49 protein-coding genes and 4 pseudogenes (1 of these 53 running past the window's edge) are annotated in these 57671 nt (G+C 43.0%); 31 read left to right on the top strand and 22 right to left on the bottom strand.

Features of this window, described 5'->3' with window-relative positions; translation table 11 throughout:
- The 5 genes from IM473_RS13550 to IM473_RS13530 form a co-directional block, all read left to right on the top strand.
- A protein-coding gene (locus IM473_RS13550; protein WP_287656799.1) for an NAD(P)/FAD-dependent oxidoreductase crosses the window boundary here: on the top strand, window positions 1-754 show its 3' portion. It extends 470 nt beyond the left edge of the window; the window shows 754 of its 1224 coding nt (coding positions 471-1224); its start codon lies beyond the left edge, outside the window; the stop codon is at window positions 752-754.
- Between the two features lie 30 nt (window positions 755-784).
- Window positions 785-2011, top strand: coding sequence for an S-layer homology domain-containing protein (locus IM473_RS13545; protein ID WP_287656797.1), 1227 nt, complete (start codon window positions 785-787; stop codon window positions 2009-2011).
- Window positions 2012-2194: 183 nt separating this feature from the next.
- The gene (locus IM473_RS13540; RefSeq protein WP_287656795.1) at window positions 2195-4414 is read left to right on the top strand and encodes a heavy metal translocating P-type ATPase; all 2220 of its coding nucleotides are present in this window, start codon (window positions 2195-2197) and stop codon (window positions 4412-4414) included.
- Window positions 4415-4504: 90 nt separating this feature from the next.
- Window positions 4505-5557: a uroporphyrinogen decarboxylase gene (gene hemE / locus IM473_RS13535; protein WP_287656793.1), complete on the top strand. Its 1053-nt coding sequence runs from the start codon at window positions 4505-4507 to the stop codon at window positions 5555-5557.
- Between the two features lie 136 nt (window positions 5558-5693).
- Window positions 5694-6641: an NAD-dependent epimerase/dehydratase family protein gene (locus IM473_RS13530; RefSeq protein WP_287656791.1), complete on the top strand. Its 948-nt coding sequence runs from the start codon at window positions 5694-5696 to the stop codon at window positions 6639-6641.
- A gap of 297 nt (window positions 6642-6938) precedes the next feature.
- Here the strand turns inward: IM473_RS13530 and IM473_RS13525 are convergent, their stop codons facing one another.
- Both IM473_RS13525 and cysC read right to left on the bottom strand, forming a co-directional pair.
- A complete protein-coding gene (locus IM473_RS13525; RefSeq protein ID WP_287656790.1) occupies window positions 6939-8666 on the bottom strand; it encodes an ABC transporter ATP-binding protein in 1728 nt (575 codons plus the stop codon).
- A 445-nt stretch (window positions 8667-9111) separates the two neighbouring features.
- The gene (gene cysC / locus IM473_RS13520) at window positions 9112-9657 is read right to left on the bottom strand and encodes an adenylyl-sulfate kinase (protein WP_287656813.1); all 546 of its coding nucleotides are present in this window, start codon (window positions 9655-9657) and stop codon (window positions 9112-9114) included.
- A 268-nt stretch (window positions 9658-9925) separates the two neighbouring features.
- Between cysC and IM473_RS13515 the strand changes: the two genes are divergently transcribed.
- Both IM473_RS13515 and IM473_RS13510 read left to right on the top strand, forming a co-directional pair.
- A complete protein-coding gene (locus IM473_RS13515; protein WP_287656789.1) occupies window positions 9926-12094 on the top strand; it encodes a lytic transglycosylase domain-containing protein in 2169 nt (722 codons plus the stop codon).
- 55 nt (window positions 12095-12149) lie between these two features.
- Window positions 12150-12980, top strand: a complete 831-nt coding sequence (locus IM473_RS13510) for an energy-coupling factor transporter transmembrane component T family protein (RefSeq protein WP_287656788.1) — start codon at window positions 12150-12152, stop codon at window positions 12978-12980.
- Between the two features lie 9 nt (window positions 12981-12989).
- Here the strand turns inward: IM473_RS13510 and coaE are convergent, their stop codons facing one another.
- A complete protein-coding gene (gene coaE / locus IM473_RS13505) occupies window positions 12990-13571 on the bottom strand; it encodes a dephospho-CoA kinase (protein ID WP_287656786.1) in 582 nt (193 codons plus the stop codon).
- A 61-nt stretch (window positions 13572-13632) separates the two neighbouring features.
- Window positions 13633-14358: a phosphoribosylaminoimidazolesuccinocarboxamide synthase gene (purC, locus tag IM473_RS13500; RefSeq protein ID WP_002784616.1), complete on the bottom strand. Its 726-nt coding sequence runs from the start codon at window positions 14356-14358 to the stop codon at window positions 13633-13635.
- Window positions 14359-14695: 337 nt separating this feature from the next.
- Here purC and IM473_RS13495 point away from each other — a divergent pair, with 337 nt between their 5' ends.
- Window positions 14696-14992 (top strand): DUF7219 family protein, encoded by a 297-nt coding sequence (locus tag IM473_RS13495; protein ID WP_002743720.1) that lies wholly within the window; start codon window positions 14696-14698, stop codon window positions 14990-14992.
- A gap of 87 nt (window positions 14993-15079) precedes the next feature.
- On the opposite strand, the gene thrS is transcribed toward IM473_RS13495, so the two are convergent.
- A complete protein-coding gene (gene thrS, locus IM473_RS13490) occupies window positions 15080-16879 on the bottom strand; it encodes a threonine--tRNA ligase (protein ID WP_287656784.1) in 1800 nt (599 codons plus the stop codon).
- Window positions 16880-17013: 134 nt separating this feature from the next.
- Here thrS and IM473_RS13485 point away from each other — a divergent pair, with 134 nt between their 5' ends.
- The gene (locus IM473_RS13485) at window positions 17014-17934 is read left to right on the top strand and encodes a metal ABC transporter solute-binding protein, Zn/Mn family (RefSeq protein ID WP_287656782.1); all 921 of its coding nucleotides are present in this window, start codon (window positions 17014-17016) and stop codon (window positions 17932-17934) included.
- A 270-nt stretch (window positions 17935-18204) separates the two neighbouring features.
- On the opposite strand, the gene IM473_RS13480 is transcribed toward IM473_RS13485, so the two are convergent.
- Window positions 18205-19296 carry a CobW family GTP-binding protein gene (locus IM473_RS13480; protein WP_287656781.1) on the bottom strand — a complete coding sequence of 364 codons (1092 nt, stop codon included), beginning with the start codon at window positions 19294-19296 and terminating at the stop codon, window positions 18205-18207.
- Between the two features lie 102 nt (window positions 19297-19398).
- Complete coding sequence (locus tag IM473_RS13475) at window positions 19399-19836, bottom strand: DUF4079 domain-containing protein (protein ID WP_045362843.1); 438 nt, start codon at window positions 19834-19836, stop codon at window positions 19399-19401.
- Between the two features lie 88 nt (window positions 19837-19924).
- On the opposite strand from IM473_RS13475, the gene IM473_RS13470 reads away from it, so the two are divergent.
- Window positions 19925-22477, top strand: a complete 2553-nt coding sequence (locus tag IM473_RS13470; protein WP_287656811.1) for a M1 family metallopeptidase — start codon at window positions 19925-19927, stop codon at window positions 22475-22477.
- Between the two features lie 180 nt (window positions 22478-22657).
- Here the strand turns inward: IM473_RS13470 and IM473_RS13465 are convergent.
- Window positions 22658-22930, bottom strand: a pseudogene (locus IM473_RS13465) (IS1-like element transposase); the annotation flags it as partial.
- A gap of 73 nt (window positions 22931-23003) precedes the next feature.
- Here IM473_RS13465 and IM473_RS13460 point away from each other — a divergent pair.
- Window positions 23004-23285, top strand: a pseudogene (locus IM473_RS13460) (IS5/IS1182 family transposase); the annotation flags it as partial.
- A gap of 5 nt (window positions 23286-23290) precedes the next feature.
- On the opposite strand, the gene sixA reads toward IM473_RS13460, so the two are convergent.
- Together sixA and IM473_RS13450 are read right to left on the bottom strand one after the other, a co-directional pair.
- Entirely contained in the window at window positions 23291-23785 is a 495-nt protein-coding gene (gene sixA / locus IM473_RS13455; RefSeq protein WP_287656780.1) for a phosphohistidine phosphatase SixA, read from the bottom strand.
- Between the two features lie 52 nt (window positions 23786-23837).
- Window positions 23838-25061: a DHH family phosphoesterase gene (locus tag IM473_RS13450; protein ID WP_287656779.1), complete on the bottom strand. Its 1224-nt coding sequence runs from the start codon at window positions 25059-25061 to the stop codon at window positions 23838-23840.
- 291 nt (window positions 25062-25352) lie between these two features.
- Here IM473_RS13450 and IM473_RS13445 point away from each other — a divergent pair, with 291 nt between their 5' ends.
- From IM473_RS13445 to IM473_RS13405, 9 genes are all read left to right on the top strand, one after another.
- Window positions 25353-27410 carry a class I SAM-dependent DNA methyltransferase gene (locus IM473_RS13445; RefSeq protein ID WP_287656778.1) on the top strand — a complete coding sequence of 686 codons (2058 nt, stop codon included), beginning with the start codon at window positions 25353-25355 and terminating at the stop codon, window positions 27408-27410.
- 35 nt (window positions 27411-27445) lie between these two features.
- Window positions 27446-27865, top strand: a complete 420-nt coding sequence (locus IM473_RS13440) for an endonuclease domain-containing protein (RefSeq protein WP_052275827.1) — start codon at window positions 27446-27448, stop codon at window positions 27863-27865.
- Window positions 27866-28438: 573 nt separating this feature from the next.
- Window positions 28439-29536: a restriction endonuclease subunit S gene (locus tag IM473_RS13435; RefSeq protein WP_407069675.1), complete on the top strand. Its 1098-nt coding sequence runs from the start codon at window positions 28439-28441 to the stop codon at window positions 29534-29536.
- An 85-nt stretch (window positions 29537-29621) separates the two neighbouring features.
- Window positions 29622-31904 carry a type I restriction endonuclease subunit R gene (locus tag IM473_RS13430; RefSeq protein ID WP_287656775.1) on the top strand — a complete coding sequence of 761 codons (2283 nt, stop codon included), beginning with the start codon at window positions 29622-29624 and terminating at the stop codon, window positions 31902-31904.
- Entirely contained in the window at window positions 31880-32836 is a 957-nt protein-coding gene (locus tag IM473_RS22755) for a type I restriction enzyme endonuclease domain-containing protein (RefSeq protein WP_287656774.1), read from the top strand. Before IM473_RS13430 ends, IM473_RS22755 begins: the two co-directional genes overlap by 25 nt.
- A 142-nt stretch (window positions 32837-32978) precedes the next feature.
- Window positions 32979-33674 (top strand): Uma2 family endonuclease, encoded by a 696-nt coding sequence (locus tag IM473_RS13420; RefSeq protein WP_159253714.1) that lies wholly within the window; start codon window positions 32979-32981, stop codon window positions 33672-33674.
- Window positions 33675-33961: 287 nt separating this feature from the next.
- Window positions 33962-35101 (top strand): citrate synthase, encoded by a 1140-nt coding sequence (locus IM473_RS13415; protein WP_287656772.1) that lies wholly within the window; start codon window positions 33962-33964, stop codon window positions 35099-35101.
- A gap of 198 nt (window positions 35102-35299) precedes the next feature.
- On the top strand, window positions 35300-37042 hold the full coding sequence (locus IM473_RS13410) for an ABC transporter substrate-binding protein (protein ID WP_287656770.1): 1743 nt from the start codon (window positions 35300-35302) through the stop codon (window positions 37040-37042).
- Entirely contained in the window at window positions 37042-38310 is a 1269-nt protein-coding gene (locus IM473_RS13405) for a glycosyltransferase (RefSeq protein ID WP_287656768.1), read from the top strand. Before IM473_RS13410 ends, IM473_RS13405 begins: the two co-directional genes overlap by 1 nt.
- Window positions 38311-38412: 102 nt before the next feature.
- On the opposite strand, the gene IM473_RS13400 is transcribed toward IM473_RS13405, so the two are convergent.
- The 5 genes from IM473_RS13400 to IM473_RS13380 all read right to left on the bottom strand — a co-directional run bounded on the left by IM473_RS13400 (window position 38413) and on the right by IM473_RS13380 (window position 42042).
- Window positions 38413-39117 carry a hypothetical protein gene (locus tag IM473_RS13400; RefSeq protein WP_287675981.1) on the bottom strand — a complete coding sequence of 235 codons (705 nt, stop codon included), beginning with the start codon at window positions 39115-39117 and terminating at the stop codon, window positions 38413-38415.
- A gap of 298 nt (window positions 39118-39415) precedes the next feature.
- Window positions 39416-39760: a DUF5615 family PIN-like protein gene (locus IM473_RS13395; protein WP_287690481.1), complete on the bottom strand. Its 345-nt coding sequence runs from the start codon at window positions 39758-39760 to the stop codon at window positions 39416-39418.
- Window positions 39757-40050 (bottom strand): DUF433 domain-containing protein, encoded by a 294-nt coding sequence (locus IM473_RS13390; RefSeq protein WP_287078595.1) that lies wholly within the window; start codon window positions 40048-40050, stop codon window positions 39757-39759. Before IM473_RS13390 ends, IM473_RS13395 begins: the two co-directional genes overlap by 4 nt.
- 315 nt (window positions 40051-40365) lie before the next feature.
- On the bottom strand, window positions 40366-40989 hold the full coding sequence (locus IM473_RS13385; RefSeq protein ID WP_287690479.1) for a hypothetical protein: 624 nt from the start codon (window positions 40987-40989) through the stop codon (window positions 40366-40368).
- A gap of 57 nt (window positions 40990-41046) precedes the next feature.
- On the bottom strand, window positions 41047-42042 hold the full coding sequence (locus IM473_RS13380; RefSeq protein ID WP_287656763.1) for an L-lactate dehydrogenase: 996 nt from the start codon (window positions 42040-42042) through the stop codon (window positions 41047-41049).
- Window positions 42043-42278: 236 nt separating this feature from the next.
- Here IM473_RS13380 and IM473_RS13375 point away from each other — a divergent pair, with 236 nt between their 5' ends.
- Window positions 42279-42620, top strand: coding sequence for a DUF952 domain-containing protein (locus IM473_RS13375; protein ID WP_287656761.1), 342 nt, complete (start codon window positions 42279-42281; stop codon window positions 42618-42620).
- Here the strand turns inward: IM473_RS13375 and IM473_RS13370 are convergent.
- A complete protein-coding gene (locus tag IM473_RS13370) occupies window positions 42597-43910 on the bottom strand; it encodes a cytosine deaminase (protein WP_287656758.1) in 1314 nt (437 codons plus the stop codon). The genes IM473_RS13375 and IM473_RS13370 overlap by 24 nt on opposite strands.
- 215 nt (window positions 43911-44125) lie before the next feature.
- Window positions 44126-45013, bottom strand: coding sequence for a 7,8-didemethyl-8-hydroxy-5-deazariboflavin synthase subunit CofG (cofG, locus tag IM473_RS13365; protein ID WP_287656757.1), 888 nt, complete (start codon window positions 45011-45013; stop codon window positions 44126-44128).
- A gap of 112 nt (window positions 45014-45125) precedes the next feature.
- On the opposite strand from cofG, the gene IM473_RS13360 reads away from it, so the two are divergent.
- Window positions 45126-46790 carry a transglutaminase domain-containing protein gene (locus IM473_RS13360; protein ID WP_287656756.1) on the top strand — a complete coding sequence of 555 codons (1665 nt, stop codon included), beginning with the start codon at window positions 45126-45128 and terminating at the stop codon, window positions 46788-46790.
- Here the strand turns inward: IM473_RS13360 and IM473_RS13355 are convergent.
- The 3 genes from IM473_RS13355 to IM473_RS13345 form a co-directional block, all read right to left on the bottom strand.
- Window positions 46787-47053, bottom strand: a complete 267-nt coding sequence (locus IM473_RS13355) for a hypothetical protein (RefSeq protein WP_287656754.1) — start codon at window positions 47051-47053, stop codon at window positions 46787-46789. The genes IM473_RS13360 and IM473_RS13355 overlap by 4 nt on opposite strands.
- Window positions 47054-47258: 205 nt before the next feature.
- Entirely contained in the window at window positions 47259-47846 is a 588-nt protein-coding gene (locus tag IM473_RS13350; RefSeq protein ID WP_287656752.1) for a hypothetical protein, read from the bottom strand.
- Entirely contained in the window at window positions 47836-48102 is a 267-nt protein-coding gene (locus tag IM473_RS13345; RefSeq protein WP_287690477.1) for a hypothetical protein, read from the bottom strand. Before IM473_RS13345 ends, IM473_RS13350 begins: the two co-directional genes overlap by 11 nt.
- Before the next feature lie 241 nt (window positions 48103-48343).
- Between IM473_RS13345 and IM473_RS13340 the strand changes: the two genes are divergently transcribed.
- From IM473_RS13340 to grrA, 9 genes are all read left to right on the top strand, one after another.
- On the top strand, window positions 48344-49114 hold the full coding sequence (locus IM473_RS13340) for a sirohydrochlorin chelatase (RefSeq protein ID WP_502845930.1): 771 nt from the start codon (window positions 48344-48346) through the stop codon (window positions 49112-49114).
- Entirely contained in the window at window positions 49111-49575 is a 465-nt protein-coding gene (folK, locus tag IM473_RS13335) for a 2-amino-4-hydroxy-6-hydroxymethyldihydropteridine diphosphokinase (RefSeq protein ID WP_287656750.1), read from the top strand. Before IM473_RS13340 ends, folK begins: the two co-directional genes overlap by 4 nt.
- Window positions 49576-49745: 170 nt before the next feature.
- Window positions 49746-51110: a GTP-binding protein gene (locus IM473_RS13330; protein WP_287656749.1), complete on the top strand. Its 1365-nt coding sequence runs from the start codon at window positions 49746-49748 to the stop codon at window positions 51108-51110.
- 139 nt (window positions 51111-51249) lie between these two features.
- Window positions 51250-51771: a hypothetical protein gene (locus IM473_RS13325; RefSeq protein ID WP_287656747.1), complete on the top strand. Its 522-nt coding sequence runs from the start codon at window positions 51250-51252 to the stop codon at window positions 51769-51771.
- 178 nt (window positions 51772-51949) lie between these two features.
- Window positions 51950-53803, top strand: coding sequence for a peptidoglycan D,D-transpeptidase FtsI family protein (locus IM473_RS13320; RefSeq protein ID WP_287656746.1), 1854 nt, complete (start codon window positions 51950-51952; stop codon window positions 53801-53803).
- A 91-nt stretch (window positions 53804-53894) separates the two neighbouring features.
- Window positions 53895-54173 carry a hypothetical protein gene (locus tag IM473_RS22750; RefSeq protein WP_407069676.1) on the top strand — a complete coding sequence of 93 codons (279 nt, stop codon included), beginning with the start codon at window positions 53895-53897 and terminating at the stop codon, window positions 54171-54173.
- Between the two features lie 412 nt (window positions 54174-54585).
- On the top strand, window positions 54586-55755 hold the full coding sequence (locus IM473_RS13310; protein ID WP_287656743.1) for a PQQ-dependent sugar dehydrogenase: 1170 nt from the start codon (window positions 54586-54588) through the stop codon (window positions 55753-55755).
- An 88-nt stretch (window positions 55756-55843) separates the two neighbouring features.
- Window positions 55844-56743, top strand: a complete 900-nt coding sequence (gene grrP / locus IM473_RS13305) for an extracellular substrate binding-like orphan protein GrrP (RefSeq protein ID WP_287656741.1) — start codon at window positions 55844-55846, stop codon at window positions 56741-56743.
- Window positions 56744-56757: 14 nt separating this feature from the next.
- Entirely contained in the window at window positions 56758-57132 is a 375-nt protein-coding gene (grrA, locus tag IM473_RS13300) for a GrrA/OscA1 family cyclophane-containing rSAM-modified RiPP (RefSeq protein WP_287656740.1), read from the top strand.
- 77 nt (window positions 57133-57209) lie between these two features.
- Here grrA and IM473_RS13295 read toward each other — a convergent pair.
- Window positions 57210-57365 (bottom strand): annotated as a pseudogene (locus tag IM473_RS13295) (DUF2887 domain-containing protein); the annotation flags it as partial.
- A gap of 29 nt (window positions 57366-57394) precedes the next feature.
- Window positions 57395-57671: pseudogene (locus tag IM473_RS13290) on the bottom strand (Rpn family recombination-promoting nuclease/putative transposase); the annotation flags it as partial.

Raw genomic sequence — 57671 nt, 5'->3', positions numbered from 1 at the left:
TAAACACAGACGAGAAAAACCTGATTTTCTAAAAGCAGTGGGCATTGAATATTTAATTACTGTGCCAGAAGTAGATTATCAAAAATATCAAGATAATTTAGTGTTTTTTCTAGGTCATAAATGGAGTCCTAAAGGTTATGGCTGGATTTTTCCTATGGATAACCAGCAATTAAAAATAGGAGCGGCTTGGTTAGAGGGAGAACATCCTTATATTGATGAAGTTAAGCCTTTAAAAAGTTATATTACACAAATTATTCAAACCTACATAAATCTCTCTAAATATGATATAATCGACATCCATGGGTCTATTTTAGAATATTCGCTCAATCTGCAAGATATTTATTATCAAGAACCGAATATTATAGCGATTGGTGATGCTGTTTCTACGGTTAACTTTTTAGGAGGGGAAGGTATTCGCTATGCTATGAAAGGAGCCGAAATTGCTTGTCAATACATGGAGGAATATTTACAGGGAAAATCGAGTAGTTTTGCCGCTTATCAACAGAGGATGCAAGAATATTTTCAACCAAAATGGAATTTATCCGATCGCCTCAGTCGCAAAGTTTATTTAGAATATAGTGATGCGCGTATAGATCAAGGAGTATCCTATCTCAAGTATCTTTCCACTCAGGATATAATCGACATTTTATTTTACTACAAATTTGAAAAATACACAAAAGGGTTAGGAGGATTTCTGCTGGGGAAATTACGTCAATGGTGGCACCGAATTTTCCCTAGTCAAAAACCTGAGTAAATAGGCTAGGATAAAGCTAAGGAAACAATATTGGTAAAGACCGTGAGTAAGTTTATTCGCTACAGTACAATTATCACTCTGCTGGGCATTTTAGCAGCCTGTAGTGGCAATCCTGCCCTAGAAAATCGTCTGGCTGCCGATCCTAATCTACAAACAAATCCCATACCAGAAAACTCTCCTAATAACCAGCAATTACCCGGAAATTTTCCCGCAGAAATTCCTCGATATAGTCAATCAAAATTATTATCCGTGCAGACAAATCCTGATAATACCGGTGGGCAAACTCGTTGGCAATCCAACGATCCCAGCAATGCGATCGAGGCTTTTTATCAACAGGAATTAGTGAATAATAATTGGGAAATTATCACTCCCTTTTCTGGGGAAGGAGTCAATAGTACATTGACAGCCCGTCGAGATAATTTAGAATTAACTATTACCATAACTGCCACTTCTCCCAATACCGAATATAGCCTCGATTATCGTCCAACGGGAACCCCGATTGCTTCCCCTAGTCCCTCCCCGATTGCTTCCCCTAGTCCCTCCCCTATTTCTTCCCCCTTACCCAATCTTAATCCCACCAGTTTTAACGATCTCGAATCCTTACCTAATACCTTAAAGAGCCACATTCAAGACTTAGCTAGATTAGGAGTATTAACTGGTAATAACAATCAGTTTAACCCTAATGATACAATAACGCGCCGAGAATTTGCTCGCTGGTTGTTACAGGCTAATAATGCCATTTATGCTAATGTAGCGGGTAAACAAATCCGTTTAGCTACTCCCAATAGTTCCCCAGCTTTTAGTGATGTTAAAAATAACGATCCCGATTATATTTATATTCAAGGATTAGCGGAAGCGGGGTTAATTCCCTCTCCCTTAACGGGAGATAGTAGCACCCTTTTATTCCGTCCCAATGCTCCTTTAACCCGGGAAGATTTAATCGCTTGGAAAGTGCCATTAGATATTAGAAAAGCTTTACCGAGCGCCAATCTCGATACGATTAAAAATACTTGGGGTTTTCAGGATACTAATAAAATTAACCCGCAGCTGGTGCGCGCTCTTTATGCCGATTTTCAAAATGCTGAACAAGCCAATATTCGGCGAGTTTTTGGTTTTACTACCCTATTTCAGCCAAAAAGACCAGTAACTCGCGCTGAAGCTGCCGCTACTTTATGGTATTTTGGTTTTCAGGGTGATGGTGTTTCTGCTGCCGATGCTTTGCAGGGTCAAGATACGCAACAGAGTGGGGTTAATTGAAATTTGTCCACAAAAATTAAGGGTGTGTTAGGAAAATATAAGCACTCTTTTTGACATTTCTTCATATCTATTCAGAAAAATTAACAGAGGATTCTTGACCCTGCAGCTAGGGGAATATTTTATCCTAAAGATATAACTCTGCTGCAGGGGATTTTCTTGCTGACTTCCGCTGCTATTAAAATTATGACCCATCAAACTCTCAAACTCGCCGGGATGAGTTGCGCTGGTTGTGCTGATTCGATCGAACGGATAATTAAATCTATCCCCGGAGTGATTCGATGTCAAGTTAATTTTGGCATGGAACAGGTGGATGTGGACTATGATCCCAAGCGTACCGATCTTAACACTATTCAAGCAAAAGTTAGGGATGCCGGTTTCCAGGCTACACCGATAACGGAAATTAATCTCGAATCCAGGCCAGAAAAAGAACTTCTCACTAAACTATCGATCGCTATTGTTATTAGCATTATACTTTTTATCGGTTCTTTGCCGATGATGACGGGTTTATCTCTATCTTTTATTCCCCACTGGTTACACGCTCCCTTATTACAATTAATTCTCGCTACTCCCGTCCAATTTTGGTGTGGTCAAAGTTTTTATAAAAATGCTTGGAAAGCCTTTAAAAACCGCACTGCCACCATGGACACTTTAGTAGTTTTGGGAACCAGTGCCGCCTATTTTTATTCCCTGTTTTTAACCTTCGGGAGCGATTTTATCGAAAAACAGGGGTTTAATTCCCATGTCTATTACGAAGCATCAGCTATCGTCATTACCCTGATTTTACTCGGTCGTTTCTTTGAAAAACGTGCCAGAAAAGAAACGGCCGCCGCTATTAAACAATTAATGGGATTACAGGCAAAAACTGCTAGGGTAATTAGGGAAGAACAGACGCTAGATATACCAATAGAAGAGGTGAAAGTAGGAGATATAATTTTAGTGCGTCCGGGAGAAAAAATTCCCGTCGATGGCATAATTATCCAGGGCAGTTCTAGCATTGATGAATCGATGGTGACGGGGGAAAGTTTACCCGTGCGAAAAACCGTCAATCAACAGGTAATCGGGGCGACAATTAATAAAACCGGTAGCCTACAAATGCAAGCGTTACGGGTGGGAAAAGATACGGTTTTAGCTCAGATTGTCCGATTAGTGCAAACCGCGCAAGCATCAAAAGCACCTATACAAAGATTAGTCGATCGAGTGACCGCTTATTTTGTGCCGGTGGTGATGATTATTGCCGTAATAACTTTCCTATTTTGGATTCTCCGCACGGGTAATCTCACCCTCGCTTTGATTACAATGGTGGAAGTCCTAATTATCGCTTGTCCCTGTGCGCTAGGATTAGCTACACCCACCTCGATTATGGTGGGAACAGGACAGGGAGCAAAACAGGGAATTTTAATTAAAAATGCCGAAAGTTTAGAATTAGCCCAGGGTATTACTACTATTGTCCTCGATAAAACGGGAACTCTCACCCAAGGTAAACCAACGGTGACGGACTTCTTGACTCGCGAAGGGGTGAGGGATGGACGGGAATTATCGCTGCTGCAGTTAGTCGTATCGGTGGAGAATCATTCTGAACACCCGCTAGGAGAAGCAATAGTTAGATATGGGCAGTTAAACCAGATTAAAACCTTAGAAGTAACCGAATTTGACTCAATAACTGGGTCAGGAGTGCAGGGAAAAGTCGGGTCGGATTTAGTGCAAATCGGTACACAACAATGGTTAGAAAGTCAAGGGATCGAAACAAAAGTTCTTAAAAAAGTCGCCCACGATTGGGAATGGCAGAAAAAAACCGTGGCTTGGATAGCGGTTAACGGGCGTTTAGAGGGGGTGATCGCCATTTCCGACGTTTTAAAACCTTTTTCTTCCTTAGTGGTCGCCAAGCTCAAAAAAATGGGCTTAGAGGTGATGATGATGACGGGGGACAACCTCGAAACTGCAGAAGCGATCGCCAGCGAGTTGGGTATCCGGCGCTTTTTTGCCGCACTTCGTCCCCAAGAAAAAGCCGAAAAAATTGAATATTTGCAGAAAAAAGGGAAAATAGTCGCCATGGTTGGAGATGGCATCAATGATGCGATCGCATTGGCGCAAGCGGACTTAGGTATTGCCATTGGCACAGGGACCGATGTAGCGATCGCCGCCGGCGATATAACCTTAATTTCGGGAGATTTACAGGGAATTGTGACCGCTATTGAGTTAAGTCGGGCAACAATGCGAAATATCAAAGAAAATCTCTTTTTTGCTTTTATTTATAACCTGATTGCCATTCCCATCGCTGCCGGAGTCCTCTATCCTTTTCTGCTCAATCCGATTATTGCCGGCGCTGCCATGGCTTTAAGTTCCCTTTCCGTGGTGACGAATGCCTTGCGATTGCGTCGAATTCACCCCAGGGTGGAGGGATAATTTTCGTTAACAATTCTTAAGGAAAAACCAGAAAAATTAGCTGTACGGGGGATGATACCGTAGAAAAGGCAATAGAATAATCATCCTGATATGACTGACTCCCCTGAAATACCTTATTTATTACGCGCTGCCAAAGGAGAAATCTTACCCCGTCCTCCCGTGTGGATGATGAGACAAGCAGGACGTTATATGCAGATTTATCGGGAATTGCGGGATAAATACCCCAGTTTTCGGGAAAGATCGGAAAATGCCGATTTAGCGATCGAAATCTCCCTGCAACCTTGGCGTGCTTTTCAACCGGATGGGGTGATCATGTTCTCCGATATCCTCACTCCCCTAGCGGGAATCGGTATTCCCTTTGATATTATCGAAAGTAAGGGGCCGATTATCGATTCTCCCATTCGTACTCAAGCGCAGGTGGACCAACTTAATCCCCTCGATCCCGATCAGTCTTTACCTTTTATCAAAACGATTTTAAAAACCCTGCGTCAAGAGGTGGGAAATAAATCCACTGTCCTCGGTTTTGTCGGAGCGCCTTGGACTTTAGCAGCCTATGCAGTGGAAGGGAAAGGTTCTAAAAGTTATTCTGTGATTAAAGGGATGGCTTTTTCGGAACCCTCGGTACTGCACCAATTTTTAGATAAATTAGCGGATATGATCGCCACTTATGTCCGTTATCAAATTGATTGTGGAGCGCAAGTAGTACAAATGTTCGACTCTTGGGCGGGTCAATTAACTCCCCAAGATTACGATGTTTTTGCCTTACCCTATCAACAAAAAGTAGTTCGTTTGGTGAAAGAAACCCATCCCGATACACCCTTAATTCTCTACATTAGTGGCAGTGCCGGCGTTTTGGAAAGAATGGCTCAATCGGGGGTTGATATTGTCAGCGTCGATTGGACCGTGGATATGGCCGAAGCGAGACAGCGTTTAGGTAAATCGATGATGGTTCAAGGTAATATCGATCCGGGGGTTTTATTCGGTTCCCAGCCCTTTATTCGCGAGCGGATTATTGATACTATTCGTAAAGCTGGTAATCAAGGCCATATTCTTAATTTAGGTCATGGTGTTTTGGTGGGAACTCCTGAAGATAACGTGCGTTTCTTCTTTGAAACTGCTAAACACTTTAGTTATCAGGACTAGGGAACAGGGGATGGGGAAATGGGGAAATGGGGGGATTCAACTAATACCCCAAAACCCTAAAACCCCAACACCGGTTTTTACTTTTTACTTTTGACTTTCACACTGTCCCCTAAATTCTGCCGTATCAATTAAAATAATGAAAAAGATATTTCTAACGGGTGTGAGTGGCTGTATTGGGCATTATATCGCCGAGATTTTACTGGAAAATCCCGACTATGAATTATATTTTTTATTGCGTAATCCAGAGAAATTAAAATTTACTTACCAAGGGCGATCAAATGTTCATATACTTTTAGGCGATATGCAAAATATTGGGGTATATGCCGAGCTTTTAAAAACAATGAATATAGCGGTTTTAATCGCTACCAGTTGGGGAGGAGAGGAGGAAAGTTATCAGATTAATGTGGTAAAAACCCTAGAGTTAATTAGTTATTTAGATGCTCAAATCTGCGAGAAAATTCTCTACTTTTCCACTGCCAGCATTCTCAATCAAAATAATCAACCTTTACCGGAAGCTGGAGAGATAGGAACTAATTATATCCGCACTAAATATATTTGTTATAGTAAATTTACTGACCTAGAAATCGCCGATAAAATTATCACTTTATACCCCACTTTTGTCTTAGGTGGTGACGAAAATAAACCCTATTCTCATATCTATGGCGGTTTACCGGATGTGTTGAAATATATCGGTTTAGTGCGTTGGTTTCAAGCTGATGGCAGTTTTCATTTTATCCATGCCAAAGATATAGCTCAAGTGGTGAATTATTTAATCGAAAATCCCGCACCAGAAAGCAAAATTGTCCTAGGCAATCAACGGACAACAGCTAACCAAGCAGTGGAGGAAATCTGTACTTATTTAAACAAAAAAATCTACTTTCGCATTCCTTTATCTTTAACCATTGCTAACTTTTTTATCAAAGTTTTTAACTTGCAGATGGAAGCATGGGACCGCTTTGCCATGAATTATCGCCACTTCACCCACATAAAAACCTATACTCCTGACGATTTTGGTTTAAAAAACTATTGTTCCACCCTCGATGATGTTTTAACCTTGCGAGGAATTCCCCGAAAAAAACCCTAAGTAGAGGGAACGGAAAAATATCTATAATTAATTCTGTCTGGATACTTACAGCGTTTCCCTAAAGATGAAGTCTAACCTAATTCCGCAACTGACTTTCCAAAACGAAAACTTCCTACCTCACCATTAAGATAACTGCTCTATCGGTGACTCTTAAATTAGTACAAATATATGAACAACTGCGTGTAAGCATCCCACCGAAAAACTAATGCGCTCCGGGGTTTGGGGGGTTCTACCCCCCAAAAACTTGGCTTGAGTGATAAAATCAGAAATAATGCCCAACTCTTAACGCCAAATAGACTAATCTTGAAATTGTCTAGCATGAAATTGAGCGTAACGACCATTAAGATTTAATAACTCTTCGTGATTACCCACCTCGATAATTTCACCCTTTTCTAAGACTAAAATACGGTTAGCTTTTCTGACAGTTGCTAATCGGTGAGCAATAACAAATACTGTGCGCTCCGTCATAATTCTTTCTAAAGCTTCCTGCACTAAAGCTTCCGATTCCGAATCGAGCGCTGAAGTCGCTTCATCTAAGATTAAAATTCTCGGATTAGATAAAACCGCTCGCGCGATGGCGATTCTTTGTCTTTGTCCACCCGATAAATTAACACCCCTTTCTCCCACATAGGTATAGTAACCCTGAGAAAGTTCACCGATAAATTGATGAGCATTAGCAATTTTTGCCGCTTTTTCTACCTCTTGCAGATTAAAATCTCCCTGACCAAAAGCGATATTTTGGGCTATAGTGCCAGAAAAGAGAATATTTTCCTGCAAAACTACGCCAATTTGTCGCCGGAGACTTTTTAAAGTCACATCACGAATATCCACCCCATCGATTAAAATCTTGCCAGAAGTGGGGTCATAAAAACGCAATAAAAGATTAACTAAAGTGGTTTTTCCCGCTCCCGATGCTCCTACTAAAGCAATCATTTCGCCAGCGTGTGCAGTAAAATTAATATTTTTTAAAACTTGTCTGTCCTCATTGTAAGAAAAATTTACTTGACAATATTCAACTTCTTTGCTATGGAGTGGCAGATCGATCGCATTCGGTTTTTCGGTAATTGTTGGCAAAATAGCTAACAATTCAAAAATCCGATCCATGGAGGCTTGACCCTGTTTAAATTGATTATAATTACTGGTAATATGGGCGATGGGATCGATTAACATAGCCACCGCCGCCACATAACTAACAAACTCAACACCAGTTAAATTCTTTTGGGAAATTTGCCAACCCGCAAGGAAGAATAAAAAGATAACTCCCATCGCTTGCAAAAATCCCACCACGACGTATTGTAAAGCTTTGGTGGATTCTGATAGGTATTGAGCGCGGCGATTTTCCTCCGCTTCTTGGGCAAAAAGCTCGGTTTGATAATCTTCAGCTGCGAAAGCTTGCACCACACGAATACCGCCAAAAACTTCGGTTAATAACGAAGAAAGATTAGATATTTTCGCTTGGGCGCGACGAGCATATTGTAATAATTTTTCACCAAAAAATCCCACCAAAACTCCCAACAAAGGAGCGATAATAATGACAGCGATCGTCAATTGCCAGTTAACAATAAACATATAGGCAAAGACGACAATTAACTGTAAGGCTGAGGGGATAAAATCATGGAAAAATTTGTTAATTACTTCCCCAATGCGATCAATATCTTCCGTTAAACGATAGGATAAATCACCAGTTTTTGCTGTTTCAAAGTAATTTAAGCCGAGGGTTTGCAGATGTGCATAAACTTTTTTTCTTAATTCGAGGGCAATTTTTAAAGAAGCTTTTGCCATCAGGGAATCTTGCCCATACTGAGACATTCCCCGCAGTAAAAAAACCACTGCCCCCACCCCCGAAAGTGTCGCCAATGCTTGCACATTTCCCTCACCGATATATCTGGCCATTTGTCCGGCTAACCAAGCTAAAATCGGCCAAAATACCGTAAATCCGATCGTACAGATAAACGCCAAAATAATTGTTTGGGTTTGGGGACGGAGATAGGGAATGAGGTTCCAATAACTAGAGCGAGATTTCAAAATAATTTAGTGCCTTTAAATATGTAGGTAGGTGTTAAAAACTGTCGGCACCCCCCTTATTAAGGGGGGATTAAGGGGAGATCAAAGGCAAAATCTATCTTCTCTTCAATTATAACTACTTACTTATTAAGTATTCCTGCAAAATTAATTTGCTAGTCGAGATAGGAGACAGTTATCAGTTATCAGATTTGAGTTTTAAGTCAGCAGTATTAAATAGAAGTTTCCTGCTGTCTTTTCACTGTTTACTGTTTACTGATCACTGATTACTGTTTAGACAGTCTTGCACTTTGACCAGAGGGTTAGTCAGAGAGATAATTAACTTGGCTTAGGTACTGAAGAAAAGGGGATTAACTAACAAATTTGCTTAAGGGGTTAATCGGGGGGTAGAGACGTTTGTAGTCCACGTCCCTACGATATTTTCCAATAATACAAAGTTATTCTGGGATTAAACCGCCACCGCTTGATGAATGTAGCCTAATTCCGTCAATTTGTTCCAGACTTTGGCGACACTTTCCTCTAAAGTCTCTAAATCGGTGCGGCATTCCACTTCTGGGTTAAAAGGTGGTTCATAGGGATCATCAATTCCCGTAAAAGACTTGATTTCGCCAGCACGCGCTCTTTTATATAATCCTTTCACATCGCGGGCCTCACAGACGTTTAAGGGAGCATTCACGAAAACTTCGACAAAATTGCCGATTTTTTCCCGTACTTCCTCGCGAATCTCACGATAGGGAGAAATAGCCGAAACTAGGACAATCACACCGTGACGGGTGAGCAAATTAGACACAAAACCAATGCGACGGATATTTTCATCGCGATCCTCTTTACTAAATCCTAAACCTTTGGTGAGGTTCGTCCGTACTACATCGCCATCGAGAACCTCAATGGAATAGCCTTCAGCGATTAATTTTGCCTGTAATGCCTCGGTAATCGTGCTTTTCCCCGCACCGCTCAATCCCGTTAACCAAACCGTCACGCCGCCTTGTTTCATAGCAATCATTAATAATACTTAAATCCTGTTTAGCGTACCATATCTCAGTAATCAGTGATCAGGAGTCAGGAGTCAGGAGTCAGGAGATAGGAGATTATTTTATTTATTCTCCCTTCTCCGGTGCTCCCTGCTCCCCAATTCATAATTCATAATTCATAATTCATAATTCCCACACCCCACACCCCACTTCCCCAACCTGATTGAAACAAACAACCTGTCACCACGATCACTGATAATGTATGTTGAGTTACTGTCTTGAATTAAGGTAATGTTTAAGAAATTCCCCCCTCACACCCCGCTCATTCTTGGACTAGGTTCTGGGGTTGCGCTTTTTACTCTCACCAGTCTCTTTCTCTTTCACCCGAAAATTCTCGCTTGGCTCGATCGCAATAGTGCCTCGCTTCCTAGCCAAGATCCTAGCCGACCCTCTGCCGTGGTTGATAGCGTTTCCTTACCACAAACCGAGCGAGATGTCAAGTTAAAAGATGTTGCCGATGCCAATGCACCCTCTTTAGATCGTAGTCGCGCCCGCTATCTCCTGGCTATGGATTTATTGAGAAAATATGAAGGCGGTCCGGCTTTAAAACAATTAGAAGGCTTAGAAAAACAATATCCTGTCCTCGCTCCCCAGATTCTCCTCAAACAGGGACGCGCCCACGAATTAAGCAATGATAGTGAAAAAGCGCGAGAAATTTGGCAAAAATTAATTAAAACCTATCCCCAATCGCCCGTAGTGGCGGAAGCTTACTACTCTTTGGGCAAATACGACCCCAGTTATCATGAAAAATTGCTCAAGGAATACCCCCGACACCCGCGGACTTTGGCTTTAATTCGCCAACGTCTTCAAGAAAATCCCGATCAATTTCCCTTATGGTTGCAGTTAGCCAAGGCTAATCCTTTTGATCCTACCCTCAATCAAGCCCGCGATCGTTTGGTGAAAGACTACGCCGAGCAGTTAACTCCAGCGGATTGGGCAATGATTGGGGCGGGTTATTGGCAGTCGGGATTGTACGAAAAAGCCTATAAAGCCTACGCTAAAGCCACTCCTAGCCCCGAACAAGCCTATCGTTACGCCCGTGGGCTACAAATTGCCAAAAAACTGCCAGAAGCTCGCAGCGCTTACCAAAAATTAATTAAAACCTATCCCCAGGCCCCAGAAACCGGTTTAGGATTACTGCGACTCTCCCAAATTTCTCCTAACCGCGATGCTATAGCATATCTCGATCGCATTGTCAAGCAATTTCCCGATCGCGCTCCGGAAGCTTTGGAAGCGAAAGCCAAATTACTCAACTCAACTAATGCCCAGGCCGCTAGTCAAACATGGCAGACTTTATTAAATAAATACCCAAAATCCGACGAAGCCGCCGATTATCGCTGGTTAATGGCCCAAAGAGCCGCTAAATCCGGTGATTACGCCAAGGCGTGGCAGTGGGCGCAGCCAATTGCGGTTAATAATCCCGATAGTCAAACTGCTCCGAAAGCAGCCTTTTGGGTGGGAAAATGGGCGCAAAAACTCGGCAAAAACCAAGAAGCAAAACAAGCTTTTACCTACACTATTTCTCGTCATCCCCATTCCTATTATGCTTGGCGCTCGGCGGTTTTATTAGGTTGGGACGTGGGGGATTTTACCACTGTCCGCTCCTATAATCCTACCACCGTCAAACCCGCCACTCGTAACGATCCCCCCGCCGGTTCGGAAGCTTTCAAGGAATTATATCGAATTGGTGAAGATACGGACGCTTGGAATCTCTGGCAAGCAGAAATTGTCGATCCTTGGCATTTAACCGTTGACGAACAATTTAACCTCGGTTTATATAAACTCTCTCGCAATCAAAATTTAGAAGGAATTAACCTGATTTGGCGCTTGCGAGAAAGAGATACCCCGGAGGAAAAGAAAGCCTGGAAAGTCCTGCGACAAAATGATAAATACTGGCACGCTTTATTCCCTTTCCCCTACTACGATAGCATCCTGCAATGGTCAAAAGATAGACAATTAAATCCCCTGCTAGTGACAGCTTTAATCCGGCAAGAATCCCGCTTTGAAAAAGAAATTCGTTCTCCCGTGGGGGCAGTGGGATTAATGCAAATTATGCCCGATACGGGTAAATATATCGCAGGTAATACTGGTAATAAAAGTTATTCTTTAACTAATCCCGAAGATAACATTATGATGGGGACATGGTATCTCGATTATACCCACGGGAAATTCGCCGGAAATTCACTTTTTGCCGTGGCTAGTTATAACGCCGGACCTGGGGCAGTTTCCAAATGGAGACAGCGTTTCGATTTTAGCGATCACGATGAATTTGTCGAGAATATTCCCTTTAGAGAAACTAAGGGTTATATAGAATCGGTGTTTGGTAATTATTGGAATTATCTCCAGATTTATAACCCCGAAATTCAAGAGCAAATGAACAGAATTGCTAACCCTTCCTAGGGAATTGATGGGGATGGGTAATTAACTCATTCCCTTACTAACTTTTTTCTTGATTATGCAATCATTTAACTGGCAAACCGTCGATCGAGATTCTCCTTTTACTCGCCTAGATTTTCGGACAAAATTAACCATGATGATCGTGGTTACTCTCATCGCTTTTACCTGGGAAAGTCCCCTCGCTGGCGGTTTACTAACTCTTATTGTCGCTTTAGCTTGTCTCTGGGCGGGGGTAAAATGGTCTTATCTCCTCACCATTTTTAAATTCATGGCTCCTTTTTATCTATTCTTATTAATTACCATGGGATTTTTTAATGTGGAACAGGTAAAAACTTTAACGGGAAAACCTGAATTAACTCCCTTATTAACTGTCGGTTCTGCTCAAATGACTGTCGAGGGAACCCTCTACGGTTTAAATGTGATCTTTAAAACTCTCACCATGGTTTTAATTATTCCCCTCGCTATTTTTACCACTGATATAAATCAGATGATGGTGAGTTTAACTAAAGCCAGAATTCCCTACAAAATAGTCTTTATCTTTTCCTCTACCCTGCGCTTATTTCCTCTCCTAGTAGAAGAATCCCGATCAATTATTTCTGCTCAAAGATTACGAGGATTAGCAATAGAAAAAATGGGTTGGTTACAAAAAGGAAAAATTTACGCTTCTATCGCTGTACCTTTAATTTTAAACGCTATGGCTAAATCGCAAAAATTAGAGGTAGTTCTACAAGCTAAAGCTTTCTCTGGTGATCCCGATCGCACATTTTTACAGGAATCAATCTTAACCAATAAAGACTATTTATTAATTATTGGCTTTCTATTTTTATTGGTTTTGGCAATTATTCTCTATGTAAAATTCGGGGTGGGAAAATTTGCCTGGTTGTTTTAAAATTAATCCCTATTGTATAGCTCGATCAATCTGGGTATATAAGGCTTCTAAATCCCCGGAATTGTCTAAAACAATATCAGCTAAGGCAATTTTTTCGGCTAAAGGCATTTGATTATTAATCCGAGCGATCGCTTGTTCCCTAGTTAAGTTATTTCTAGTCATTAAGCGTTGAATTTGTTGCTCGAAACCGCAAGAAACCACCCAAATCTCTGTGACTAAATGGGTTAGTTTGGCTTCCAATAATAAAGGAACAGAAAAAACAACTATCGGGGCTTCTAACTGCTCTAAATGCCGCTTAAAACATTCTCTAACGTAGGGATGAATCTGACTTTCTAACCAGATTTTTTCCTCGGGATTATTAAAAATAATCTCTCCTAACTGTTGGCGATTAAGGGAATTATCCTCAGTTTTAACTTTTCTGCCATAACGCTGAAAAATTCTCTCTAAAATTGCCGAACCTTTTTCCACTGCTTCCCGGGCATAAATATCCGCATCAAGGACAGGAATTTTGTAGATATTTTCTAAATAATTGGAAACCGTGGATTTACCACAAGCTATTCCCCCTGTTAACCCGATAATTCTTCTTGACATAAATTATTAAATTGCTAATCTCAATTAAGGTGCGTTACGCGCTCGCTAACACACCCTAAAGTTATAAACTCTCTATCTGTTGTAAAACTCTTGCTTGTACTTGTTGATAGGCAGTTTCCACATCTCCTAAATCGCGACGAAAACGATCCTTATCGAGAATGCGCGCTTGAGCATCCTCTTGGGTTTTATCCCAGAGACGACAGGTATCGGGGCTAATTTCATCACCTAGATAAATTTTGCCCGTTTTATCAACTCCAAATTCTAACTTGAAATCGACGAGAATAATCTGGCACTTATCGAAAAATTCTTGCAGATATTGATTGATTTGCAGGGCTAAATCTCGTAACTGATTGACTTGCTCCTCGCTGGCAATATCGATCACTTTTATGCGATCGGGCGTTAACAAAGGATCGCCCAAAGCGTCATCCTTGAGGTAAAATTCTACAAGAGGAAAAGGTAAAACTTTCCCCTCCTTTAATCCCGTTTGCTTGCACAAACTCCCGGCGGCAATATTTCTGACTACTACCTCCAAGGGAATGATTTTAATCGCCTTGACGCGCATTTCCCTAGAACTAGGGCGATCAATATAATGGGTAGGTATTCCTAGGGATTCTAACCATTGAAATAGGGCAGTGGAGACAGTACAGTTAATTTCCCCTTTGCCGACAATTTGCCCGCGTTTTTGGGCATTAAAAGCCGTGGCATCGTCTTTGTAATAAGTGAGGAGAATATCAGGATCATCGGTTTGATAGAGAATTTTGGCCTTACCTTCATAGAGTTTTTCCATAGTTATCATCCTCGGCAATTGATAAACAAAAATCGATGGTTAATCAGATAGCGGCAGCAGTAAATTTTGGCGATCAACTTAGACAAAAAATTTATATCATCGGGGAGATGATTGTTGAAAAAAATAATGTATAATTGCTGCTTAAAGATAACTGTCAACATTTTGCGACCGAATCTTAACCTATAGCCAAAAAGTGTCACGATCCCCAGGGTCAACTTTTGGCGAATCGGCCCAGTTTTTACTTAAATCCCCAATGATAGCCAACAACTGATATTATCTCCCATTCCCATTACCGAAAAATCTAAAGAAATTCCGCAAAATTACCCGCCGTCGCCCTATGAATCAGAATCCTCCTAACGATGATAACCCAAATCTCCCCGATCGCCGCAAGGAGGATTTTCTCTATCCTCGCGCCCCCTACTATGGAGAATTTAAGCCGGAGAATTTGCTATTTAACGCCAATTTACAGGAATTTGCCCAAAAAGTCAGTTTTATTTGTAATCTGGAAACGGGGGGCAAAATCAGTTCTCTAGAAGCCTATCAAAAAATTAAAGCCCTCTGGAAAGACTTAAAACAGAGCAAAAAAGGCCTAGGCATTGGGGAAAATCCCTTTCAAAAAGATGATGATACCTAAAGGATAATCAGGAAAAATCTCCTCGCTTTATCAAAAATACTGGGACAGAAATATTTTCTGTCCCCATAGAATTAGATAAGCAAACGCTTAAAAATTACCATGATTTTGGATGGCACTTTCTAATTTTGCCACCACTTCCTCGACGCTAATTACTCCTAAATCGCCCGTGGCACGGGTGCGAATACTTAAACTATTAGTTTCCATTTCCTTTGCCCCCACCACTGCCATCACAGGGATTTTTTCAGTTTCAGCATTGCGAATCATTTTAGCCAAACGTTCGCCACTGGTATCGGTTTCGGCGCGAATTCCTAACAACTGCATTTTCGCTGTCACCTCTTTAGCGTAATCCAATTGAGTATCACTAACCGGTAATAATCGTATCTGGACAGGGGCTAACCAAAGAGGAAAATCGCCTGCGTATTCTTCGATTAAAATACCGATTAAACGTTCCAAAGAACCAAAAGGTGCGCGATGAATCATCACCGGACGTTTACGATTACCATCTTCGGCAACGTATTCTAATTCAAAACGTTCGGGTAAATTATAATCTACCTGTACCGTTCCTAACTGCCATTCTCTTTCGAGGGCATCTTGGAAAATAAAGTCTAATTTTGGACCATAAAAAGCCGCTTCTCCGGGGGCTTCAAAATAATCCATCCCCAAAGTTTGCACCGCTTTTCTAATCGCTGATTCTGCCTTTTCCCAAGCTTCATCGGAACCGATATACTTATCCGATTCGGGGTCACGAAAACTCAATCGCGCCTTAAAATTCTTTAATTGTAAACTCTTAAACACCGTCAAAATTAAATCAACAACGCTTAAAAATTCCTTGTCTAATTGTTCGGGAGTGACAAACAAATGGGAATCATCCACGGTAAAACCGCGAACTCTAGTTAACCCTCCCAATTCTCCCGATTGTTCGTAACGATAAACTGTCCCGAATTCCGCCAAACGCATCGGCAATTCCCGATAGGATCTCAAATCACTTTTATAGATTTGAATATGAAAAGGACAGTTCATCGGTTTAAGCACAAATCCTATTTCCTTACTAGCAGATTCCTCATCGTCTGCCATCATGGGAAACATATCTTCTTTGTACTTTTGCCAGTGACCGGAAATTTTAAACAAATCGACGCGAGCAATATGGGGAGTAACTACGGGTAAATAACCGCGTTTTAACTGTTCTTTTTTGAGAAAATCTTCTAACAAAGAACGAATTAAAGTTCCTTTGGGGGTCCATAAAGGCAACCCCGGCCCGACAGAATCAGAGAAAATAAATAAACCTAATTCTTTGCCTAATTTCCGATGGTCCCGTTTCAGTGCTTCTTGTTTGCGGCGCTTGTATTCGGCTAATTGTTGGGGATTTTCCCAAGCTGTGCCGTAAATGCGCTGTAATTGGGCTTTATTCTCATCCCCACGCCAATAAGCACCCGCTACCGTCTCTAATTCGATCGCTTTTGGGTTTAGTTCAATTGTATTATCTAGGTGCGGACCGGCGCACAAATCCCACCAAGCGTCACCAAGATGATAAAGGGTGATGGGTTCTTGAATTCCCGCCAGAATTTCCAGCTTATAGACCTCATTAATCGCTTTAATGCGCTTTTCCGCCTCTTCCCGAGAAACTTGCTCGCGAATCACCGGCAGTTTTTTATTGATAATTTTGACCATCTCTTTTTTGATGTCCTTGAGATCCTTATCGGTAAAAGGTTCCGGCACATCAAAATCGTAGTAAAATCCGGTTTCAGTCCAAGGCCCGATAGTAACTTGGGCTTTCGGGAATAATTTCTGCACCGCCATCGCCATCACATGGGAGGTGGTGTGACGAATTCGCTTGAGGTGGTCGGATTCGCTGGTTTTCGGTAGTTTAATCGGGGCTTGGTTATCCATATCTCTTGAATTTACACCTTCTCTGTTCTCTATTTTAATAGTAAAAGGAGTCTTTAGTCAGGAAAAAAATCAAGATAGATATCAATGCCATTTCCCCCCATCTCTAACCTCTAAACCCTCATCTCTATTTCCCGATGAAAAAACTAATTTTATCCTGTTTATTTTTGGGATTGGTTGCTTGTCATGCCTCGGTTAATACCACCGATAACCAAAAACCAAAGGTAATCTCCACTAGCACAATTATCGCCGATTTAACCGCACGAGTGGGCGGTGAAGAAATTGACCATCAAGACATTTTAAAACCGGGGGATGATCCTCACGTTTATGAACCAGTTCCCGCCGATAGCGTCGCTTTAGAAAAAGCTGATTTAATTCTCTATAACGGTTATAATCTCGAACCGGGGTTAATTAAAATGATCAATTCTACGGCAGTTAAAGCTAAAAAAGTGGCTGTGGGAGAAGCCATTACACCTTTACAACTGGAAAAAGAGGGGCAGAAAGTACCCGATCCCCATGTTTGGGGTTCGGCTAAAAATGGGATAATCATGGTGGAGAAAATCCGAGATCAATTGATGGAATTAAGTCCCGAAGATAAAGAGATTTTTACTGAAAATGCCGCCCAATTAATCAGGGAATTAGAAAATCTTGATCGCTGGATTACTGCTGCTATTAAAACTATCCCCCCTTCCCAAAGGCAATTAGTCACCACTCATGACGCTTTTCAGTATTATGCTCATGCCTATGGTTTAAAAGTTGCAGGAACTTTAATTGGCATTAGTACCGAAGAACAACCTAGCGCCCAAACGGTGAAAAATCTAGCCGATGCTATTAAAAATCTCCAGGTTGCTGCTATCTTTGCCGAGACCACTATTAATCCCGCTTTAATTACCACGGTAGCGGAAGAAGCGGGGGTGAAATTAGCACCACAACAATTATATTCTGATTCGATCGGCGCGGTGGGTACTAGAGGGGATAGTTATGTAAAAATGCTCAGGGAAAATACTCGCTCGATCGTGGAATCTTTAGGAGGAAAAGTACCTCAAGAAGGTCAATAGACCTCTTGTAAAAATCAAAAAATTGTCCTTAGAGTCAGGAGTTAGGAAGGCAGAAATACCGACAATCAGCAATTATCGGTGACTTTTAGATGATGACAAATGGATCAGCAGCTGCCTGTAAGCATCCCACCGAAAAGCTAATGCGCGGGGGGTTTGGGGGGTAGAACCCCCCAAAAGCTTGGATTGAGGGAAAAAATCGAAAGTAATGCCCGACTTTAGCAGAGAGTTTCCCCTTAAAAATCCCAACTTAGTAGATTTACAAAGCGGGGTTTATTTCCCAAATCCTTTACCGCGATTGACAGCAGGTAAACTGAGACAATTGTTAATCTGTTCTTTTAGGGTTTCATGATCGAGATTTTGACCGATAAGAACTAGCTGATTTTTCGGACTACCTTTCCATTCGTCATCTTCGAGAGTGAAACGTTTACCACTGAGGTGGAAAATATGACGTTTAGGACTTTCATCAAACCAGAGAATACCCTTAGCGCGGAAAACGCTTTCCGGTAACTGATTATCGAGGAAATATTGGAACTTCCGAATCGAAAAAGGTTGGTCACTAGCAAAGGAAATAGAAGTAAATCCATCCACCTCTAAATGATTGGAATGGTCGTGATGATCATGATCGTGATCGTGGTGGTGATCATGATCGCAATGGTCGTGATCGTGGTCGTGGTGATCATGGTCGTGGTGTTCTTCTTCTGTGTCGAAATATTTATCCGATTCAAATAGTCCGACGCTGAGAATTAAGGGTAAAGGAATCTGACTTTTGCTAGTACGAAGAATTCTCGCTCCTTCCTTCATGTCCCGGATTCTTATTTCTAAAGAATCCACATCCGCTTCATCCACTAGATCGGTTTTATTGAGAACAATAATATCACCGTAGGTGATTTGACTTAAGGCCGCTTGCGAGTTGAATAAATCGAGACTGAAATTGGCACAATCCACCATAGTGACAATGGAATCTAAACGGGTCATTTCCCTTAATTCCGTCCCTAAAAAGGTTAAAGCTACCGGTAAAGGATCGGCTAATCCCGTGGTTTCTACGACTAAATAATCGATTTTTTCGGGACGTTCGAGAACTTTATAAACCGCTTGAATTAAATCCTCGTTAATTGTGCAGCAAATACAGCCATTATTTAATTCTACCATGCTGTCATCACTGCTGATAATCAGTTCATTATCGATACCGATTTCACCGAATTCATTGACAAGAACAGCAGTTTTTAATCCCTGTTGATTGCTGAGAATATGATTGAGGAGAGTAGTCTTACCACTACCAAGAAACCCAGTAATAATTGTTACTGGAAGACCTTTTTTTGGCACTGACATCGTGTTAATAGCTTCTGATTCGACGGTTTGCATAATGATTTGGGGGTGAGTATTCTGTCACTAAAAAGCGATTTTTCGGGATGAGATAGCTAGTTTTTCTCGATCAAACAGTCTCCACTCGATCGCCGACTATTTTTATTGTAGATATTTTTGGACCACATCCCATCCTGTTAGGGTAACAAAAAGAAAACCCAGAAACAATAAAAGATTAGTGCCGATGTGGAGAGACCGCGCTAGAGGTGGACGAGTTGTAATGTTCAGGCCGCTAATTGCCGAAACAAAAACCAGAAAAACCACCGATAAACCCGCTATCAGGTGGGAAGAGTGGCCTAAACTGCCATAATGACCGATTGTTCCCACTAATCCGATTCCCAGCAGAATTAAGACCAAAGCAACCATGATCAGGCCGCTGAGGAGATGAAAGGGTCTTAACCATTTCGGTCGAGATTGGCCCGCGAGTCGTCGATAACCCATGTTTACCCCCGAAACCGCTAGTAAAAAATAGGCAAAGAGGGTAAATCCCATCGACCAAGCGGCAATTTTCCATAACCAGAGAAAGGAAGGGAGATTCATAGGGGGGGGATTATTGTTAGCAAGGAAAGGGACGACCGATCGTGTTAATTTAAGTTTACCGGAGAAAAATCAGCAAGTTAGGGCTAATATGTCTCATCTCACCATCGACACGGAAAATAATCAGCGTCAACCCTTTGAGTTACCCGGGGCTAAACCCCATTATAACCCCGATCGACCCGGACAAGTTAATCATATTTTTCTCGATTTAAGTATTGATATTCCCCGACAAAGTTTTCAGGGCAGCTGTCAGATTACCCTCACCCCCATTCGTCAGGGAATTAGCAGTTTAACTCTGGACGCGGTGGATTTAAATATTAATTCTGTGTTCATTGAAGGTATCAGTCAACCCTTTGACTATGATCGGTCTCTCCTGACTATTGATCTGCTACAACCCACTACCGATAAACCGATTATCCTCACGATTAACTATGAGGTTAAGCAACCACAACGGGGATTATATTTTATCGGCCCCGATGAATATTATCCCGATAAACCGATTCAAATTTGGACCCAAGGAGAAGATGAAGATTCTCGCTTTTGGTTTCCCTGTTTTGATTACCCCGGTCAATTAGCTACCTCCGAAATTCGGGTTAAAATTCCCCAACCCTATATCGCTATTTCTAACGGGGAATTAATCTCGGTGGCAACCGTTGGTGAAGACAGAATTTATCACTGGTCACAAAAGCAAATTCATCCCACCTATTTAATGACTCTTGCGGTGGGAGATTTTGCCGAATTATGCGACTCATGGAATGGTGTTCCTGTCACTTATTATGTGGAAAAAGGACGGGAAGAAGAGGGCCAAAGAAGTATGGGTAAAACTCCCCGCATGATCGAGTTTTTTAGCCAAAAGTTTGGTTATCCCTATCCCTATCCCAAATACGCGCAAGTTTGTGTAGATGATTTTATTTTTGGTGGGATGGAAAATACCTCCACCACAATTTTAACCGATCGCTGTTTAATTGATCAAAGAGCCAGCATTGATCATACTTGGACAGAAAGCTTAGTTGCCCATGAATTAGCTCATCAATGGTTCGGTGATTTAGTGGTAATTAAACACTGGTCTCACGCTTGGATTAAAGAGGGAATGGCTTCCTATTCTGAGGTTTTATGGACAGAATCGGAATACGGAAAAGCAGCTGCTAGTTATTATTTATTAGGGGAAGCAAGAAGTTATTTAGAAGAAGATACTTCCCGCTATCGTCGTCCGATTGTTACTCATGTTTATCGAGAAGCGATCGAACTTTATGATCGTCATCTCTACGAAAAAGGTGCTTGTGTTTATCACATGATCCGCTCTATTTTAGGGGAAGATTTATTCGGAAAAGCGATTCATACTTTTGTTCGGGATAATGCCCATAAAACCGTGGAAACTGTGGACTTATTACGGGCGATCGAAAAAGCGACTGGGTACAATTTATTATTCCTCTTTGATCAGTACGTTTATCGCGGTGGTCATCCCGATTATAAGGTGGCCTACAGTTGGGACAATGAGAATAATTTAGCCCAATTAACTGTCACCCAAACCCAGGACGAAAAGGAACTATTCGACTTGAAAATTCCCGTCGCTTTTGCCTATCTCAACTCTGAAGATCTTACCTACAATCTGCGGATTCACCAAAAAGAACAAACTTTCTATTTTCCCCTAGCACAAAAGCCCGATTTTGTCAAGTTTGATCGGGGTAATAATTTCCTCAAAACCGTCACTCTTGAGTATCCCATCGGTGAATTAAAAGCGCAATTACAACAGGATCCCGACCCGATTTCCCGTATCTATGCAGCGACGGCCATTGCTAAAAAAGGCGGTTTAGAAGCGATCGAAGCTTTAGGGACATCCCTAGAAAATGATCCTTTTTGGGGTGTGCGTGTGGAGGTGGCCAAACAGTTAGCAACTATCGGTTTAGATCAGGCAGTTACTGCTTTAATTAAAGGTTTAAACGATGAAAAAGCACAAGTACGTCGGGCAATTGTCGAGGGATTAAGTGAAATTAAAACCTTAGATAGTTATAACGCGCTTAAATCCCGATTAGAAGCCGGAGATGCTAGTTATTATGTGGAAGCGGCCACAGCGCGAGGATTAGGCTCTATGGCCGTGGGACAATTGCAAAATAAAGAAGGGGAAATTATTGACCTACTCAATCACATTTTACATTCAAGAAAGGGGTGGAATGAGGTAGTAAGAGCGGGCGCAATTGGGGGTTTAAGCCAGTTAAAAACCTCGCCAGCGGCTTTGGAGTCAATTTTGACCTACACGGCTTTAGGCACGCCTCAACCCCTGAGATTAGGAGCCATCCGCGCCCTAGGAGCGATTTCTTCCGGACAAACCACGGATAAATTAACCGTAATTTTGGAACGTTTAGAAACTATTGCCAAGGAAACTTTTTTCTTGACGCAAGTGGCAGTGTGTAACGCTTTAGGACAGATAGAAAATGCCAAAGCTATCGTTATTTTACAAGCTTTGAGCGATCGAACTCCCGATGGTCGCGTGCGTCGTGTAGCGGAGGAAGCAGTACAAAAAGTCCAGAAAAAATTAGGTTCCGAGAAGGCAATTCAGGAAATTCGCGAGGAATTAGAAAAAATGAAACAGGAAAATCAGGAACTTAAAAGTCGTTTGACCAAATTAGAGGCGAAAAATAGTTAGTTAACCTGAGTTATCAGTTATCAGTCAATATAAACACCGAATTTTGATTGGAACACTTTAGCGAAAAAAGCCAAAAATGAGGCCTTCAAGGTTTCAATCCCTATTTTCTACTTTGTAGTTAATTCATGAATTGTGGAACAGAAAGCGGGTTTCTGGTAAATAGCTAAATTAAAGCTCATACCATCCAAGAATTCCATCTCGAAAGTGGTTAACAGCCGTCCCTATCCAGATTTTGTTCTTTTTTTTACCAACAAAGTTCTCTAATTCATCTAGTTCTCCCACTTCTGGAATCGTTTCTGGATTATAGGAATCAGGCAGCAGTTTTCCCACTTGTTTGACCCAATCCATAATGGTTGTTCGTGAGACTCCTGTCACTCTCTCAATGCCTCGAAATCCCATGCTATTTACATACATTTTCAGACAGGTCCGCTTAACATCATCGCTATAGCCCTTGGTTTCATAGTGAAGAAAGGCACTCATGCAAAAGGCAAGAGGTGGTTAGATATGTGTAATTAATTTTGCTTAGGTACTTAGGATCGTAAATAAGACGGAAAAAATGCTTTGACAATCAGGAAACTTCTGTTTAAAAGGAAAAAAAGCTCTACTAAATCAGGCAGAGATACCGGTCGTAACGGTAATGGATGTAAAGGAAACTCCCATTGAACGCCCCCAAAAGAAACAGCAAGATTTTTTTGGTGGTAAAAGAGGTTATCATACTTTAAAATCCCAATTAGTAGCTGCTCAAAATACCGAGGAAATTATCTGTGTCTTTTGTGGGAAAGGCAGCGGTCATGATTTTAGTTTATTTAATTCCTAGAGGAGTAATTTCGGGGCTGTCAACCAGAATAACTCACACTTGCCTAGGGGATTTTGTTGATTGGGAACCTCTAGACCAATTATTCCCGCTTTTTTGACCGATAATTTTCCTTGAAACTTGCCCCAAACTAGCATTTCCGTCCAATAGCCTAAATCCGGTTCGTGGCCCACCAGTGCGAGCGCGTTTTCCTCTCGCTGATAGTCCGACTTTTGCCACCACTGCACCCAATCTTGAAGATTGCCGTTGGGTGATAGGGGATTAAATTGCTCAATTTTACGGCTTAAACCCGCTTTTTGCAAAATTTCGGCGGTTTGCACGGCACGCACCAGGGGAGAGGTCAAAATTAGGTCAAATTTCACCCCCAACTGTCCTAATCTTTGGGCAACTTTAGCAGTTTTGGCCCTACCTTCCTCGGTTAAAGGACGTTCCCTATCGTTGAGATAATCCCCCGATTGTCCTGCTAATCCATGACGCACAAAATAAAGTTTCATATCAGTGTCGGGTCGGTCTTGGTGATGATAATAAATAGCTGAGATTTAATACCTAGGTGCGAATTACCTTTTCATCGGGGTTAACTAGATGGGAAAGTTTCTGTTTAATTTGGGTGTCATACAGTTCCCACTTGAGTTTTGCGTATTCGGCATTATTATTAAAACCACCGAGAAAACCGATAGGAATTTCAAAACCTCCGGCCATATAACGACCACCACCAAAAAAGCGACCTTGGTTATCCTGTCCGAAAGCTTCCTTGAGAAATTCATCGGGATCTAGGGTAATTTTGCTGGTACGCATAGAACCAATGACTAACTCGATATCCTCATCTTCATCGTGAACGATACCATAAACTAAAGCCGTGTGAACATTTTCTTCTGTCACCAAAAAATCGGCAGCCTGGGGAATCGCATCTCGGTCATCATAACGCAAATAACCGACCCCGGCGATCGAATAATTATTTTTAATAATACGGTTTTTCAGGGCCCGTTCAATCACATCCATCACCCGTCGGGATCTGGCCGATTGCAGGACAGCGTTTAATAATTGAGCATCGTAGAAACGACTGAGATAACCAGCAGCGATAAATTCACACTCTTGCGCTTGCATTAAATTATTCGTATCCGATCGCAATCCGTGCATCAAAGCTGTGGCACACTTAACATGGACGGTATCGCTAGTATTAAAACTTATTAACCCTTTTTGGATATATTGGGTTAATATCGTCGCTGTTGCCCGGATTTGGGGACGAATATCGACAAATTCCGCCTCTAGCTCCCCTTGGCGAGTATGATGATCAATCACGACAATAATGGGAATTTTTGCCTGTTTAACCAGAGTGGTTAACTGACTATTGGTTCCCTGACCATCGACAAAAACACAACCCTGATAAACCGAAAGATCTCTATCCTTGAGGGTATGGACTCCCCAACGTTTAGCCGGTAAACCCGTTAGTTTTACCAAAGCGACATTTTCCTGATGGGAGAGAGTACCCGCATAGACTATATCACAGTGAATATCGTACTGTTCGGCGATAATTTGATAGGCCCAGGCACTAGAAAGAGCATCGGGATCTGGGAAATCCTGCATCACCACAATTTGATTTTCGCCACGATGATTTTCCAAAGTACGTCGCAGGCGATCGATCAGGGAAATAAGTAGGGTATCATTACTAACCGTGACTGGAGGAAGGGGACATACTGCCGGTGCTTCCCCTACCACTACATCGGTTTCGAGGGACTTGGCAGGAACTAGACTCAGTAATTCAGCCATCATTTTTAGAAAAGTTTGCTTAAAGGTAGATTCAGTCAGGATTTTTTGAGTTAATTAATTCTAGACGATATTCTCGCTTGATCGGTTCATCTCAAATATTAAGCTTTTCTTGCCCCTAGCTCCTTACTCTGGGGCCATAACTCTAGTCTATCGAAAGACCCCTGCCGTTTGTTCTGGGAGAGGAGTTAGGGCAATTAACCATCGCTGCCATTACTTGAGAAAATAGATACTATACCAAACCCCTTAATTTTCCCTTCAGGCTCGACCATCTACCTAATTCTTGAGTAAAATTTCATGGCCCAACTGGACAACATCGAAGCGATCGAAAAAAAGCTCTGGAAAGCGGCCGACACCCTGCGCGCTAATTCTAACTATGCCAGTAACGAGTATTTTCTGCCCGTTATGGGCTTGATTTTCCTCCGTCATGCCTACAGTCGTTTTCTCAAGGTTAAAAGGGAGGTAGAGGCGGATTTACCGAAGCGAGGGGGTAAAACACGCTCCTTAACCAAAGAAGATTTCTTGTGCAAAGGAGCGATCTATCTCCAAGAAAAAGCTCAGTTCGATTTTCTGGTGGCGCTCCCCGATAGCGTCAATCGATCGACCTCCTTAATGGAAGCAATGCTATCGATCGAGGGGGATTATCCACCTTTAGGGGGTATTTTACCGAAAACAGAATACCAAGAACTAGATAACGTGGTATTAGGGAATTTACTACGGATTTTAAACCCAGAAGAGTTAAAAAAAGCCGATGGGGATATTTTCGGGCGAATTTATGAATATTTCCTAACACAATTCGCTAATCTCAAGGCTCACGATAACGGAGAGTTTTTTACTCCCGTTTCTCTAGTATCTTTGATCGCCAATGTTTTAGAACCCGATCACGGATTGGTTTTCGATCCTGCCTGTGGTTCGGGGGGAATGTTTGTCCAGAGCGCACATTTTGTTGAGAGACAGCGCATCAATCCCCAGATGTTAACTTTTAAAGGGTTAGAGAAGAATCCGACCACAATTCGTTTAGCCAAGATGAATCTCGCGGTTCACGGTTTAGAAGGGGATATCCAAAAAGCGATCACCTACTACGAGGATCCGCTGGCATTGGCCGGGAAAGTGGATTATGTGATGGCCAATCCTCCCTTCAACGTGGACGAGGTGGATAGTAAGGTAGATGGTGATGAGCGCTTACCCTTCGGATTGCCGGGGGTTAATAAAAGTAACAAAGTTTCCAACGGTAACTATCTATGGATCAGTTACTTCTACAGCTATCTCAATGATCGAGGAAAAGCCGGTTTTGTCATGTCTTCCCAAGCGTCCAGCGCCGGGAGAGACGAAGGCAAGGTAAGACAGAAGTTAATCGAGACGGGAACGGTGGACATAATGATCGCGATCCGCTCTAACTTTTTCTATACCCGCTCCGTACCCTGCGAGTTGTGGTTTCTCAATCGAGGGAAACCCGCCGAGCTTCAAGATAAGATATTAATGATCGATGCCCGCAATATTTACCGGAAAGTAAACCGGACGATCAACGATTTTAGCCCAGAGCAGTTACAGAATATTCTCTCGATTGTCTGGCTCTATCGGAGCGAATCGAAGCGTTTTATCGATTTGGTCGTCGGTTATTGCCAGAGTATCGATCGAGAGTATCAGGGATCGATCGCTCTTTTACAAAACTATCGCGAGCATCTGGACAAGTTAACCGAGGCCCTAGAGAAATTTTATAATCTCATCGATGAAAAAGACGGAACATGGTTAGAACTCCGAACAGCATCTGAGCTTTTCAAAGATGACATGGATAAATACGCCGGTTTCGCTCCGATTTCCTATAACGCTGATGATTTAGAGACTTTACACGAGGCTGTCCGCTGTTATCACGAATACGGCGAATTTAGTCGGGATCTGGGCAAACAGGCGGATCTGGTGAATAAATTATTAGGTCGAGCGATCGAGCGTGCCGAGAAGGATCTGGGGGCAAGAGATAGTAAACTGTGGTGGAATTCCCGCGAACTCAACACCTTACGCAAAGAAGCCGATACAAACCGTCAGAATGCGATCGAACAGCTTAAATCGCTTCGTGGTTTCTACCGTCACGCTCACTGGCTATTAGAAAGGTTCCCCGATGCCAAGCTGCGGGATGTGGAAGGGTTGGTTAAAGTGGTCGATCGCGAGGAGTTACAGGCGAATGATTGGAGTTTAACCCCCGGACGCTATGTAGGCGTTTCCCCAGAGGAGGAAGATGAGGATTTCGATTTCGAGGAAACGTTACGCGAAATTCATCTGGAGTTAAATGATCTCAACTCCGAGGCGATTCGTTTAGCTGATGAAATTGCGAAGAATTTTGAAGGGTTAGGAATTTAAAAAAGAACTTGGGTATATTTCCTTAAAGGAGACCGATGGAGATAGCGATCGTGTCTAAATTAAAATACGGTGTTTATTTTCTACCCTACAATCCCGATTTAGTCCCTAGAGCCAAGGAAATGCGAAAAAATCCCACACCGACAGAAAAAAAGTTATGGGCTTTTCTCCGACAATTTCCTTTAAAAATGTGGCGACAGCGACCGATCGATCATTTTATCGTTGATTTCTATTGTCCGAAGTTGAAATTAGTGATCGAGGTGGATGGGGAGGTTCATCTTACTCCGGAGGCAATGGCTTATGATGCTAGAAGAACGAAGGTTTTAGAGGGATACGGATTAACGGTGATCCGTTTCACCAATGATGAGGTTAAATACGATTTCGAGGCGGTTTGTGAGAAAATATCGGGGTTTATCTCTTCGCTTCCCGTCTGTACGGAGGTTGATGATCCTCCTTAGTCCTCCTTGAAAGGCTATCCCCCCTAGCCCCCCTTGAAAGGCTATCCCCCCTAGCCCCCCTTTTCAAGGCTATCCCCCCTAGCCCCCCTTTTCAAGGCTATCCCCCCTAGCCCCCCTTTTCAAGGCTATCCCCCCTAGCCCCCCTTTTCAAGGGGGGAACCGGAACCGGAAGGGGAACCGGAACCGGAATCGGAGCGCGGTAGGGGTGCTGGTGGTGAGACGGGCGCTATGGCTGCGTAAGTCCCCCTTGAAAAGCTTGGTAATCCCCCCTAGCCCCCCTTTTCAAGGGGGGAACCGGAACCGGAATCGGAGCGCGGTAGGGGTGCTGGTGGTGAGACGGGCGCTATGGCTGCGTAAGTCCCCCTTGAAAAGGGGGATTTAGGGGGATAAAAAGTCCCGCTTCCCACCAGTGATTCCCAAATTTGGTAAGTTAGAAAAGGTTACATCTGCGGGCGATTTGTTTAGCTGATGAAATTGCTAAGAATTTTGAAGGGTTGGGGATTTAAACTTGTATCGATGGCGAGGTTTTAAATTATGAGATTTCCGTATTTACGCCTAGCGGATTTATGTTCGATGACCACTGGAAAACTTGATTCAAATGCGGCAATACAATATGGAGAGTATCCATTTTTTACTTGTGCTAGAGAAACCTATAAAATCAATAATTACGCATTTGACACCGAGGCCGTTTTATTAGGTGGTAATAATGCTAATGGTATTTTTCCTTTAAAATATTACCATGGGAAGTTTAACGCTTATCAAAGAACTTATATTATTGAATCTCTCGATCAAAACATTTTACTAACAAGATATTTATTCTATGCGTTAAAGCCAGCTTTATCACATTTTCAAAATGCTTCTATTGGAGCAACAACACAGTATTTAACAAAAAGTATATTAGATAATTTTAAAATTAAAGTTCCCGATCTCAATAGCCAAAAAGCAATAGTAAATATCCTCTCCAAATATGATGATTTAATCGAAAATAATCGCCGCCGCATCGAGTTATTAGAACGTTCAGCCCGCTTACTTTACAAGGAATGGTTTGTCCGTTTACGCTTCCCCGGACACGAACACACCCCGATTATCGATGGTATTCCTGAAGGGTGGGAGAAAAGGCCGCTCTCTCAAATCTGTTATGATGTGCGTGATTCGATTAAACCTCAAGATTTATCGCCTGATATGGCTTATATAGGCTTAGAACATATGCCCCGACGCTCGATCGCTTTAAGTGAATGGGGAAATGCGGAAGACTTACAAAGTAATAAATTTAAGTTTAAAAAAGATGACATTATTTTTGGAAAAATAAGACCTTACTTCCATAAAGTTGGCGTTGCTTGTATAGATGGAGTCACATCTTCAGATGCGATTGTTATTCGTTCTTATAATCCTCAAATGTATTACTATTGTCTGATGCTCGTTTCCAGTGATAGATTTATCTCTATTACTTCACAAACAGTTAAAGAAGGCTCTAAAATGCCGAGAGCAAACTGGGAATTTTTATTAAAAAATAAATTTCCAGTTCCTTCTGATGCCTTACTAAAAATTTTCGCCGATACAATTACACCGATTATCGAGCAAATTAAACTATTGGTAATCCAGATTCAAAAACTAAAACAAGCGCGTGACATACTACTTCCGAAACTTATGAATGGAGAGATCGAGGTGTAGAGGCGAAAGAGCGATCGCACCTGTAAAAATCCCTGAAAATTGGCAATATTAATAAAATAAACCACTCCCCTGCACAATCGACCCTATGACCACCGAGGATAAAGTACAACAACTCACCGCCAACTGTCTGCGAGATCAACTTGGTTGGCAGAGTGTCTATGCTTATAATCAAGAGGATTACGGTGAAAACAGCCTGCTCGGACGGCAAAATCAGAAAGAAGTTATCCTCAAACGCTACCTAAAACAGAAATTACGAGAATTTAACCCCAATCTTCCCGAAGAAGCCTATAAATCCGCCATTCTCCAAATCGAAGAAATCAACTCTAGTCAAACCCTTCTGGCCACCAATCAAGAGAAACATCAACTCTTTCTCGATGGAGTACAGGTGAGCTACCGCAACGCCAAAGGAGAGCTAATTAGACAAACCCTAAAAATCCTTGATTTTGACCAACCCATCAATAACCATTTTCTAGCGGTTCGAGAACTGTGGATACAGGGGGAAATCTACCTCCGTCGCACGGATTTGGTAGGTTTTGTTAACGGCATTCCCCTACTCTTCCTAGAAGCGAAAAACCTCAACCGGGACCTAAAAGCGGCCTACGACGAGAATTTATCGGACTATCTTGATACTATCCCCCATCTATTCGCCTATAACGCCTTTGCGATTTTAGTTAATGGCACAGATGCGAAAATAGGTAGTTTCTGCGGCAAATACGAACACTTTCATTCATGGAAACGCCTGGCCGAGAGTGACCCCGGCATTGTCGATATGGAAACCATGCTAAAAGGAGTCTGCGATAAAAATAACTTTATCGATCTGTTAGAAAATTATATCCTTTTCGATAACTCCACTGGCAAAACCTGCAAGATTATCGCCCGAAATCACCAGTTTCTAGGGGTTAACCAAGCGATCGATTCTGTGAAAAGATGGCGGGAGGGTGCGATAAAAGATAACAAACTTGGGGTTTTCTGGCATACCCAAGGCTCCGGAAAAAGCTACTCTATGGTTTTTTTCACCCGCAAAATTCGCCGTAAACTAGGCGCAAACTATACCTTTGTTATCTGTACCGATCGCGAAGATCTAGATAAACAGATCTACGATACCTTCGCTGGTTCCGGATTGACCAATAACGAGCAAGAACTCTGCCAAGCTTCCAGTAACGAACACTTGCAGAGTCTTCTGGGAGACCATAAAGCCTATATTTTCACCCTCATCCAGAAATTCAACCAAACCGTCAATCCCGACCAACCCTACAACTCCCGAAACGATATCATCATTATCAGCGACGAAGCCCACCGAACCCAGTACGGAACCCTAGCCAGCAACCTCCGGGCTGCACTTCCGGGCGCTGGTTTTATCGGTTTTACCGGCACCCCTCTAGTCAGCAACGACGAGATCACTAAACGCTATTTCGGGGATTATGTCTCCACCTACGACTTCCAGAGAGCGGTCGAGGATAAAGCCACCGTTCCCCTCTACTATGATGCAAGGGGTGATAAACTCTCGATCGCCGTCAACGACCTCAACGAACAGATCGCCGCCAAAATCGAAGAGTTAGAGATCGAAAATGTCGAGATAGAAGACCGTTTAGAAAGGGAATTAAGAAGGGATTACTATATCCTGACGGCCTCGAAGCGGTTGGATGCGCTGGCCCGTGATTTCGTTGAACATTACAGCACCGCTTGGGAAACAGGCAAAGCCATGGTGATTTGTATCGACAAGCTCACCTGTGTCAAGCTGCATCATCTGATCGATCGTTACTGGAGCGAAAAAATCCAACAACTGAAAAAAGACCTCAAAAAAATTACCGATGACCAAGAGGAAAACTATCGTCAGCGTCAGATTCAATGGATGGAAGCAACCCTGACGGCCGTGATCGTCAGCGAGGAACAGGGAGAGATCGACAAATTCCAGAAACACGGGTTAGATATTACCAGCCATCGCAGTGTGATCAAAAATGGCTTTCAACTGGCGGACGGTAAAAGAATCAGCCCAGAAAATGCCTTTAAACAAGCCGATCACCCCTTTCGGATCGCCATCGTCTGCGCCATGTGGTTGACCGGTTTCGATGTTCCCTCCCTCTCCACCCTCTACCTCGATAAACCCCTGAAAGCTCATACGCTCATGCAAGCGATCGCTCGTGCTAACCGGGTTAACGAGGGCAAAACCAACGGTTTAATCGTGGATTACTGCGGAATCCTCAGAAATCTCCGTCAAGCTCTCGCCGATCTCGCCCAAATTTCCGATCAGGGACGCGGCGAAGACCATCTTAGTCTCGACCCCACGAAACCGCAAGAAAATTTACTGGATGAATTGGCCCGATCGAGGCAGTTAAAGAATTTTTGGGGGAAAGTAACGCATCCCTAGACGCGCTCCTCGAATATAAAATACCTAGTTTTGCCTTCAATAAAGCTATTAACGACGCGAAAGAAGCGATCAATCGAAGTGATCAGGCCCGACAAAATTTTGGACTCCTCTCTCAAGAGGTCTTCCATCTTTTTAAGGCCTGTCTTAATCAGCCATCGGTTAATCACTACCGTCCGGCTCACGACACGATTAAACTTATCTATAAATGCATTCAAGGTGATCGGGAGAAAATAGACATCGGGGAAATTCTCTTGGAAATGCGATCGGTAATCGACGGGGCGATCGATGTAACCACCGAAGCGAGGGCCGATGATACGCCACTGTACAACATCAGTAAAATCAACTTCGAGCGTCTGAAACAGGAATTCGCCAATAGCGATCGTAAGAATACCACCGTCCAAACTCTCAAAAACGCCATCGAAAACCGTCTCCGAACAATGCTCGAGCAGAATCTGCAACGGACGAACTTTCAAGAGCATTACGAGCGGATCATCGCTGATTATAATTTCGAGAAGGATCGGGTGGCGATCGAACAGACCTTCGAGGCCTTATTAGAATTTATTCAGGAACTCGATCAAGAGTCCCAACGGGCGGTTAGCGAGGGATTAGACGAGGAATCCCTGGCCCTGTTCGACCTTTTAACCAAAGAGAATCTATCACCGCAAGACATTGAAAAAATTAAACAGATCGCCACGCAGCTTTTGAAAACCCTAAAACAAGAGAAACTAAAGATCGATCGTTGGCCAGATAAAGAATCCAGTCGGGCGGAGGTTAAAACTACTATTCACAACTTTTTATACAGCGATGATACTGGTTTACCCGTCGATCTCTACACGGAAGAAGAAGTGGAAGAAAAAACCGAAGAAGTCTTCCGTCACATCCGGCGAGTTTATCCGAGTCTGCCTTCGCCTTATTACAGGTCGGCTGCCTAGATTCTGGACTGTCCATATTTCGCTTTTCCGAAGTTGCTGATTTTATATCTGATAATCATCACCGTCCCTAAATATTTGCTCCGATTTTTTGTAGTAAAGTTATACTATTAAGGAAGCAAAGACGAAATTCTAGGGTTAAGCAATGGTTAGACAACTCGACGACAGCCCGAAAACCACAATCGTCTATCCCGATAGCGATGGTAAACCGATGGCCGACAATACAAGACAATTTCGCTGGATTACGACGATTAAAGCGAATTTAGACTGGTTATTTGCCAATAATGCCGATGTTTTTGTCGCCGGTGATTTACTCTGGTATCCCGTGGAGGGAGATAATAAGACTCGACAAGCACCCGATGTCATGGTAGCTTTTGGCAGACCGAAAGGGGAAAGGGGTTCCTATCAACAGTGGAAAGAGAACAATATCCCCCCGCAAGTGGTTTTTGAAATTCTCTCTCCGGGTAATACTCAAACGGAAATGACCAGAAAACTACTGTTTTATGACCGTTATGGCGTGGAAGAATACTACATTTATAATCCCGATAAAAATGATTTGGGTGGCTGTATTCGTCGGGAAAATCGGCTCGAAAGTCTGGAAAATCTCGATAATTGGGTAAGTCCTCGCTTGGGCATCCGTTTTCAATTAGCCCAACCAGAGTTACTCTTGTATTATCCCGATGGTCAACCTTTCACCAGTTACAACCAAGAACGACAACGGGCCGAAACGGAACGACAACGGGCCGAAACGGAACGACAACGGGCTGAAGTGGAACGACAACGGGCCGAAAGGTTAGCGGCAAAACTGCGGGAGTTAAATATTAATCCCGAAGAAACTTAAAAAAATTATCGATTGATGGAGTCGATCGAGATAGTCTCGATACAATGAAAGTAGATAAATATCAAGTCCACTAGCTAGAGTCGGAACGGTAAGCCCAGAAAAAATGCGATCGGGCAGGGTTGACTAAATCGACGAAGCAATCGCTAAATAGGGGTAATTTCCGTCCACTTCTCCCCAATCCTGAACGGGAGAGGCAGAACCGAAAATTTTCTATAAAATTTCGGTAAGGGTGGAAAGATCAAGTAAGTTAGCGTTAGGGCTTAATCTTCGCCACGGAAAGTAGAACTATGACAGTTTGTGAATATCGGCCAGGTTTAGAAGGAATTCCCGCCGCCCAATCGAGTATCAGCTTTGTGGATGGGCAAAAGGGAATCTTAGAGTATCGGGGCATTCGGATTGAGGAACTCGCCGAAAAAAGTACCTTCCTCGAAACCGCCTATCTCCTTATCTGGGGTGTTCTGCCCACGGGGGCGGAACTGGAAGGATTTGCCGATGAAATCCGTTATCATCGACGCATCAAGTACCGTATCGAAGACATGATGAAATGCTTCCCCGAAAAAGGCCATCCCATGGATGCGCTACAAACTTCGGCGGCGGCTTTAGGGTTATACTATGCCCGTCGGGCTTTGGATAATCCCGAATATATCCGTCAGGCAGTGGTGCGGTTATTAGCGAAAATCCCCACCATGGTGGCGGCGTTTCAATTAATTCGCAAAGGTAATCATCCCATTCAGCCCAACGATAGTCTTGATTATGCGGCCAATTTCCTCTATATGTTGACGGAAAGACGACCGACGGATTTAGCGGCGAAGGTTTTCGATGTCTGTTTGACTCTCCACGCCGAACATACCATGAATGCCTCGACTTTTTCGGCCATGGTGACGGCTTCCACTTTAACCGACCCCTACGGTGTCATCGCTTCAGCAGTGGGAACTCTCGCCGGCCCCCTCCACGGTGGGGCAAACGAGGAAGTATTGTTAATGTTAGAGGAAATCGGTTCGGTGGCTAATGTTCGTCCCTATGTGGAAAAATGTATCGCCAATAAACAAAAAGTTATGGGTTTTGGACACCGGGTATATAAAGTTAAGGATCCCCGGGCGACGATTTTACAAAATCTTGCCGAACAATTATTCGCGGAATTAGGTTCCGATGAATACTACGATATCGCCCTAGAGTTAGAACAAGCAGTGGTGGATATCTACGGCGAAAGAGGTATCTATCCTAATGTGGATTTCTATTCGGGATTGGTTTATCGGAAATTAGGCATTCCCAATGATTTATTTACCCCGATTTTTGCCATCTCCCGGGTGGCTGGTTGGTTGGCCCACTGGAAAGAACAATTAAATGCTAACCGCATTTTCCGTCCTACCCAAATCTACACCGGAGAACACGAAGTCCCCTATACACCGATCGAACAACGTTCTTAGATTTTATCTCATATTCTTGATGGAAACACGGTTTCTCGCCTTTGTCAATCTTTCCTAGGCGAGATTTTTTGTCTCATTTCCTGTTATATTGATGGGGCAAGGAAACAGTCCAGCGGCTTTCAGCTTGGTCAGTTTCGGTGTATATAGCAAGACAAGGTCTTTACTTCTAGATAGTCGGACAGAAAAATATTAAAGATTATGGTGAAATTTTGGCAGGGATTAACGGTATTTTTAATTTCTTGTTTATTGCTGATTTCCCTAACTGCTTGTGGTAATCAAGTTAGACGCAATCAAGTGGTCATATCGGTATTAAGTGACCCAAAAACCTTTAATGCTGTTTTATCGGCCGAATCCCCGAATATTTTTGGGTTAACCTACGAAGGACTATTAACAGAAAATCCCATTACTGGCAAAAAAGAACCGGTCTTAGCAGAATCTTGGACAATTTCCGATGATAATTTGAGCATTATTTTTACTATGAGAGAGGGTTTAAAATGGTCAGATGGTCAACCCTTAACCGTTGATGATGTGGTTTTTACCTATAAAGACTTATATCTAAATCCTGATATTCCCAACAACTACCGCGATAGTTTAAGAATAGGATTAAAAAAAGAATTTCCAGTTATCACTAAACTAGATAATCGCCGAATCGAATTTAAACTCCCCGAACCTTTTGCTCCTTTTTTAGATGCTGTCAGTTCACCGATTTTACCTAAACACGCTTTAGAAAAAACTATTCAGAAAAAAAGCCCCGATGGTAGGTTAGAATTTCTCTCCACTTGGGGGTTAGATACTCCTCCTGATAAAATTGTTTTTAATGGTGCTTATAAACTAAAAGAATATATCACGGGACAAAGGATTATTTTTGAGAATAACCCTTACTATTGGAAAAAAGATGACCAGGGACAACAATTACCCCATATAACTTCAGTAATTTGGGCAATTGTTGAATCTCAGGACACAACTTTACTACAATTTCGCTCGGGAAGTTTAGATTCTATTGGGGTAACTCCCGAATTTTTCTCCCTCTTAAAAACTGAAGAAGAAAGAGGAAATTTCACTATTTTTAATGGGGGACCTGCCTACGGAACCCAATTTATCGGTTTTAATCTCAACCAAGGAAAACGCGACGGAAAACCCCTAGTAGAGCCAATTAAATCCAGGTGGTTTAATAACTTAAATTTCCGTCAAGCTATTGCCTACGGCATTAATCGTCAAAGAATGATTGATGATATCTATCGAGGATTGGGAGAAGCACAAAATTCTTTTCTTTCTATCCAATCGCCTTTTTACGATAAAAACCTGAAAGGTTACAATTACAATCCCGAAAAAGCCAAAGAATTATTATTAGAGGCGGGATTTAAGTATAATAGTGATAATCTCCTAGTCGATGCCGATAATAATCCCGTTAGATTTAACCTGATTACTAATGCAGGTAACAAAATCCGGGAAGCAATTGGCGCACAAATTAAAAATGATTTAGCCGCAATAGGAATTCAAGTGGATTTTCAAGCGATCGCTTTTAGTAATTTAGTTGATAAACTAAGTAATAGTCTAGATTGGGAAGCACATATTTTAGGTTTTACCGGCGATAATGAACCCCACGCCCCCAATATTTGGTATGTAGATGGAAATCTCCACGCTTTTAACCAACAACCTCAACCCGGCAGCCCGCCGATTCAAGGCTGGCAAGCGGCGGATTGGGAGAAAAAAATCGCCGATTTATACGTCAAAGGTTCCCAAGAATTAGACTTTGAGAAGCGCAAAGTTATCTATAATGAAATTCAACAACTTCAACAGGAATACGTCCCGTTTATTTATCTAGTTAATCCCCTCGCTTTGGGGGCCGTGCGTAACTGCTTTGAAGGAATACAATTCTCCGCCTTGGGTGGTGCATTCTGGAATCTAGAAGAATTAAAGAAAACCTGTGGAGGTGTTTAATGACTCATTTTGGTTTCCTCTGTCCTACAACTTCTGGACATATTTATTCTCTCCTACCTTTAGGAAAAGAATTACAAAAACGCGGTCATAAAGTTACCTGTTTTTTAACTCTTGATGGTGAAGAAATGGTGCAAGCAGCCGGCTTAGATTTTCAGGCAATTGCACCCGACCAATATCCGAAAGGCACATCAGCCAAAAATTTAGCCGAAATTGGTCAATTACGGGGAACAGCCGCCGTCCGACGCACGGTAGAATTAGTAACTGATTCTACAGCGACCCTCTTTGAAACTATCCCTCAAGAGATGCGTCGCTTGGGAATTGATGCCCTAATTGTCGATCAAGTCTCCCCCTCAGGGGGTACAATCGCAGAAAAATTGGCTATTCCCTTTATCAGTTTTTGTTCGGCATTGGTTTTAAATCGCGATCCGCTTATTCCGCCCTTTATGACTACTTGGGACTATAATCCCTCATTTATCGGGGTTATTCGCAATAAAATTGGCTATAAACTCCTTGACTCTTTGACTCGTCCCCTGAATGAGTTAATCAACCAGCAGCGTCAAGAATGGGGGTTAATTCCCTATCAAAACATCAATCAACGCTATTCCCCCCTTGCCCAAATTAGCCAACAACCTGCCGAATTTGAGTTTCCTCGGCAAAATTTACCCGCTCACTTCCACTTTACCGGCCCCTTTCACGATTCCTCCACCAGAAAACCGATTCCTTTTCCCTACGAAAAATTAACCGGACAACCCTTGATTTATGCTTCCCTTGGTACAATTCAAACTCGCCTACAATCGACTTTTAATGCGATCGCCGAAGCCTGTGCCGATTTGCCGGTACAATTAGTTTTATCCTTGGGCAACACCGACTCTAACATTCAAATAACAACCAAAAACGCCCTAGTTGTTCCCTACGCTCCCCAATTAGAGCTTTTAACTAGAGCCTCTCTTACTATCACCCCCGCAGGCTTAAATACTACCCTAGAATCCCTTGCCCAAGCTGTACCGATGGTGGCCATTCCCATCGCTAACGACCAACCGGGGGTATCTGCTCGGATAAAATGGTCGGGGACAGGGGAAGTGATTCCGATTTCCCGTCTAGAAGTTCCCCGTTTACGAAAGGCGATTGAAAAGGTCTTATCCGTCCCCAGTTACCGAGAAAATGCCCTGAGAATGCAAAAAGCACTACAGAAGACTGGAGGAGTGAAAATGGCCGCCGATATTGTCGAAAAAGCCATTTCTACCGGCCAACCCGTCCTATCGGTATAATAACCAGGGTCTGCTAAAAAAGTTTTTCCTGGGGACAGGGTGTGACCAACTATCTGCATCATAACCGATAGTGTATGCTGCCGTTCCCTGTACACGCACTTGTTAGGCATCGGATTGGCTAGAGTGTATAAACTGGTAAAAGTCTGGTGATTTAATGAATGATTGAAGGTCTTTTACTGCCTCTATACATGAGGTTAACATCCACCCAAGCTCTTCAAGATGAGCTAATAATCGAGGGTTTTGTTCATCTAAAAAACTGATTAACTCATAATAGTCTTCTATAGAGCTAGTATCGAGTAGCGCTAAATCTTCATGAATCAACTTGTTTCGTTCCGCCACAATGTCTGAGAGAGCCTGTTTCTGAGCAGTTAAGAAATCTGAGTCACTATAGGAAACCTTAAATGACAAAGACATACCTAACTCAGAAGAGTCTAGTTGAGGTTCAGACTGACTATCATCCACTAGCACAGTGTTATGTAATTTCCCAACTAGGCGACCTAATGTGAGCTCACGAAATTTCTTATAATTGTCAACGAACCGGTTACGAGTTGATGTTGATAATCCCTCGATCTGAGTCACTGAAAGTAGATACTTTAAAGTACCTTCAATCTTTGAAAAATTAACTATATTTCTACCCAGCTTTCTTAGTGCTTCAGTGCGAACTACTTCAATATCTATCGGTTCATCCATTTCAATTTGTCTATCCCACATCTCATCAAGATAGTCTTGAAGCCAGTTTGCCAGAGCGCGGACTTCACTCTCTGGCAGTTGCTTAATAGCCGACTCAACTTCTAAGCGATTAGTCATATAACAGGTCAAATTTGAAGATTACAGCCATTTTATCGCTAATTAGGGTTTGCTGGATAAATCTAAAAACCTTTTCTGCAAACGTTAGGACAGATGAACTTCTTTCTTGCCTTTGATGTCTGTTTTTACAGATACGACTTAGCATTCGAGATTAGTCAAAAATAGTTTGACTAGAGAAAAAGAGGTGCGTTACATTTCATTAACACACCCTACCAGAGCGGCGATGAATGAACTAGAACATTGCCGCTTCATCAACTTGTTAGCTGGCTTCTGCTTAGAGTGTAAATTTGCGGAGAAATCATGCGTATAGTAACTGATTATTAATACTATCAACAGTCAACGTGTTAACTAAAATACCAACCCGTTGCACGACCTCGTAGGCAGTTTTCTGAGGGACAACAATAATTCCACAATGTTCTCTGCCTTCCTCTATGAATTGAAGATGCAATCGTTCAAAATCAACTCGGTTGTGGGTTACAAGACATCTACCTAAAGAAGCTGCAAATTCTAATTGTTCGCTGTCAGTTTTGCCTAAAGTTGACTGCTCAGGAACAGTGGTGACATCTAAACCACGAGAACGCAGAAGTCTTGCAACTAACGCCGACATATCTTCGTCCATGTAAAGCGAAGCAAATATGCTCATAGCTTACCCAAAGCTGTCTTTACAGAAGGATGCACCAACTCATCGGGGACTTGGTTACGTTCAATGTACTCGTTAATTTCTGCTTGATGATCCAAATAAAAACTCAAGGCATCGAACACTTGTGCTAAGGTCAAATGAGGTAAATGAGTTGGAATTTCCTCTGGCATCACACCTAATCGCCACAGACCTACGATTGCGCGAATAGATGTGCGAGTGCCTTCAATAATTGGCTCTCCACCTAAAATCTCATTGTTTCTGGTGACATAACGTGAAAGAGTGATAATCGTCATGGAATTAGGTCTCTTAGGGAAATCGCTAATTCTATTTTAGTCAGGGACAGACATGACTTGATCATGGCATCTAGTGGCTAGAGGAATGGCTCTTCTAGGTTCTGTGTGATAAGTTTAACTTACATAGGATCGATCTTTCCTTTGTGTCCTTTGTGTCTTTGTGGTTCGTTCCACCCCCTCGCTAGGAGGAATGTATCTTAGAATACATTTTACCCACCAAACCCGGGAGAGCCGAGGAATCCTAGGCTAGATGTTTTTTCGGCAACCTAACCTAAGACTGGCTCTAATAGTTTGACTAGAGAAAAAAGAGGTGCGTTACATTTCATTAACGCACCCTACCAGATCTATAAATGAGGTTAGCATCCACCCAAGCTCTTCAAGATGAGCTAATAATCGAGGGTTTTGTTCATCTAAAAGACTGATTAACTTGTAATATTCTTCTATAGAGCTAGTATCGAGTGGCGCTAAATATTCATGAATCAACTTGTTTCGTTCCAGCACAATGTCTGAGAGATCCTGTTTCTGAGCATTCAAGAAATCTGAGTCACTATAGGTAACCTTAAATAGTTGAGGTTTAGACTGACTATCATCCCCTAGCACAGCGTTATGTAATTTCCCAACTAGCATACCTAATGTGTGCTTACGAAATCTCTCATAATTGTCAACGAACTGGTTACGAGTTGATGTTGATAATCCGTCGATATGAGTCACTGAAAGTAGATACTTTAAAATACCTTCAATCTTTGAAAAATTAACTATATTTCTACCCAGCTTTCTTAGTGCTTCAGTTCTAACTACTTCAATATCTATCGGTTCATCCATTTCAATTTGTCTATCCCACATCTCATCAAGATAGTCTTGAAGCCAGTTTGCCAGAGCGCGGACTTCACTCTCTGGCAGTTGCTTAATAGCCGACTCAACTTCTAAACGATTAGTCATATAACAGGTCAAATTTGAAGATACACACCCATTTTATCGCTAATTAGGGTTTGCTGACTAAATTTCGAGTTGCTCGATTAAATCGCGCATGATTTTGGCCGAATTATGTAACTGTTGGGTTTCTCTGGGACTAAGAGCAAGATTCAGAGTTTTTATCACTCCTTTCTCGTTAACCACCGAGGGAATACTTAAACACACATCTTTGAGACCGTATTGACCATCGAGGAGAGTGCTAATAGTGAGAATTCTTTCTTGGGAACGTAAAATCGCTTTCACGATATCCGTGGTAGCTAAACCGATCGCATAGCTAGTATAACCCTTGCGTTTGATAATTTCATAGGCGGCGTTTTTAACTTGCAGAAAAATTTCTGTTAAGCTTTCTTGGTCGGCCGCGCTTAAATCCTGCCAATCTCCTTCTAATAACCTTGCTCCTCCGATATTAGCCGAACTCCAGACCGCAAGCTCACTATCCCCGTGTTCACCGATAATATAAGCGTGGACGTTACGCGCATCTACATGGAGTTGGGTGGATAAAAGAGAGCGTAAACGGGCAGAATCTAGCACTGTACCCGAACCAATCACCCTAGAAGGCGGAAAATTGGTGATTTTCAGGGTAACATAGGTCATGATATCAACGGGATTACTCACCACCAAAATCAAAGCACTGGGGCAGTAAACAGCCACATCCGCAAGAATACGGCGAAAAATCGCCACATTTCGTTCAAGGAGATGTAATCGGGTTTCTCCCTCTTTTTGGGCAGCCCCAGCAGTAATAATCACCACATCGGCATTTTGTCCCACATCGGCCACGGTTCCCATTTTCAAGTCTGTGGGTTCAATAAAAGGCATTCCGTGCCTTAAATCCATCACTTCCCCTTCGACTTTATCCGTGGCGATATCTTGCAGAATTAATTCATCAAAACAGTCTTGAATTAACATCGAGTAAGCGCAGGCCATCCCCACCTGACCAACACCGATAATTACCCCCTTGCGAGGACGCAGCGGCGCGGGTTTTTCAGCGTAGGGATTGGGAGTAAATATTTTATCTAGCATAGATTTTTGCAGTTATTGGCTCGGTAAGCCCATTTTAAAGGGAAATGGTTAATATCAGGTAAAAGGAGACTATCAAGAGATTTTGAGGACGTTATCGGCAATTTTTTTCTGGTCAGTGGTCGGACAAATTTCTTGTCTTTGATTCCCTGACCCCTAGTTTAAGAGAATTGAGGGCCGCTGACAGCTTCAGGCTATATCCTAAAATTAGGGATAAAGTGACAGTAGGAGGCGAACCGATGATCTATCACATCACTACAGAAAGAGGTTGGCAAATAGCTCGTGAAATGGGGGAATATCGGGCTTATTCCCTAAAAAATGAGGGATTTATCCATTGCTCCACCTTAGAACAAATTCCGAAAGTTGTGGACGCTTTTTATCAAAATCAGCCAGATTTGCTGGTTTTAGCCATTTCTCTCGAACAATTGCAGTCCCCGGTCAAATGGGAGCAGCCCCAACATCCTAACCCAGAAAATGCCACTTTAGAGCTAGAAAAAGAGACCTTTCCCCATATTTACGGTGCTATCAACCTAGAATCGGTGGTTTTTGTCAAACCCTTACAGGATTTGATCAATTCCTAGAACTAAATCATCTAACTCTTGGTAATCGGGGAGAGTAGTATCGATGCTCAACCCGCGCCGAATCACGAGGCGATCCCACTGTGGTCGCGATAATAGCTCGCTAAAGTATCGCGCCTTGAAAATTAACAAATTTGCCTCTAGACCCGTCTTAATGCGCCCTAAATGGGGCAATCCGAGCAGATTTGCTGGGGTGAGGGTGACACTATTTACCCAGTCAGCGTAGGGAGTGTCGAGGTGAGCAATTCGTACCGCTTGGGTAAAGACTTCTAAACCATCGTGATCCCCAAAACCATAAAAGGGATCGCGACAGTTATCACTGGCAAAAGCAACCGGAATTCCCGCTTTTTTCATCTCTTTTATCTTAGTTGTTCCGCGCCAAAAGGGGGTTTTTTCCTCTTGACGATCCTGTAGGTAGAGATTGCACATCGGCAAGCTAACGATAGCAATGCCCGCATTTTTGACTAAATTTAGGGTTTCTTGGATTATTTCAGGGGATTGTACCGCTAAACTGCAACAGTGACCACAGATAATTTGTCCAGAAAATTGCTTTTTGATAGCAGTACGCGCGATCGCTGCTAAACAGGTAGAATCGGAATCGCCGTTTTCATCCAGATGAAAATCGAGATTTAAACCCCTTTCTTGGGCTAATTTGAAGGTAATATCAATTTGTGCCTGTAAATCTGGATTTGTGTAGGCTACTCCCCCTAATATGCCCCCAAATTCGGCTATTTTATCGGCTAAGGCCGCTCCTTCGGAGGTTTGATAGTAGTCAAGGGAAACTAGAGAAACCGCTTGCAGGGTGATTTTACCGGCCCATTGTCGTTGCAATTCTGCCAAAGCAGTTAAGCTAATCTGTGCCTGTTGACCAAAAGAGTCGATATGAGTGCGAATAGCGGCGGTTCCGTGGGCATAACTGCATTTAACGCCGAATTCCATGCGACGATACACATCCTCTAAGTGCCACTCCCGTCGGGAATCCTCTAGGGCCATTTTTAAGGCGCTGTCAAAAGTGCCATCATGGTTAGGACAACGCTGCCAACTATGACCTTTATCGAGATGGGTGTGCATATCGATAAAACAAGGAAAAATAATCTTTTTTTTGAGGTCAATAACGGGAATATTATCTTCGGGGGGGATGGTTGAGGTGATGCGATTAATGTTACCGTCATTAATTTCCAGATTAACTAAGGTTAATCCCTCGGCGGTTTGGGGAGAGAAACTCTCATTTTCTAGCAGGTAAACGGGAATATGAGCATTTTTGAGCCAGTAGCGCTCGCTTGAGGGAATCATAAGACCTCTGGTAAAAATCAAAAATTGTTGTTAGGGTTAGGAGTCGGTCGTCAGGCGCTAGGAGTTAGGAGTCGGTCGTCAGGAGAATTAAGAATGAATAATAATCAATTATGCGGTATTAAGTAAGGAGTGTTAAATGGCATTAACAGTGCTATCTTTTCCCTGTTTACTGATCACTGATTAATGATCACTGATTACTGATTACTGATCACTGTTTACTGATAAACCGGTAGGCGTGGCTTTAATTCCCAGCCATAAACTGCTAAAAATTCCTTTAATTTATCGGGGTGTAAATGGAGGTAATCGGGATTAACTTCATCGATAAGGCCAATACCGCCTAAATCCCGCGCTCCTGCCGCTAAACAATCCAAGAGAAAAAGAGGATCGGGTACTAAATTCGGGGGAATTTGAATGACAATATCTGAGGGCAGAATTTCCCTGGCTTGCCTAACCAGATCGGGTAACTTTTGCAGATCAAAAGGATTATTTTGCCACTGTTCTCTTTTGCCAGGATTATAGGGTTGTAGGATCACTTCTTGAATATGTCCCCAACGTTGATGAATAGCGGCAATAGTTTCTAAGGTTACTAAGCGATCGCATTCTGTTTCACCAATTCCTAATAATAACCCCGTGGTAAAAGGAATTCCTAATTCTCCCGCCCATTGTAACTGTTCTAAGCGCAGGGACGGCACTTTACTGGGAGCCTGACGATGGACGGTATCTAATAAAGTCACCGTCATTTGTTCTAACATTATGCCCATAGATAGATTGACATTTTTCAGGTTTTCCATCTCGGCAAAAGTTAAAATACCTGCATTGGTATGGGGATAAAAACCCATATTTAAAGCCAATGCTGCTAAATTATAAATATGCCGAAACCATGACTCTCGATTGGCTGCTAAAGGATGAACTTCGCCGCTAAGAATTAAAATTTCCGTAATTTCCGAACCCTGCAAAGCAGTTAAAATCTCTTTGGCCTTGTCTAGACTTAACCAGCCATCAGTGCCTAAATCCCTGCGAAAATTACAATAACTGCAACGATTGAAACACTCGTAGGTAGGTACAAGGGTATGAGAGGGACTATAGGTGACAATTCTTGACATTTTTTTCAGAATTGGAGTTCATTACGAGCATTCAAGGGCGATAAAATTTGCTATCGTGGGAAGAATTGCTGTTTTATTCACCTAAAAACGCTCTCCCTTTTCGCTTCCTCCTATGATTTTCGATCCTGCCAGTCTTCCCTCCCATCGTCAAACGATTCGTCCGATTAGCGCCACGGCCCTGCACGGAATTGTATTTCAAGATAACAAATTAATCGCTATCGACGCAAAAAACGGCTATTTATACCAAATTGCCCTCGATACTGGTCATACAACTGTACTTAATTCCCATCGCTGGCAAGAATTCGTCGGGACGACGGGATTGGCAATCGATGATCAAAATAACCTCTGGTTTACCACTCGCGAAAATCTCTACTGCTGCACTCTCGAAGATTTTACCCCGAAATTTTTTACCCGTCTTCCCTACACCGCTAACGGAGTCGCCGTAACTGGTAACACAATTTATGTCACTTGTCAACGTTCTGGACAAATCTTTATATTTGATCGCCAATCGGGACAGGAAATTACTCGTTTGTACGCGCCTGGTATCGGCATCGAAAATATCACCATTCGCGGGGAAGAACTTTGGTTAACGGATACCCTAGAACAAACGGTTTACTGTCTTGATCGCGCCACGGGAGAACAGCTTTTTAGCATGATAACTCCTTTTGAATCGCCGACGGGATTAGCATTTTATCGCGATGCTAACAGTGGCAAGGATATCCTATATGTAGCCTATGCTTTCCAAGAACCCTGTATCCGCGATAATCCCAATTCCGAACAGGTTCACGAACTTAGCTATCGTCCGCGTACTTTTGTCCATCCTCTATATTTTCACTACGATCCCGCTAAAAAATACGCCCTTTCTAACGGTTATCTGATTGAATTATCCTACGTCGAGGAATTGGAACCTCTATATAATATCGAACTAAAAGATGTGGAATGGCGCATCGCTTTACCCCTAGAAACACCGCGGCAAAAAATTCGCAGCGTCGAAGCGGTGGGATTGCCTTTTATTGAAGAAATTCAAGACGGGCAGCGGGTGGCAGTATTTAAGTTCGAGCAAATAACCGGCAAACAACGTCATATTTTTGGGTGGAAAGTAGTATTAGAAGTGTGGGGAATTAAATACCAAATTACTCCCCAAGACTGCGAAGATTTACCCCCCTTACCCGCCGATTTTCCCGATCGCTATTTGATCGATAATGATGATCTGGCCATGAATACAGAAATTATCCTCAATGCTGCCGAAGAAGCGATCGGTCGGGAAACCAATCTCCTCCGAAAAGTTTATAGTATTCGTAACTACGTCTATGATCAGCTTTCCTACGGCATCAAACCCAACATCGACACCCCCGATATTGCCCTGCGGCGCGGAGTGGGTTCCTGTGGCGAATATGTGGGTTTATTATTGGCTTTGTGTCGTCTCAATGGTATTGCCTGTCGTACGGTAGGACGTTATAAATGCCCACCCCATCCCCTCGAACGTAATTTACCCCTCGAACCGGATTACAATCACGTCTGGATGGAATTTTATCTCCCCTCTATCGGTTGGGTTCCCATGGAGTCCAATCCCGATGATATCTTTGAAGGCGGTCCCTATCCCAATCGTTTCTTTATGGGTTTAGCTTGGTATCACACGGAAATTGCCAAAGATATCCCCTTTGAACGAATGCTCAGTGAAGGACAACCGGTGTTAAAAACCCAAGTTCCCATCGGCGATTTAGCGATTAATCACGTTCAATTCATCATTCTTGAGGAATTAGCCCCAAAAGACTAGAATTCTGAGCCATCATCTAGGATGCCCATTTCTCTATCTCTGGCTTCTTTGAGTTCTTTGACCATTTGCAAACCCGCACCCACACAGAAGCCCAAGGCTGCCCCGGCACCGGTCAAATAACGTCCATAGATGATTTGATAGTTATAGGGATTTTTATAGTTGACTTGGCTGGGATTGCGTTCAATGCGGCTAATGCCATAACCGATACCAGCACCAACTAAAGCCGTAACTAGGCCTGAAAATAGAACTAGACGAAAGTTCATGATCTTATCTCCCGATGGACTCTGACTTTAGATTATCGCTGAAAGTTAGTCAATGGCAAGCGATCGCAATAATTCGTTATCAAGTGAACCCAATCACCAACAAAACTGGAACTGTGGCTAGGAAAAGAATCTGATTCATCCAATCGTCAAAAAACCAATTTTTCAATATAGGTAGTTATTGGTAAAAGTTAAGGTGATTTATCTATTACCAGACTTTTTTTACTCCTGTAGGTAAACCAACTCGCATAAAAAATCTAGCGAAAGATTGAGATAAATGTTCACGATAGGGAGGACGTAAACGAAGTCGAGGTTGCTGTTTATTTTGCAAGAAGGATTCCAAAAAAGTCCTCGGCAAAGTGTACACATCATGAAAATCAACTATCCGATGAGTTAATTTTAGTTCGCCAATTTCCCCTTCGTTGAGCATAGAAAGATTCCATATATAACCATTTTTAATATCATCACAATATCTCCCCCACGCCTTGGCCGTAGGATTTTGTTTCATATTGTTCATCGTCTGTTCCCAATATTCTTGATATTGACTGAGAGCAAGGTGAGGGCAAAGGATGACATTGTTGACTTTCTTGTTTTCTAAGTCGCAGCCTTGGGTGATAACAACCAGATCAATCTCAGCCACTTCCAATAAGGATCGAAGTGTTTCAATTTCTGTTTGATTGCTTACCTCAACAGATTTAGAAGCCCAACGAACCACAGGACAATTAAGAATAATATCCCCTTGGGTTAACTCAACATTTGCATCTACCGCCTCATACCAAAGGTCATTAGTTATCATCTTCGAGTCGATAATTATCAATTACAACACAAGGTTTCCAAGTGGATTTTTCCTGAGATTTAATGTTTACTTCTTCGGAAAATAAGATTTTCGGTTGATGGGAAACTACAAAAACTCCCCGACAATCCAGTTCATCATCATCATCTTCTGCTGCGTCTATCCGGCAAGATTCTGATGATAAAACTGTAGGTAATTTTACCACTTCTATTAGAGGTGGTTGTTCGTAGGAGGGTAATTTTTTACTGTCTGTTTCCACTTTCACGTTAACTGCCTCGTTGACTAAGTTGGGCGATTAATTAGGTTATACCTCAATATCTAGGCTAACTCAAGGCGGTGGGCTGATTTGCTCACACTTTACATTGCCTAAAATGGTAGCGCTTCCCACCAATGGGGACGTTTTCCCGCTTACCAGCTAAATTGAGAATATCAGGGGCATTTATGCCTAAAGGGAGAGAAAATGTATTAGGCTAAAACTAAACTATTTTGGCAAGATTTCTTTGAAGACCTCCTCAGCCTACTTATTGGTTTTCCACGGTAGTCGCGATCCGCGTCCAGCCATGGCGGTGACGCAATTAGCAGCCTTAGTTCAGGAAAAAATCAGTCAACCTGCCGAAAGATTGGCGAGTAAATCGGAGTTTAGCCCATCTCTAGCGGTTCTAGAAGCAGATAATCGGGTATTAGTAGGGACTGCCGCCCTAGAATTAGTGATAACACCTCTCCATCAACAAATAGAAGCTTTTGCCCAACAAGCACAAAGCCAAGGATGTAACCGGTTGCAGATTATCCCCCTGTTTCTCCTGTCGGGGGTTCACGTTAAAGAAGATATTCCCGCGGCTGTGGCTAAAGTGCAATCGCCGATTAAGCTAGAGTTAAAGCCCCATTTAGGCAGTTATCAGGGCATAAAATCGCTGTTATCCCGACAATTTGCTGATTTAAGCCCCCAAGACCGCATTTTACTGTCCCACGGTAGTCGTCGCCCCGGAGGTAATCGGGAAGTGGAAAATCTAGCGGCGTTTTCTGGAGCAATTACAGCTTATTGGTCGATAGAACCGAGTTTATCCCAACAAATCGAGAGTTTAATCGCTCAAGGTAGCCAAACAATTGCTATACTGCCCTATTTCCTCTTTGCTGGTGGAATTACCGCCGCGATCGAAGCCCAAGTTTTTGAACTATCACAAAACCATCCAAATGTCAATATATCTTTAGGTAAATCTTTGGGAGCGACGGGGGAATTAGCCGAGATTATTGTTGAGGAAGGGTGTGGATGAAACGGGCAGCGATCGCTATGGGCAGTAATTTAGGAGATTCAGCGACAATTTTAGGGCAAGCTTTAGGGGAATTAGAGCGAGTCAAAGGAATTAAACTAGAAGCTCATTCCCAATGGTATCAAACCACAGCCGTCGGTCCGCCTCAGCCCGATTATCTCAACGGTTGCGCCATTGTGCAAGTGGATTTATCGCCCCTAGATTTACTGCATAAATTATTAGAAATCGAGCAGTTATTCGGGAGAGTCCGACGAGAAAGATGGGGACCGCGTACCCTCGATTTAGACTTAATATTTTATGATGACCTGATCTTAGAAACGCCCGAATTACAGATACCCCATCCCCGCTGCCGAGAACGGGCCTTCGTGCTGCTTCCCCTGGCAGAAATTGCCCCCGATTGGCGAGATCCCGTAACGGGAAAAACTATCCTTCAGCTATTGGGCCAATTGGGATTGGCGGAGTAGGATGTTAGATGTTAGGGTTTTAGGGTTTTAGGGTTTTCGTTGAAATTCCCCCATCTCTCCTACTCCCCACACCCCCACGTCCCCATCTCCCCAGATAACCTCATCTCAGTTACCGCCCCGAAACTCTACAATAAAGGCAGCAGCATCAATAAACAGTAAAAAAATCAACCGTGACCAAGACCCCATCGCTCGAGGAAACTCATTACAATCAGGCTAAAGCTAGTTTACAACAGGCTTTAACTTGGTATGCCAGTTTTCGCCGCCATTGGAATTATCCCCCCGATCCCCAACTTCAGGCCGCCGTTAAACAGGATTTGCAGTCCCTAAAATCGGCCTTGGATAAACTGGATGAAACGGTGATTCGGGTGGCAGCCTTCGGGTTAGTCAGTCGCGGTAAATCCTCGGTGGTAAACGCTTTAGTCGGTCAAAAAGTCCTGACAACTGGCCCCCTGCACGGGGTGACACGCTGGCCGCGATCGGTGCGTTGGACACCAGCCACGGGTAAAATTCAGATAGAATTAATCGATACCCCCGGATTGGATGAGATTGAAGGGGAAGCGCGGGCGAATATGGCCAGAGAAGTCGCTAAAAGTGCCGATTTAATTTTATTTATCGTCGCGGGGGATATTACCCGGACTGAATACGAGGCCTTAGGAGAATTGCGCGGGGCGAAAAAACCGATCATTTTGGTGTTTAATAAGATTGACCTCTATCCAGAAGCCGATCGCCGCCAGATTTTTCAGCAGTTACAGAGATTAGGAACCAATCGGAACGAAAAAACGTTAGAAGATTTGTTAACTAGCGATGAGATAGTTATGGTAGCCGCCGAACCGCAACCGATTCCCGTCCGGGTGGAATACCCCGATGGGCGCGTGGTGACTGAGTGGGAAACCCCTCCCCCCCAAATTGAGGAGCTGCAAGATAAACTCTTAACGATTTTAAATCGGGAAGGGCGATCGCTGCTGGCCTTAAATGCTTTAGTGCAAGGGCAAGAAGCGGAGGAAAATATCGCTAGAAAAACCCTGGAACTCCGGGACAGTCAAGCGGAGGAAATTATCTGGCAATACGCGAAATATAAGGCTTTAGCGATTGCGGCCAATCCGATCGCTATTTTAGACCTACTAGGGGCTTCAATCGTCGATTTGACTCTAGTTCGGGCTTTAGCTCGTTTGTACGGCTTGCCGATTACCAGTCACCAAGCTGGTCAACTCTGGCGGACGCTACTTTTGAGTAGTGGGGGGTTGCTGGTGGGGGAAATCCTCGGCAGTGTGATTATCGGTTTGGGCAAAACGGCGGCGGCGGCGGCCAGTATTTTTGAAAATCCCACCTCTTTAACCCTCTACGGTAGCACCGCTCTCCTACAGGGGGCAATTGCTGCTTATGGAACCTATATCATCGGAAAAGCCGCTAAAATCTATCTAGAACGCGGTTGCAGTTGGGGGGCATCCGGACCGAGTACGGTGATCAATCAAATTCTCGCTCAAGTTCATCCGCAAACTATTTTATATCGTTTACGTCTAGAACTAGAGCAGTGATTTTAAAGGAAAAAGTAGAAAGGAAAAAGGAAAAAAGGCAACAGTTATCAATTAAATATTTCCTCCTGATGACCGACTCCTAATTTTAGAAACTTAATTTTTGACAACGACAACTAGCTAGAAATATTGAGAGAAAATCATGTCTGCTGCCCATAAGTCCTATATTCCCATTCCCGTTTCTCGCCAAAAAAGCCAAGCGAGTCAACGCCGTCCCCAGTCACCAGTAAATCAGGCGACCCCAACGGCTAAACCGGCGACTAAATCGGTGGCGAGAGTTCCCGTGGCCCCGACACAAAAACAATTAGCCTCGCGTCAATTACGTTCCCTTTGCCTCCTAGAAAGAATAGTGGCCGTGATTACTTTTTGTCTGTTGGGTTCGACTCTGGGAATATATGCTTGGACGGTATATATTCCCAAGGTTTGGGACAAAGAATTTGGTAAACTGGAAACACTGCAACGTCACGAGCGCCATCTTTTGGCCACCAATGAAACCCTTAAACATCAACTAGCTCAACAAGCAGAAAAACCCGAAACGGGATTGACTCATCCCCAACCCTTCCAAACTATCTTTTTACAGCGTAAATCTGCCCCGAACCTGAAACCTGCCCCCGCTTCTCAACCCCAATCTACCGTCAATTCTCGACCGAGAAGTGCCTATTAACAGTTATCAGTTATCAGTTATCAGTGGGGAAGTTAACAGTTATCAGATGTGAGTTTTTAAGTGTGCAGTATTAAATAGAAGTTTCCTACTGTCTTGTTACTGTTTACTGATTACTGATTACTGATTACTGATTACTGCTCACTGATTACTGCTCACTGATAACTGAAAGATACTTCTCATGACTGACACAAAAAGACCCAAATTTAGAGGTAAAAAAACTCGATCGCCCTCTGGCAGGATCCGGGACAGAAAGTCCTATTTAAACGCCAAAAAACAGCAACAACAGTTAAAAAAATTGCCTTTGAGTAACGGGCGATTGCTGGCGGTGTGGTTGATTTTAGTCATGGGTATTTTGGGGTTAGCTTGGCGATTGTACCAATTACAAATAGTCCAAGCACAGGAATTGCAAAAAAGAGCCAGACAACAGCAAACTACCAGTATTAGACCCTATATTCCCCGACGGGCGATCGTCGATAGTAATGGTAATGTTTTGGCGACCGATCGCTTGATTTATACTCTTTATGTACACCCAAAACTGTTTGCTATTCCGCCGGCAGAAGTGGCTGATAAATTAGCTCCTTTATTAAATATTCCCACTAATCAACTGATTCAAAAATTTAAAGAAAAAGAAACAGGAATTCGTTTAGCCAATCAATTAACCGAATCCGTGGCTAGGGGATTAAAACAATTATCTCTTGACGGTGTAGAATTAGAGGAAAAATACGCTCGTTATTATCCCCAAGACGATGTGGCAGCCGACGTGATTGGCTATGTAGATAAAGAACATCGTGGCCAAGCAGGATTAGAAAGAGGTTCCAGTCAGTTATTAGAAAGAGATCCTTTTTCTGTCAATACAAGACGCATGGGAGACGGGCGAATTTTACCAGCTTTTGTTCCCGATGGTATCTTTCAATTTGATGAATTACAGTTAGAAGTAACCCTCGATTTAAAACTACAAAGAGCCGCTAGGACGGCCCTACGAGAACAGCTAAAAAAATTTAATGCTAAACGGGGAGCCGTCATCGTCATGGACTCCCTTGATGGTTCTCTTTTAGCCCTAGTTTGTGAGCCAACTTTTAACCCCAACGAATACTATAAAGCCAATGTGGCTCTATTTAAAAATTGGACCGTAGCCGATCAGTACGAACCGGGGTCAACTTTTAAACCAATTATTATCGCCCTGGCCATGGAAGCAGGGGCAATTAAAGCTAATACAGTAGTCAATGATCCGGGGGCAATTACTGTCGGTCCCTGGACGATTAAAAATGCCTCTAAACAGGGTTATGGGGCGCTAGATATGGCCAGAGTTCTGCAAACCTCTAGTAACGTGGCCATGGTGCAAATTGCCCAAAAAATGGGGCGAGTTGATTTCTATAAAAGTTTATTAGGATTGGAAATAAATCAAAGGGTTGGCGTAGATTTACCCGGAGAAGTGGCAGGATATCTCAAACCCGAACCAGAATTTCTGGATAATGCCATTGAATCGGCCACCGCTTCCTTTGGTCAAGGTTTATCCCTGACTCCTTTAAAGTTAGTACAATTGCACGGTGCGCTGGCCAATGGTGGCACCTTGGTAACTCCCCATGTGATCAAAGGATTAGCCGACGACCGCGGCCGTTTGCACTGGCAGCCCGATTATCCCAGCAAAAAAGTCTTTTCTCCCACCGTGGCCCGGCAAGTGGTGGAAATGATGGAAACCGTCGTCAGCAAGGGGACGGGGGTAGCGGCCCAAATCCCCGGTTATCGCATCGGAGGCAAAACGGGAACCGCACAAAAAGCTAGTCCGACGGGGGGTTATCTACCTAACGCCAAAATTACCAGTTTTGTCGCGATTTTACCGATCGAATCGCCCCGTTATGTGGTTTTGGTGGTGGTGGATGAACCCAAGGGTGCCAATACTTTTGGCTCCACTGTTGCCGCTCCAGTGGCAAAAACGGTGATGAATACGCTCATTTCCCTCAAAGGTATCCCCCCCACCTCCAAGGTCGTTCCGGAGGGTTCTCCGACCAATAAACCCCCGCGGCACGATTAATTTAAGGGTTGAGGAGAAAAGCCGCTAAATTGTCCCGTAACTCCCATTCTACACCGGGTTTAATTAGCCAAAAAAGTGCCAGAAACAAACGTTGAGAAATCAAAATAGGGACTCACAACCCTTGCGCTTTCGCTCTTCGATCTCGAAGGGTTCCGCTTCCAGACGTGCGAGGTCATTTATTCTGACTTCCCCTGCCGACGACCAGCTACTGACTCCTAACCCCACCAACAAACTTTTTCAGCAAACCCTATTTAGTCAATTTTTTGAAGATAAGGGAATCGAGGAATTATTGGGAGAAGAAATAAAAACCGATTATATCATCATTGATATAATCGGGAGAGTCATGGATGAATTCAGAATTTTTGAATGATAGCTTCATAAAGTAAAAAAGCGACTGTCGTATCACATTCTAGTCACATCTAACTTATAAGTTTTTGGGGATGTCTATTGATTGACCATAGAAATACTTAAAAATACTAATAGATTGAACGTTTAGGCTCCACACCCAAGGGATTATACTAGAAACAGGCCATAGTGGTCTGTCAAGAATAATGTTCCGAGAACTCGAAAGCATATTTGATGGGACAGCCCTTCAACCCGATGTTCCCTTGTTCCCTTAAATCTAGCGGCGGGTACGAGGGTACGGATTCTTGTCGAGAGCGTATTGCCCAATGAAGTCAAACCGCCTAAAATGTTTCTTAAAACTGCCCGGTTTCTAAAATAGGGTGAGCTTGATTAGTCGGGGAAAATTGACCAATATTTGTATGGGGAGTTACCAACTAATGCTTACTTCTCTTAATCGCATTTTCTCGCCTATAGTATCTGGCGTTTTGCTAACCATAATTATCTCCGGTTGTCAAGGTGCAAATGTATTAACTTCGGCGAATAATTCCCAGACAAATCAATGGCAAAAAGTGACCGTAATCGAGGGTTTAGAGCATCCCTGGTCGATGGTTTGGCTACCTAAGGGGGAAATCCTGATCACAGAGCGCCCCGGTCGTTTAAGAGTGGTTAGAGAGGGCAAATTAGACCCAAAAGCCATCGCTGGAGTTCCCGAAGTTTTTGCCGTCGGACAAGGAGGATTGCTGGATGTGGCAATTCATCCCCAATTTGCCCAAAATCGCTGGATTTATCTAACTTATGCCCACGGAGACCAGGAGGCTAATCGTACCCGCGTCGCTCGTGCGGTTTATGATGGTGCAAGCTTGCGAGATGTGCGGGTTATTTTTGAAGTTTCCCAGGCAAAAACCGGCTCTCAACACTTCGGTTCGCGGTTATTATGGCTACCGGATGGCACTTTATTGGTGGCGATTGGGGACGGGGGCAATCCTCCCCTACAATTAGCGGGGGATTTAATTAGAAAACAGGCCCAAAATCTGCAAAGTCATTTAGGTAAAATTATCCGCATCAATGACGATGGTTCCACACCGAAAGATAATCCTTTTGCGGGTTCTAAAATTTGGAGTTATGGTCATCGGAACATTCAAGGAATCAGCTTTGATCCGATGACTAAAAGAGTCTGGGCAACAGAACACGGAGCGAAAGGAGGGGATGAATTAAATTTAATTGAAAAAGGTAAAAATTATGGTTGGCCATTGGTTTCTGCTAGTCAAGAGTACGGCACTAATACCCCAGTTTCCAGCGAAGAATCTCGCCCAGGTCTGATCGATCCGAAAACAATTTGGACACCTGCGATCGCTCCTTCGGGATTGGTCTTTTATACCGGTAATCGTTTTCCTAATTGGCAGGGAAATTTATTCGCCGGTGGTTTAGTTTCCAGGGATATTCGTCGTCTGGAAGTGGATAAATTGGGTGAAATTATCAGTCAAGAAGCGATTCCCATCGGTCAGAGGGTGCGGGATGTGCGTCAAAGTCCCGACGGATTTTTATACCTGCTCACCGATGAAGGTAACGGTCAATTAATTCGCCTTGAACCGCCATCTAATTTGTAAAAGTTCACAGAAATTATTATCGAAACCCTGAATATTTTTTAGTGAATTCTAGTATAGTTATGTTTGTACGGGAGCAAGCACTCGATTTATGAAGAAAATTTTACAATTAGTGGGACTAGGTTGCATATTGCCCATGTTCCTCGCTAGTGCAAGTTTAGCGGAAACAGTGGTGGAAAAAGTGGCTCGCACGGGATTTTTGACCGTAGGGACCCGTTTTGATGCGATTCCCTACTCCTACATCAATGATAAGGGGGAATTGGTCGGCTATTCTATGGATGTGTTAGAACGAATTAGAAAACGATTGGAAACTCGTCTCGGTCGTCCCGTCACCCTGCAAATGGTGGAAGCGAACCAAACCGGAGAGAAAATTAACCTCATTCGTAGCGGGGACATCGATATCGCTTGTAGTACGGCTTTTACTTGGGAAAGGGCGAAAGTTGTCGATTTTTCCATCAGTTACAGCATTTCTGGGATTAGGATTTTAGCCAAAAAAGGTAGCAATCTCTCCACTCCTCAATCCCTAATCGGTAAACGCATCGCCCTGGTTCCCACTTCTGCGGCCGTCGATGTGATTAAATTAGTACAACCGCAAGCGACAATTGTTACCACCTACAGCACCGTAGAAGAAGCGATCAAAGCTTTAAAAACTGGTAAAATCGACGCAATAGCGGGGGATAGCATCTCTTTAGCGGGAACAATCCTCAGAGATAACCCTCAAGCTTACGAAATCGTCCCTGAAGAAGCTTTAGCTAATTTTGGCATTGCTTGTATGGTTCCCGAAAATAACTCTACTTTTTTGGATGATGTCAACTATGCCATTGTTAAAATGATGCAGGATTACATCACCAATGATACGGCTACCGTTAGTCAAATTGATCGCTGGTTCGGTAGTCAAGGCATGGTTCCCATCCCCCCAGAATTATTAAAGGGGTTTTTTGCCTTCAAAGTTATCGAACACGCCCAAATTAATCCCCAAGAAGCCAAATAGGAGCATAAATTCAGGTGAATATCAGTAATAAAACCGGTTTAGTCGGCTTTCTTCTCGCTTTATCTGCTTTCGGTCTGACTAGCACCGCTCAGGCCGCCTCAGACGAGGGTAATCCCATTGAAGCGCGTTTAAGTCGTCTGTCCAGCGCTGTACGCGAACGAGTTAACCAACTGCCGGAAGGTACTGCCGATCCTAGTTTACAAGCTTTAGGCTGGGGAGATGGTGGCAATCGCGGTTGGGGGAATAGTCGTGCCGGTGGTTGGGTAGATGGTCGCGGTGGTAGTTTCGTTAATGCGCGGCCCTGGGGCAATGGTTGGTCTGACCGTGGTGGTTTCTTTAATTCCCGACCGCGCTGGGGTAATGGTGGCGGTTTCTTAAATCGTTGGTAAGTTAAGGTTGGGTGAGGGGATAACTTTATCCTCGTCCCAACCCCGGTTTTATGATGAAATCTAGGGTGATTATTTTAAGGCAGAAAGACTCCATCAAGACGAAAAGAAAGTTGTTTGACTTCCACTGAGTCAAAGCGGTAGTTATTGGCTTCGTTGATGGGGAGTTGAATTAATTCAAAGAAGATAGAGGGGAAAGATTGAAAGAGTTGATAAAAAATCGTGTCAGTTTTCATGCTCTTATTTTACAAGGTGAGCGCATTTTTTATGTCCCGTTTTGTATAGCTCTAACCTGTTCAACCTCTAATTCTAAGGCGGATGCGACTTGCTCAACGCTTAACCCTAGGGCCAACAAACGAGGGACTGCCTCTAGTGCCTTGTTTAGTCTGCCTTCCTCGCGACCTTCCTGACGCGCTTCCTCGCGCACATCTTGAAAATACTGAGTTTGTTTTAATTCATCTAAACTAAACATAGTTTCTATCTCCCGACGATTGAGAAGCGGTAACTTATAAACGAGAATCGTCTCTATTAATTGTAAGAGT

Source organism: Microcystis sp. M015S2 (assembly GCF_020245945.1).
In the GTDB taxonomy this organism is placed as follows: domain Bacteria; phylum Cyanobacteriota; class Cyanobacteriia; order Cyanobacteriales; family Microcystaceae; genus Microcystis.
Note: the sequence above shows the minus strand (reverse complement) of the source record. Positions and strands in the feature narration are given on the sequence as shown.

Coding starts and splice junctions, on each gene's coding strand:
- IM473_RS13540 (WP_287656795.1), top strand. CDS start 2,195: ATGACCCATCAAACTCTCAAACTCGCCGGGATGAGTTGCGCTGGTTGT.
- hemE (WP_287656793.1), top strand. CDS start 4,505: ATGACTGACTCCCCTGAAATACCTTATTTATTACGCGCTGCCAAAGGA.
- IM473_RS13530 (WP_287656791.1), top strand. CDS start 5,694: ATGAAAAAGATATTTCTAACGGGTGTGAGTGGCTGTATTGGGCATTAT.
- cysC (WP_287656813.1), bottom strand. CDS start 9,657: ATGAAACAAGGCGGCGTGACGGTTTGGTTAACGGGATTGAGCGGTGCG.
- IM473_RS13515 (WP_287656789.1), top strand. CDS start 9,926: ATGTTTAAGAAATTCCCCCCTCACACCCCGCTCATTCTTGGACTAGGT.
- IM473_RS13510 (WP_287656788.1), top strand. CDS start 12,150: ATGCAATCATTTAACTGGCAAACCGTCGATCGAGATTCTCCTTTTACT.
- coaE (WP_287656786.1), bottom strand. CDS start 13,571: ATGTCAAGAAGAATTATCGGGTTAACAGGGGGAATAGCTTGTGGTAAA.
- purC (WP_002784616.1), bottom strand. CDS start 14,358: ATGGAAAAACTCTATGAAGGTAAGGCCAAAATTCTCTATCAAACCGAT.
- IM473_RS13495 (WP_002743720.1), top strand. CDS start 14,696: ATGAATCAGAATCCTCCTAACGATGATAACCCAAATCTCCCCGATCGC.
- thrS (WP_287656784.1), bottom strand. CDS start 16,879: ATGGATAACCAAGCCCCGATTAAACTACCGAAAACCAGCGAATCCGAC.
- IM473_RS13485 (WP_287656782.1), top strand. CDS start 17,014: ATGAAAAAACTAATTTTATCCTGTTTATTTTTGGGATTGGTTGCTTGT.
- IM473_RS13480 (WP_287656781.1), bottom strand. CDS start 19,296: ATGCAAACCGTCGAATCAGAAGCTATTAACACGATGTCAGTGCCAAAA.
- IM473_RS13475 (WP_045362843.1), bottom strand. CDS start 19,836: ATGAATCTCCCTTCCTTTCTCTGGTTATGGAAAATTGCCGCTTGGTCG.
- IM473_RS13470 (WP_287656811.1), top strand. CDS start 19,925: ATGTCTCATCTCACCATCGACACGGAAAATAATCAGCGTCAACCCTTT.
- sixA (WP_287656780.1), bottom strand. CDS start 23,785: ATGAAACTTTATTTTGTGCGTCATGGATTAGCAGGACAATCGGGGGAT.
- IM473_RS13450 (WP_287656779.1), bottom strand. CDS start 25,061: ATGATGGCTGAATTACTGAGTCTAGTTCCTGCCAAGTCCCTCGAAACC.
- IM473_RS13445 (WP_287656778.1), top strand. CDS start 25,353: ATGGCCCAACTGGACAACATCGAAGCGATCGAAAAAAAGCTCTGGAAA.
- IM473_RS13440 (WP_052275827.1), top strand. CDS start 27,446: ATGGAGATAGCGATCGTGTCTAAATTAAAATACGGTGTTTATTTTCTA.
- IM473_RS13435 (WP_407069675.1), top strand. CDS start 28,439: ATGACCACTGGAAAACTTGATTCAAATGCGGCAATACAATATGGAGAG.
- IM473_RS13430 (WP_287656775.1), top strand. CDS start 29,622: ATGACCACCGAGGATAAAGTACAACAACTCACCGCCAACTGTCTGCGA.
- IM473_RS13420 (WP_159253714.1), top strand. CDS start 32,979: ATGGTTAGACAACTCGACGACAGCCCGAAAACCACAATCGTCTATCCC.
- IM473_RS13415 (WP_287656772.1), top strand. CDS start 33,962: ATGACAGTTTGTGAATATCGGCCAGGTTTAGAAGGAATTCCCGCCGCC.
- IM473_RS13410 (WP_287656770.1), top strand. CDS start 35,300: ATGGTGAAATTTTGGCAGGGATTAACGGTATTTTTAATTTCTTGTTTA.
- IM473_RS13405 (WP_287656768.1), top strand. CDS start 37,042: ATGACTCATTTTGGTTTCCTCTGTCCTACAACTTCTGGACATATTTAT.
- IM473_RS13400 (WP_287675981.1), bottom strand. CDS start 39,117: ATGACTAATCGCTTAGAAGTTGAGTCGGCTATTAAGCAACTGCCAGAG.
- IM473_RS13395 (WP_287690481.1), bottom strand. CDS start 39,760: ATGAGCATATTTGCTTCGCTTTACATGGACGAAGATATGTCGGCGTTA.
- IM473_RS13390 (WP_287078595.1), bottom strand. CDS start 40,050: ATGACGATTATCACTCTTTCACGTTATGTCACCAGAAACAATGAGATT.
- IM473_RS13385 (WP_287690479.1), bottom strand. CDS start 40,989: ATGACTAATCGTTTAGAAGTTGAGTCGGCTATTAAGCAACTGCCAGAG.
- IM473_RS13380 (WP_287656763.1), bottom strand. CDS start 42,042: ATGCTAGATAAAATATTTACTCCCAATCCCTACGCTGAAAAACCCGCG.
- IM473_RS13375 (WP_287656761.1), top strand. CDS start 42,279: ATGATCTATCACATCACTACAGAAAGAGGTTGGCAAATAGCTCGTGAA.
- IM473_RS13370 (WP_287656758.1), bottom strand. CDS start 43,910: ATGATTCCCTCAAGCGAGCGCTACTGGCTCAAAAATGCTCATATTCCC.
- cofG (WP_287656757.1), bottom strand. CDS start 45,013: ATGTCAAGAATTGTCACCTATAGTCCCTCTCATACCCTTGTACCTACC.
- IM473_RS13360 (WP_287656756.1), top strand. CDS start 45,126: ATGATTTTCGATCCTGCCAGTCTTCCCTCCCATCGTCAAACGATTCGT.
- IM473_RS13355 (WP_287656754.1), bottom strand. CDS start 47,053: ATGAACTTTCGTCTAGTTCTATTTTCAGGCCTAGTTACGGCTTTAGTT.
- IM473_RS13350 (WP_287656752.1), bottom strand. CDS start 47,846: ATGATAACTAATGACCTTTGGTATGAGGCGGTAGATGCAAATGTTGAG.
- folK (WP_287656750.1), top strand. CDS start 49,111: ATGAAACGGGCAGCGATCGCTATGGGCAGTAATTTAGGAGATTCAGCG.
- IM473_RS13325 (WP_287656747.1), top strand. CDS start 51,250: ATGTCTGCTGCCCATAAGTCCTATATTCCCATTCCCGTTTCTCGCCAA.
- IM473_RS13320 (WP_287656746.1), top strand. CDS start 51,950: ATGACTGACACAAAAAGACCCAAATTTAGAGGTAAAAAAACTCGATCG.
- IM473_RS13310 (WP_287656743.1), top strand. CDS start 54,586: ATGCTTACTTCTCTTAATCGCATTTTCTCGCCTATAGTATCTGGCGTT.
- grrP (WP_287656741.1), top strand. CDS start 55,844: ATGAAGAAAATTTTACAATTAGTGGGACTAGGTTGCATATTGCCCATG.